The sequence below is a fragment of the Sphingomonas sp. PP-CC-1A-547 genome (assembly GCF_003610375.1).
In the GTDB taxonomy this organism is placed as follows: domain Bacteria; phylum Pseudomonadota; class Alphaproteobacteria; order Sphingomonadales; family Sphingomonadaceae; genus Sphingomonas.
Map to the genome: position 1 here is coordinate 1 of NZ_RAPZ01000017.1, position 57300 is coordinate 57300.

Annotated in this window: 50 protein-coding genes and 1 riboswitch; of the genes, 26 read left to right on the forward strand and 24 right to left on the reverse strand. The window is 61.0% G+C overall.

All coding sequences use genetic code 11. The features are described from left to right. Positions 1-964 precede the first annotated feature (964 nt). From C8J39_RS17915 to C8J39_RS17925, 4 genes are all read left to right on the forward strand, one after another. On the forward strand, positions 965-1402 hold the full coding sequence (locus C8J39_RS17915; protein WP_056019268.1) for a DUF202 domain-containing protein: 438 nt from the start codon (positions 965-967) through the stop codon (positions 1400-1402). A 37-nt stretch (positions 1403-1439) separates the two neighbouring features. Beyond that, positions 1440-3215: an SLC13 family permease gene (locus tag C8J39_RS17920; RefSeq protein ID WP_056019265.1), complete on the forward strand. Its 1776-nt coding sequence runs from the start codon at positions 1440-1442 to the stop codon at positions 3213-3215. A 25-nt stretch (positions 3216-3240) separates the two neighbouring features. Next, complete coding sequence (locus C8J39_RS18570) at positions 3241-3522, forward strand: hypothetical protein (RefSeq protein ID WP_132833781.1); 282 nt, start codon at positions 3241-3243, stop codon at positions 3520-3522. Positions 3523-3643: 121 nt separating this feature from the next. Next, positions 3644-5302 (forward strand): chloride channel protein, encoded by a 1659-nt coding sequence (locus C8J39_RS17925; RefSeq protein WP_243693493.1) that lies wholly within the window; start codon positions 3644-3646, stop codon positions 5300-5302. A gap of 28 nt (positions 5303-5330) precedes the next feature. On the opposite strand, the gene C8J39_RS17930 is transcribed toward C8J39_RS17925, so the two are convergent. The 3 genes from C8J39_RS17930 to C8J39_RS17940 form a co-directional block, all read right to left on the reverse strand. After that, positions 5331-5552: a hypothetical protein gene (locus C8J39_RS17930; protein ID WP_056019259.1), complete on the reverse strand. Its 222-nt coding sequence runs from the start codon at positions 5550-5552 to the stop codon at positions 5331-5333. 299 nt (positions 5553-5851) lie between these two features. Continuing rightward, a complete protein-coding gene (locus C8J39_RS17935; RefSeq protein WP_056056390.1) occupies positions 5852-7270 on the reverse strand; it encodes a YncE family protein in 1419 nt (472 codons plus the stop codon). After that, entirely contained in the window at positions 7267-7842 is a 576-nt protein-coding gene (locus C8J39_RS17940; protein WP_236698803.1) for a DUF305 domain-containing protein, read from the reverse strand. Before C8J39_RS17940 ends, C8J39_RS17935 begins: the two co-directional genes overlap by 4 nt. Before the next feature lie 65 nt (positions 7843-7907). Between C8J39_RS17940 and C8J39_RS17945 the strand changes: the two genes are divergently transcribed. From C8J39_RS17945 to C8J39_RS17970, 6 genes are all read left to right on the forward strand, one after another. Beyond that, positions 7908-9077, forward strand: coding sequence for a YncE family protein (locus tag C8J39_RS17945; RefSeq protein ID WP_056056388.1), 1170 nt, complete (start codon positions 7908-7910; stop codon positions 9075-9077). 46 nt (positions 9078-9123) lie between these two features. Beyond that, positions 9124-10107 carry a malate dehydrogenase gene (locus C8J39_RS17950; protein WP_120301697.1) on the forward strand — a complete coding sequence of 328 codons (984 nt, stop codon included), beginning with the start codon at positions 9124-9126 and terminating at the stop codon, positions 10105-10107. 88 nt (positions 10108-10195) lie between these two features. After that, positions 10196-11068, forward strand: a complete 873-nt coding sequence (locus C8J39_RS17955) for a LysR substrate-binding domain-containing protein (protein WP_031439132.1) — start codon at positions 10196-10198, stop codon at positions 11066-11068. Further along, a complete protein-coding gene (locus tag C8J39_RS17960; RefSeq protein ID WP_055843147.1) occupies positions 11065-12216 on the forward strand; it encodes a TDT family transporter in 1152 nt (383 codons plus the stop codon). The genes C8J39_RS17955 and C8J39_RS17960 overlap by 4 nt, the downstream gene beginning before the upstream one ends. A gap of 107 nt (positions 12217-12323) precedes the next feature. Then, complete coding sequence (locus tag C8J39_RS17965) at positions 12324-13568, forward strand: molybdopterin-dependent oxidoreductase (RefSeq protein ID WP_197977952.1); 1245 nt, start codon at positions 12324-12326, stop codon at positions 13566-13568. Positions 13569-13581: 13 nt separating this feature from the next. Next, positions 13582-14058, forward strand: a complete 477-nt coding sequence (locus C8J39_RS17970) for a hypothetical protein (protein ID WP_056019371.1) — start codon at positions 13582-13584, stop codon at positions 14056-14058. A 10-nt stretch (positions 14059-14068) separates the two neighbouring features. Here C8J39_RS17970 and C8J39_RS17975 read toward each other — a convergent pair whose 3' ends face one another. The 5 genes from C8J39_RS17975 to C8J39_RS17995 all read right to left on the reverse strand — a co-directional run bounded on the left by C8J39_RS17975 (position 14069) and on the right by C8J39_RS17995 (position 19479). Then, complete coding sequence (locus C8J39_RS17975; protein WP_056476202.1) at positions 14069-15433, reverse strand: voltage-gated chloride channel family protein; 1365 nt, start codon at positions 15431-15433, stop codon at positions 14069-14071. 23 nt (positions 15434-15456) lie between these two features. Continuing rightward, positions 15457-15533, reverse strand: a riboswitch (Fluoride riboswitch). 240 nt (positions 15534-15773) lie between these two features. Next, on the reverse strand, positions 15774-16214 hold the full coding sequence (locus C8J39_RS17980) for a YidH family protein (RefSeq protein WP_051916165.1): 441 nt from the start codon (positions 16212-16214) through the stop codon (positions 15774-15776). Further along, entirely contained in the window at positions 16214-17299 is a 1086-nt protein-coding gene (locus C8J39_RS17985) for a sulfite oxidase (RefSeq protein ID WP_055843150.1), read from the reverse strand. Before C8J39_RS17985 ends, C8J39_RS17980 begins: the two co-directional genes overlap by 1 nt. A 411-nt stretch (positions 17300-17710) precedes the next feature. Next, a complete protein-coding gene (locus C8J39_RS17990) occupies positions 17711-18844 on the reverse strand; it encodes a hypothetical protein (RefSeq protein ID WP_120301698.1) in 1134 nt (377 codons plus the stop codon). Beyond that, complete coding sequence (locus C8J39_RS17995) at positions 18844-19479, reverse strand: hypothetical protein (RefSeq protein WP_120301699.1); 636 nt, start codon at positions 19477-19479, stop codon at positions 18844-18846. The genes C8J39_RS17990 and C8J39_RS17995 overlap by 1 nt, the downstream gene beginning before the upstream one ends. A gap of 509 nt (positions 19480-19988) precedes the next feature. Here C8J39_RS17995 and C8J39_RS18000 point away from each other — a divergent pair. From C8J39_RS18000 to C8J39_RS18010, 3 genes are all read left to right on the forward strand, one after another. Further along, positions 19989-21185: an AAA family ATPase gene (locus C8J39_RS18000; RefSeq protein WP_120301700.1), complete on the forward strand. Its 1197-nt coding sequence runs from the start codon at positions 19989-19991 to the stop codon at positions 21183-21185. A 62-nt stretch (positions 21186-21247) separates the two neighbouring features. Further along, positions 21248-22288, forward strand: a complete 1041-nt coding sequence (locus C8J39_RS18005; protein ID WP_120301701.1) for a ParB/RepB/Spo0J family partition protein — start codon at positions 21248-21250, stop codon at positions 22286-22288. A 103-nt stretch (positions 22289-22391) separates the two neighbouring features. Further along, complete coding sequence (locus tag C8J39_RS18010; protein ID WP_120301702.1) at positions 22392-23591, forward strand: replication initiator protein A; 1200 nt, start codon at positions 22392-22394, stop codon at positions 23589-23591. Between the two features lie 666 nt (positions 23592-24257). On the opposite strand, the gene C8J39_RS18015 is transcribed toward C8J39_RS18010, so the two are convergent. Further along, entirely contained in the window at positions 24258-25340 is a 1083-nt protein-coding gene (locus C8J39_RS18015; protein WP_165895315.1) for an HAD family hydrolase, read from the reverse strand. Between the two features lie 291 nt (positions 25341-25631). Here C8J39_RS18015 and C8J39_RS18575 point away from each other — a divergent pair, with 291 nt between their 5' ends. Together C8J39_RS18575 and C8J39_RS18895 are read left to right on the forward strand one after the other, a co-directional pair. Beyond that, positions 25632-25958, forward strand: a complete 327-nt coding sequence (locus C8J39_RS18575) for a hypothetical protein (RefSeq protein ID WP_132833782.1) — start codon at positions 25632-25634, stop codon at positions 25956-25958. Then, positions 25958-26122, forward strand: coding sequence for a hypothetical protein (locus C8J39_RS18895; RefSeq protein ID WP_165895316.1), 165 nt, complete (start codon positions 25958-25960; stop codon positions 26120-26122). The genes C8J39_RS18575 and C8J39_RS18895 overlap by 1 nt, the downstream gene beginning before the upstream one ends. Positions 26123-26210: 88 nt before the next feature. Here the strand turns inward: C8J39_RS18895 and C8J39_RS18020 are convergent, their stop codons facing one another. After that, positions 26211-26390, reverse strand: a complete 180-nt coding sequence (locus tag C8J39_RS18020) for a hypothetical protein (protein ID WP_120301704.1) — start codon at positions 26388-26390, stop codon at positions 26211-26213. Between the two features lie 173 nt (positions 26391-26563). On the opposite strand from C8J39_RS18020, the gene C8J39_RS18025 reads away from it, so the two are divergent. The 4 genes from C8J39_RS18025 (at position 26564) to C8J39_RS18040 (ending at position 30111) form a co-directional block, all read left to right on the forward strand. Then, a complete protein-coding gene (locus tag C8J39_RS18025; protein ID WP_120301705.1) occupies positions 26564-26944 on the forward strand; it encodes a hypothetical protein in 381 nt (126 codons plus the stop codon). A 253-nt stretch (positions 26945-27197) separates the two neighbouring features. Further along, positions 27198-28679, forward strand: coding sequence for a MobQ family relaxase (gene mobQ, locus C8J39_RS18030; RefSeq protein ID WP_165895318.1), 1482 nt, complete (start codon positions 27198-27200; stop codon positions 28677-28679). A gap of 51 nt (positions 28680-28730) precedes the next feature. After that, the gene (locus C8J39_RS18035) at positions 28731-29108 is read left to right on the forward strand and encodes a hypothetical protein (protein ID WP_120301707.1); all 378 of its coding nucleotides are present in this window, start codon (positions 28731-28733) and stop codon (positions 29106-29108) included. Positions 29109-29136: 28 nt separating this feature from the next. After that, positions 29137-30111 (forward strand): hypothetical protein, encoded by a 975-nt coding sequence (locus C8J39_RS18040; RefSeq protein ID WP_120301708.1) that lies wholly within the window; start codon positions 29137-29139, stop codon positions 30109-30111. A 121-nt stretch (positions 30112-30232) separates the two neighbouring features. On the opposite strand, the gene C8J39_RS18580 is transcribed toward C8J39_RS18040, so the two are convergent. Together C8J39_RS18580 and C8J39_RS18045 are read right to left on the reverse strand one after the other, a co-directional pair. Then, the gene (locus tag C8J39_RS18580; RefSeq protein ID WP_132833783.1) at positions 30233-30976 is read right to left on the reverse strand and encodes a hypothetical protein; all 744 of its coding nucleotides are present in this window, start codon (positions 30974-30976) and stop codon (positions 30233-30235) included. A gap of 71 nt (positions 30977-31047) precedes the next feature. Then, entirely contained in the window at positions 31048-33909 is a 2862-nt protein-coding gene (locus C8J39_RS18045; RefSeq protein WP_165895320.1) for a DEAD/DEAH box helicase, read from the reverse strand. 342 nt (positions 33910-34251) lie between these two features. Between C8J39_RS18045 and C8J39_RS19195 the strand changes: the two genes are divergently transcribed. The 7 genes from C8J39_RS19195 (at position 34252) to C8J39_RS18070 (ending at position 42072) form a co-directional block, all read left to right on the forward strand. Further along, positions 34252-34374 carry a hypothetical protein gene (locus C8J39_RS19195; RefSeq protein WP_259457578.1) on the forward strand — a complete coding sequence of 41 codons (123 nt, stop codon included), beginning with the start codon at positions 34252-34254 and terminating at the stop codon, positions 34372-34374. A gap of 38 nt (positions 34375-34412) precedes the next feature. Continuing rightward, on the forward strand, positions 34413-34991 hold the full coding sequence (locus C8J39_RS18050) for a hypothetical protein (RefSeq protein WP_120301710.1): 579 nt from the start codon (positions 34413-34415) through the stop codon (positions 34989-34991). A 261-nt stretch (positions 34992-35252) separates the two neighbouring features. Then, complete coding sequence (locus C8J39_RS18055; RefSeq protein ID WP_132833784.1) at positions 35253-36644, forward strand: hypothetical protein; 1392 nt, start codon at positions 35253-35255, stop codon at positions 36642-36644. A gap of 25 nt (positions 36645-36669) precedes the next feature. Further along, a complete protein-coding gene (locus C8J39_RS18060; RefSeq protein ID WP_120301712.1) occupies positions 36670-37227 on the forward strand; it encodes a hypothetical protein in 558 nt (185 codons plus the stop codon). A 2-nt stretch (positions 37228-37229) separates the two neighbouring features. Continuing rightward, on the forward strand, positions 37230-39359 hold the full coding sequence (locus tag C8J39_RS18065; protein WP_165895322.1) for an AAA family ATPase: 2130 nt from the start codon (positions 37230-37232) through the stop codon (positions 39357-39359). 157 nt (positions 39360-39516) lie between these two features. Next, the gene (locus C8J39_RS18585; protein ID WP_132833785.1) at positions 39517-40689 is read left to right on the forward strand and encodes a hypothetical protein; all 1173 of its coding nucleotides are present in this window, start codon (positions 39517-39519) and stop codon (positions 40687-40689) included. Between the two features lie 273 nt (positions 40690-40962). Then, positions 40963-42072 carry a hypothetical protein gene (locus C8J39_RS18070; RefSeq protein ID WP_120301714.1) on the forward strand — a complete coding sequence of 370 codons (1110 nt, stop codon included), beginning with the start codon at positions 40963-40965 and terminating at the stop codon, positions 42070-42072. A gap of 87 nt (positions 42073-42159) precedes the next feature. On the opposite strand, the gene C8J39_RS18075 is transcribed toward C8J39_RS18070, so the two are convergent. The 12 genes from C8J39_RS18075 to C8J39_RS18975 form a co-directional block, all read right to left on the reverse strand. Beyond that, positions 42160-43377, reverse strand: a complete 1218-nt coding sequence (locus C8J39_RS18075) for a Shedu immune nuclease family protein (protein WP_220669835.1) — start codon at positions 43375-43377, stop codon at positions 42160-42162. Between the two features lie 134 nt (positions 43378-43511). After that, complete coding sequence (locus C8J39_RS18080; protein WP_120301716.1) at positions 43512-44408, reverse strand: plasmid partitioning protein RepB C-terminal domain-containing protein; 897 nt, start codon at positions 44406-44408, stop codon at positions 43512-43514. Further along, positions 44408-45295, reverse strand: a complete 888-nt coding sequence (locus tag C8J39_RS18085; RefSeq protein ID WP_120301717.1) for a plasmid partitioning protein RepB C-terminal domain-containing protein — start codon at positions 45293-45295, stop codon at positions 44408-44410. Before C8J39_RS18085 ends, C8J39_RS18080 begins: the two co-directional genes overlap by 1 nt. Further along, positions 45292-46863, reverse strand: a complete 1572-nt coding sequence (locus C8J39_RS18090; RefSeq protein WP_120301718.1) for a recombinase family protein — start codon at positions 46861-46863, stop codon at positions 45292-45294. Before C8J39_RS18090 ends, C8J39_RS18085 begins: the two co-directional genes overlap by 4 nt. Positions 46864-47378: 515 nt before the next feature. After that, positions 47379-50591, reverse strand: a complete 3213-nt coding sequence (locus C8J39_RS18095; RefSeq protein WP_120301719.1) for a type I restriction endonuclease subunit R — start codon at positions 50589-50591, stop codon at positions 47379-47381. Between the two features lie 28 nt (positions 50592-50619). After that, the gene (locus C8J39_RS18100; RefSeq protein ID WP_120301720.1) at positions 50620-51909 is read right to left on the reverse strand and encodes a restriction endonuclease subunit S; all 1290 of its coding nucleotides are present in this window, start codon (positions 51907-51909) and stop codon (positions 50620-50622) included. Continuing rightward, entirely contained in the window at positions 51909-53012 is a 1104-nt protein-coding gene (locus C8J39_RS18105; RefSeq protein ID WP_120301721.1) for a Fic family protein, read from the reverse strand. Before C8J39_RS18105 ends, C8J39_RS18100 begins: the two co-directional genes overlap by 1 nt. Positions 53013-53123: 111 nt before the next feature. After that, positions 53124-54680 (reverse strand): class I SAM-dependent DNA methyltransferase, encoded by a 1557-nt coding sequence (locus C8J39_RS18110; RefSeq protein ID WP_120301722.1) that lies wholly within the window; start codon positions 54678-54680, stop codon positions 53124-53126. A gap of 63 nt (positions 54681-54743) precedes the next feature. Next, positions 54744-55049 carry a hypothetical protein gene (locus C8J39_RS19200; RefSeq protein ID WP_243650251.1) on the reverse strand — a complete coding sequence of 102 codons (306 nt, stop codon included), beginning with the start codon at positions 55047-55049 and terminating at the stop codon, positions 54744-54746. 194 nt (positions 55050-55243) lie between these two features. Beyond that, the gene (locus C8J39_RS18120; RefSeq protein WP_120301723.1) at positions 55244-55810 is read right to left on the reverse strand and encodes a recombinase family protein; all 567 of its coding nucleotides are present in this window, start codon (positions 55808-55810) and stop codon (positions 55244-55246) included. A gap of 96 nt (positions 55811-55906) precedes the next feature. Continuing rightward, positions 55907-56491 (reverse strand): recombinase family protein, encoded by a 585-nt coding sequence (locus tag C8J39_RS18125; protein ID WP_120301724.1) that lies wholly within the window; start codon positions 56489-56491, stop codon positions 55907-55909. Positions 56492-57085: 594 nt separating this feature from the next. Further along, a partial coding sequence (locus C8J39_RS18975) for a hypothetical protein (protein WP_220669836.1) occupies positions 57086-57300 on the reverse strand: 215 nt, incomplete at its 5' end.

The window sequence follows — 57300 nt, forward strand, 5'->3', positions numbered from 1 at the left end:
AGAACGCCCACACCCGGACGCTCGGGTTAGTAATTCGGAGTCCCGGTAGTAGTCATTCGTTCAGTGGGATTATGGGGAACTTTCCAGACATGAGTTGCAATCGGGGCGCTCGGGATTGGTAAAGCTGTCTAGTTACGGCCAATGGGCAAGCGCGGTAAAATGGATCGCAAAAGCGATTACGCTGATATAATCTGGCATCGGAGGTAAATGCAGAAATGGAAAGTAGCCGTCAGCTGGAGAGCATCGCCCTCGCAATTGCTCCAATGCTAGCGGCTTCTGTATCCGAAGTATGGATCGTGGCAGAAGTTCATGACGACTGGATACAGAGGCGCTACGATGTCGTGTGCAACGGTAAGCTTGTTGAGGGGGTGGAAGGTGAGAGAACCATGAACCGATCCGTCAATGATGCTCTATCCGCCCTAAGGCGTGACATGCTTAAAGAGAGTCAGGAAGATTGGCATCATTGCACCTATGTTTTGAGGTCTGACGGAATCTTCAAAATGGAGTTCGATCGTAGCAGACCGCCGAGCGTGTGAATGTAACGATAGATACTCCTGTAAAAGGAGGCAGCGCCACAGAATGTCGGCCATCGCCAGCACCTTCCCGAAAGCCGCCGTTCCGCTTTCCTGCCCAACCCGGACATTCCCGAAATTCGATCCAGACCGTGCGAAAACTCACCGCCGCCCCCGATACAGACGTGATGCTCGAAACATAACGTCGCCAGATATGGCTGCGACGCAAGATAGCCAATCACCTGGCAACCGACACGCAGCTATATTAGTACGCTACATTCGGGGTTGGAGTTTTCGCACGGTCTGGATCGTTTTCGAGAAAGGTTTCGTGCCGCAACCAGCCGGTTTTGACACCTGTGAAGGCGGGGGATCTGCTAACCTCGATAACTTATTCGGCATGATCCTTTTTAACATTCGATGTGCTGAAAGCGTGTGGGTATCGTTGATCATCCATGGCCAACGAACGACTGTCATTGACCCGTGATTTCAACGGCCCATTCGTTCACGGTGCGGACCGGTTGGAGCATAGCGCCAAGCAGCAAGCAGATAGCGCCGATCGGCGCACGGAGCTTGCTGCCGATCGAACAGTCATGGCAGCGGAGCGCACCTACGCAGCCTGGGTCCGTACCGGGCTTGCCGCTCTAGCCGCAGGAATTGGCGCCCGCGCATTGCTTGAGAACATCGTGCCCGGCTGGCTTGCCGGTGCGACCGCAACCGTCCTGATCCTGTTCAGCGGCTTCTGCTTCGTTGCAGCGGTCTGGCGTGAAATGATTCCTATCGCCCCACCGCGGCCCGACACTCAGCGACTGCCGGCTTGGTTGCTGATCTCTGTGAACGGCTTCCTAGCGATTGCCGTCTTGGCGGCACTCGTTGGGATTTGGCTGCAATAACCGGCGTGACTATCGCCATTTTACGGATTCTGCTTGCATGACCACGCCGCAACTTATGTCGATTGGCCTGCTGATTGGCATGATGGGCCTCTTTCTTTGGGGCCGATTTCGCTATGATGTCACGGCCATCATCGCCCTGCTTGCCGGGCTGTCGCTGGGATTGGTGAAGCCCAAAGCGGCATTTACTGGCTTTTCCGATGACATCGTTATCATCGTTGGATCGGCGCTGGTGATCTCATCGGCAATGCAGCGTTCCGGCCTAATCGAGAGCGCGCTCGGGATACTGGCGCGGCGCGTGACACGCGTCCGGTCGCAACTCGTGGTGCTGACTACGGCAGTCGGGGTATCGTCCGGGCTCGTAAAGAACGTCGGTGCCTTGGCTATGCTGATGCCGGCAGCCGTGCAGACGGCGAAGAAATCGGACACTAGCCCCTCGGTGTTCCTGATGCCGATGTCGTTCGCTTCGCTCCTTGGCGGGTTGATGACCCTCGTTGGTACGTCGCCGAATATTATTGTCAGCAGAGTACGAGAGCAGATGACCGGTGAGCCGTTCGGCATGTTCGATTATCTGCCAACGGGGCTGGGCCTGCTTGTGGTCGGCCTCATTTTCCTGCGTTTCGGCTACCGCCTCCTGCCCAGGGAACGCCGCGCAGCGCCGACCATGGGCGAAGCTCTAAACATCACGGACTATGTCACTGAGGCGACCATCCAAGACGGATCGCCCGCTGTCGGCGAAACGGTTGAGTCCTTCATCGACCGTCATGATAATGAGGTGACGATCGCCAATGTTGTCCGTGACGATGTGCGCACGAGCATTACGGCCGAGTTCCTTCTGGCTGCCGGCGACACGCTGATCTTGGGCGGTGACCCGGATACGCTTGAGCGTGTCATTGCGGGTGACCACCTAGCACTTGCCGGACAGCATCGTGACCTACCGGAAGGCAGCGAAGATGATGAGGTTGGCGTCATTGAGGCGGTCATCACCACCGGCTCCGTGTTGGTCCGCCAGTCCGCTGGACGACTGCGGCTTCAGCAACGCTATGGCGTCAATCTCATCGCGGTATCGCGCGCCGGCAAACGGCTGACCAAGCAGCTCAGCGAGACCGTCTTGCGCGCCGGCGATGTCATTGTTCTTCAAGGACCCCTCACACTCTTGCCGGAACGCATGCGTGACCTCGGTACGCTGCCGCTGGCAGAGCGTGCCCTGCGTCTGGGAAGTTCGAAGCGTCGCTTCCTACCACTTATCATCCTCGCGGTGGCGATGACCGTAACCGCGACCGGCTATGTGCCTGTGGCCGTCGCCTTCTTCGCCGCTGCCGGTCTAATGATGGCGACCGGAGCGCTACCGCTGCGAGATGCCTATGATGGCGTCGAATGGCCAATTCTCATCATGCTGGGCGCGCTCATTCCGGTCAGTGAAACCCTGCGCACCACCGGCGCGTCGGATGTACTCGCGACCTCGCTTGCCCATCTGGCGGCCTCCTTGCCGCCATGGGGCGCGGTCGCCCTGATCCTCGTAGCGGCGATGGCTGTGACGCCGTTTCTCAACAATGCCGCGACGGTCTTGGTGATGGCGCCAATCGCGGCGGTGTTCGCGCATGACCTCGGATATCGCCCCGAAGCCTTCCTCATCGGGACCGCTATCGGGGCAGGATGCGATTTCCTGACGCCGATTGGGCATCAGTGTAACACCTTGGTTTTTGGTCCTGGGGGCTACCGCTTCAGCGATTACGCCCGGCTGGGCGCACCACTATCGGTTCTGGTGGTCTTGGTTGGTACGCCTCTAGTGATGTGGACTTGGCCACTGCACTGATCGCCGGGTACTGTTGATGGGCAGCATGGCCAAGCCGCAGGCGTTCGAAGATACTGAATGGCGTCCGTGGCGAGGAAGCGTACCGGGCGGCTCGGAAGGTTGTGGCACCGCAGATGTAGCAGGCGTAGGCGGCTTCATGCGTTTTTTCCACTCGCGGGCAGCCATGCCCGTTCTCATCGTCCTACTGCTTGCAACAATCACGGCAGCTGGACTGGCGACGTCTTGGACGCTGTCGATTGTGATGTGGCTTTCGAGCGCCGTTCTCGCCGCAGCCCTGTTTGCAACCTTGATGCAGGACGCCGACTGACATGGCTTCAGCGCCACTGATCGATAGCGCAGCTAGTCCACCTGGATCTGGTCGGGTGGCGCCATCGTGGCTCCGTAAAGCTTTTCGATCCAGCGAAGCTGCACTCATCGTGCTGGCCATCATGATCGGCAGTGCAGCCGGATTGCTCAGTGTCGTCCAGGGTACGCTCGCACAGGCGATGCAGCATCTGCTTTATGCCTTGTCGCCGGATGAAAGGCTGAGTGCGGCCACGACGATCCCTTACCTTGCTCTACTTGCCCTGCCGGCTGGTGGAGCCGTCCTCGCACTCTTCTCTTGGGTTACTCATGCTCGCCGGCGCCGGATGGTCGACGCTGTAGAGGCGAACGCCCTTCATGGTGGTCGCATGTCATGGTCCGACAGCCTCGTTATCTCCGGGCAAACGATCCTTTCCAACGGCTTCGGTGCGTCTGTGGGGCTTGAGGCGGCGTATGCGCAGTTGGGAGGGCTCGTCGCCTCGCTCAGCGGCAACTGGTTTGCGTTACGCAGGTCCGATCTGCGCATCTTGGTCGGCGCCGGAACGGGCGCCGCCATCGCAGGTGCATTCGGGGCTCCATTAGCTGGGGCCTTCTATGCCTTTGAGATCGTAATCGGGGCCTATACGATATCAGCGCTGGCACCTGTCGCTGCGGCGTGCCTGGCGAGTGTCCTTGTGGCGCAGGCGTTTGGTGCTCAACCGTATCTGGTTGCGGCTAATGCAGGCGAACAGATCGAGACGTTCCACTACCTTCTCTACGCCGGTCTTGGGGCCTGTGCCGCTGGCGCTGGTATACTGCTGATGCGGGCTGTTGCGGAGATGGAAGCAGCTACACGCAAACTGCCGATACCCTCGATTTGCCGGCCGATATTGGGCGGTCTTCTGCTCATCCCTCTGGCGATGCTCACGCCGCAAATTCTCTCTGCTGGTCACGGCGCCCTCCACCTCAATCTTGAAGCCGAGGTATCGCTGCGCTTCCTCGCCGCCATCTTCGTCGTCAAGTGCGCGGCCTCCATCATCTCACTTGGCTTTGGCTTCCGCGGTGGCCTGTTCTTCGCATCCTTGTTCTTGGGCAGCCTGCTGGGTCACCTGTTTGCTGGTTCACTCGAATGGATTGTCGGATCGCCTGTGATCGACCCGCACAATGCGGCCCTGGTGGGGATGGCCGCATTAGCGGTCGCCGTAGTTGGCGGGCCGATGACGATGGCGATGCTAGTCCTTGAGGCGACCCACGACTTCTCCCTTGCCGGCGCGGCCATTGCAGCATCGCTGGTCTCGTCCACCATCGTCCGCGAGCTGTTCGGCTATTCCTTTTCTACGTGGCGCCTGCATCTCCGGGGCGAAACCATCAAAAGCGCCCGCGATGTCGGCTGGGTCAGAACGCTTACAGCGGGCAAGATGATGCGACGTGTCGAAAGGGCTACGCCGTGCAACACGACGATCGCCGAGTTTCGTCGGGCGTTTCCGCTTGGTTCCACAAGTCGGGTCCTACTAGTCGATGACCACGAAAATTATGGCGGTATCGTACAGACTGCCAGTGCATTTGCCGAAGAGGTCGATCAGAAGGCACCGATCGGGTCGCTGGCGATCCACACGGGTCTCGCCCTTACGCCGGATTCAGACATCAGAAGCGTCATGACTACGTTCGATACCGAAGGTGCGGACGAACTGGCGGTAGTTGGAAGCGACGGGGCAGTTCTCGGCATCCTCTCCGAGAGCTATGCGCGACGCCGCTACGCAGAGGAATTGGACAAGGCGCAACGTGAGTTGTTTGGAGAAAGCTGACCAGCCGGCACGCAGCAAACGCTTCGTCCTACCGGTCTCGCTTAAGCCGGGCTTCGATTTTGACCCAGAACATGCCGCATCGCAGACCCATTCCGGCGAGTTGGGCGCCATGTACTGACATCAGCTCCGCACCGCGGCGAAACTGTTCAACCGGCACGGATATGGCGACGAACAGCCCGGCGTAGAGCAGCTGCGACATGATCGAGTGGATCACGACGGCGACCCCCAGCACTATCAGGCGGGCAGGCACGGAAGGCCGATGCGGCGCCGGATCGGGGCCTGTAATGAGCTAGGCGTAAAGGCATCCTGCTGCGACGAAATGGAAGTGCACCAGGTAGTGGAGCGCACCTGCCCTCTCTAAAGCAGCCAGTCCGCTTTCCTTCCCATTGTCGGCATTCAGCGGCCCGATATGTAGAAAACCCAGTCGTAATCACCATTGTGCGACAAACAAGTGCTTTCCGACACTCTCGAGACGTCGTGTCGACCTAGCCCAGCGTCATGCCGAATATACCGGACACGGACAGCGGGGCGCAGGTTTCACCGGAATCCTCATTTTTGCACCTGAACGACAGCGCCCGGCATCATCGGGTCGCCCGGAGCAATGACGAGGTAACGGCGCATGTCGCCTTTCGCGTCGCTGACGATCTGGCGGAGCGGTCCGAGCGTGTTTACTATCGCGCCGCCCGCCGGATTGGTCATGAACTTCGCCAGAGGCTGGATCACGCCGCTGCCGTCAGCGTGGGAGGATAATCCAAGGACATAGGGCATCTTTGGGCTGAGGCCCGCAACCGCCGCCTGCAAAATCTGGACCTGGCCTTGATCGAACAGCGTGACCTGGCTGCGCCCAGTCCCGGATAGAGTCAGCTGGATCTTCATGCCGGCCTGCGCGAGCGGCACCAGGTTTGCACGGCCATCGCCTACCGGCACCGCGCCGGGAACATATGCCACGCCTTGCGGCCCCTGACCGATTGGAATCGTCGCGATGACGGTGTTGCTTGCTGTGTCGATCGCCGCGACCGCATCGGCGTTCTCCAGCCCGACATACATCCGCGTGCCGTCGCCCGACGGCCATAGGCCGTGCGGGAGCGCGCCGACCGGGATGCTCGCCACCTGCACGAAGTCAGTGGTGCGGAACACCTTCACGACATTCTCGGTGCCGACCGTCACAAAGGCGAACTGGCCATTCTTATTGCGGGCGATATTGACGTGGTTGGTGATCGCGCCGGTATCGAACGTCTTGAGCACTGCGAAGGGTGGCTTGGCGTCGAACACCATGACCTTGCCGACGTCCTTGAGCGTCAACCAGACCTGCTTACCGTCGGGCGTCGCGGCGATGTCAGGGCAGAACGGGCTCGCCTGCTTGACGCGACCGACGATCTTCTTCGAGGCGGTGTCGATCACAACTGTCTCGGGCGAGAAGCTCGAACAGACGTAACCGTATTTCCCGTTTGGCGAAAAGATCGTCATGCCGGGGCCATTAGGAACGGGGATGCGCGTGGTCGGCGCGAAGGTCTTACCGTCGAGCACCTGGATATAATCCTCGCCGCGCACCGCGACCCAGACTTCGCGACCGTCGGGGCGGAAGAACGCTTCGTGCGGCGATCGGCCCACATAGGTCGTGTGCTTCACGGCATTGGTCGCAGTGTCGATGAACGTCACCGAGTTCGAGCCGATCGATATTACCGCCAGCGTCTTGCGATCGGGCGAGAAGCCCATGCCGTGCACGAGCAGCTGCCCCTTGTAGAGCGGGCTGAGATTGGCCGGGGTCTGGTCGCCGAGCTTGATGACGCCGAGCAGCGTGTTGGTCGACGGATCGATCACCGACACGGTGTTGGAGAACTGGTCCGAAGTGTAGAACCGGTCGTGCGCGCTAACAGGGATGTCGGGGGTCGCGTTCGGTACCTGCTGCGCAAATGCCGGGGCCGAAAAAGACAGGGCAGCACAGGCGGTTAAGGTAAAACGCTTCATGGACGGTCTCCGTGATGGGGGTGACCGGTCGCGGTCGGTTCGGTGTGAGGCAGCAACGCGCCGCCTTCGGATAGGATGCCCTGCATCACCGCGATTTCCTGACGCTGTTCGACGATGATTCCCTGGGCGAGCCGGCGCAGGCGTTCATCCTTGCCGAACCGCAGTTCGACTTCGGCCATGTCGATCGCGCCCTGATGATGCGGGATCATCATTTTGGCGAAGTCGCGATCGGGATCGCTCGAATAACCGGTCATCATCGCGCCGTGCATCCGCGCCATCGCCGCATCCATTGCGGACGCGAAACCGTCCGTTTGCGCTAAAGCACCCGTCGATACGGACACGGCTATCGCCGTTAGCAAAGCCGTGCGAAATTTCATCGTCATGCCTTTAGTGTTCCCATTTATGACACGCGAGCGATCAACGCCGAGCGTGACAGCGTAATGATCGCGGCGCAGCCGTCGATCCAACGCATAAGCATGGTTGTTCTGATCATCTAACAAGAACGGTAGGCGATCTATGATCGCGTTTTCGTATTGAAACCATCGCGACCATGCGTTGGACGCAGGGGACATATCGGTCGATCTAACGGCATCGGACTGGCACGATCACCCGCCGGATCCGCGATAAGGATCAAACGATGAAAGCTGCGATCGTTTTGGTTGCCGCGATGTTGGCCTCCGTAGCGCCAGTCCCGGTGATCGCTCAGGCCTATTGGGCTGCACCTGCGGCGGACGACTTTCCCTACGATATCAAGGCGGTTCAGGCACCGTGGTCGAAGGCTGATATCGACCTCAGCCATCATGACCGGATCTATGTGTCTGACCCTACATCGACGAAGATCGTTGTCATCGATCCTGCAGCGGGCAACGAACTGGGACGCATCGACCTCGCCAAAAGCGCGATAGCTGAGCCCAGCTTTTCCAGCCCCAGAGTCCAGCACCTGGCTGCAACGCGTGACGGGCGGACCCTGGCGGTATCGGCATCAGCGCAGCACAGTGTGACGCTCGTAGATCTGGCCACGAACACGGAACGAGGCCGGACCGTGTTCCAGACGTCGCCTACCGCCGTCGCGTTTACGCCCAATGGGCACGAACTCTGGGTTTCGCTCGGCGATGAACATGCCATCGCGGTCGTGGATCCTAAGACCGCGCGGGAGATCACCCGCGTACCAGCAAGTGGCGGAGCGGGCGCGACCATCCTGTCGCCAAACGGACGCTATGCCTTTGTATCGCTTACTGAAAGGCCGTCCATCCTGGTTGTCGACGTCGAGGATCGGCGCGTCGTCGGACACGTTGCCAGCAACGGTGCAGGTGCGGGAGCAATCGCGGTCTCGCCAGATGGCAAACAGATCTGGGCAACACGCCGCGAGAGCGGCACGACCACGGTCTTTGCTGCCAAACCGCCGTTTGCGGTACACGAAGTGATAAACACTGGTCCAGCGACGGGCGCGGTCAACTTCGCCCAGCGCGCAGACGATTCCTTTGCCTATGTCAGCGTTGGCGGCGATCAACCTGCAATCAAGGTCTATAGAACCGACAGCCTGGAGGCTGTGGCAACCGTCCCGCTACAAGCGGCTCCGAGTGCGGTTTGGCCGTCGGGCGATGGTACGAGGATCTATGCCAGCCTGGCCGGAACCAACAAGGTCGCTGGGATCGACACGCTGACGTACACCACCGTGTCGACGATCCCGATCAGTACGGATGCGCAAAGCCTGATCTACGTTCCTGGTGCCGTAAGATCAGGAAAAGGTCTCGCCAATCTGGTGCCATCCGGGCGCGATGCGGCGCTTGCCCTGGCGGCGCGTTAATCGGTCTCACACCGTCTGTAATCTTCCAACGAAAGCCCTTTCCAAAATGACCAAGCCCCCCGTCAGGATCGCGATCAGCGGTGCCGCAGGACAAATTTGCTATTCGCTGCTCTTCCGGGTCGCGCAGGGTGACGTGTTCGGACCGGACCAGCCCGTTATCCTTCAACTGCTCGACGTGCCGCAGGCGCTGGACGCAGTACGCGGCGTGGTCATGGAACTGGAGGATTGCGCGTTTCCGCTGCTGGCAGATGTGATCATTACTGATGATCCGATGGTGGCTTTCAAGGACATCGATGCGGCCATGCTGGTCGGGTCTCGTCCCCGCTCGAAGGGCATGGAGCGCCGTGATTTGCTCGCTGCCAACGCAGCGATCTTCAAGACGCAGGGCGCAGCGCTGGACGCAGTGGCCAAACGCGACGCCAAGATCCTGGTCGTCGGCAATCCCGCCAACACAAATGCCTGGATCCTTGCGCAAAGCGCGCCGGGTTTCCCTGCCGAAAACATCACGTCGATGATCCGCCTCGATCACAATCGCGCGCAGGGACAGCTTGCGGCCAAAGCGGGTGTCGGTGTCGATGCGATTACAAAGCTCGTCGTCTGGGGAAACCATTCGCCGACGATGTTTGCCGACTGGGGGAATGCCGAACTCGATGGCCAAAAGCTTGCCGACCGTATCGGAAACGAGGCCTGGTACCGCGAGACCCTGATCCCCACCGTTGCGCAGCGCGGCACCGCGATCATCGATGCACGGGGTGCGTCCTCGGCCGCATCGGCCGCAAATGCGGCGATCGACCATCTGCGCGATTGGGTGCACGGCGCAGGCGACAATTGGGTGTCGATGGGCGTGGTGTCAGACGGCTCCTACGGTATCCCGCAAGGGCTGGTGTGCGGCGTGCCGGTGCTCTGCAAAAGCGGTGGCTATGTGCGTATCGAAGGACTGATCCTCGATCCATTCCAGCGAACGATGCTTGATCGCACGATTGCCGAACTGGTCGATGAACGTGAGGCGGTTATCGACATTCTGAAATGACCGATCGGTATATCTGATTGGAATGACCGTAATCTTTGGTTGGTGCGATTGATCTCCGTTCCCTATCATTGGGGCAAGGAGATCGGGCATGACCCTGGAACAACTCAGGATTTTCGTCGGTGTCGCAGAGCGCGAGCACATGACGCGCGCTGCCGAAGCGCTCAATGTGACGCAGTCGGCCGCAAGCGCTGCCATCGCCGCGCTAGAAGCGCGGCACGGCGTGCCGCTGTTCCACCGGGTCGGCCGTGGGATCGAACTGTCCGAAGCGGGCCGTATGTTTCTGGTCGACGCACGCGCAGTGCTTGGCCGTGCTGCCAGTGCAGAACTTGCATTGGCCGAATATGCCGGACTGGAGCGCGGCACACTGCGGCTGGTCGCGAGCCAGACGATCGCGGGCTATTGGCTACCCCGCCAGCTGGCGGCGTTTCATGCGCGCTACCCGTCCATCACGATAGAACTGGCGATCGACAACACGGAAGGGGCCGCGGCGCGCGTGCTCGACGGTGCAGTCGAGCTTGGCTTCGTCGAGGGTGTGATCGACGAGCCCGCGCTCGCGCATTGGACGGTCGCGAACGACCGCATGGTGCTGGTAAGCGACCGCGCAGCCGACACGATCGACGAGGACTGGATCCGCGCCGCACGCTGGATCGTCCGCGAGCAGGGATCGGGCACGCGCTCGTCGTTCGAGGAGGTGCTGCGCCAGCGCGGCGTCGATCCGTCGGACCTCACCGTGGCGCTGATGCTACCATCGAACGAGGCGGTACGTAGCGCGGTCGAGGCCGGGGCGGGCGTCGCGGTGCTGTCGCAGCATGTCGTCGCACCTGCAATCGCGGCCGGCACGTTGCACGATCTACCGCTCGGTCTGCCGCGGCGTCCGTTCTACGCGCTGCGCCATAAAGAGCGGTATCGAACGCGGGCGGCCGATGCGCTGACCGATCTCATCAAGGAGACTGGCAAGTGACCGCCGATTTGAAACCCGTTCTCGATGGCCTGAAGCCGCTCAGCCGGCTCGACTCTCCACGCGAGATGATCCGGCAGTTCACCCCCAACTGGTTCGCCGCGACGATGGGCACCGGCATCCTCGCGCTGGCCTTGCCGCAGGTTCCGGGGGTCGGCGCATCGCTGCACCCGGTCGGCGAGGCACTGTGGTATTTCAACATCGCGCTCTTCACGCTGTTCGCCGGGCTCTACACCGCGCGCTGGACCATGTTCGGGCACGAGGCGCGGCGGATCTTCGGGCACAACACCGTATCGATGTTCATCGGTACGATCCCGATGGGCCTCGCGACGATCATCAACGGGTTCCTGGCGTTCGGCCTGCCGCGGTTCGGCGCCGGCGTGATCCCGATCGCCGAGACATTGTGGTGGATCGACGTCGCGATGTCGCTCGCCTGCGGTGTAGCGATCCCCTACCTCATGTTTACCCGGCACGAACATTCGCTCGACGGCATGACCGCGGTGTGGCTCCTGCCAGTGGTCGCGGCCGAGGTCGCAGGCGCGAGCGGAGGCCTGCTCGCACCGCATCTGGCGGACGCCCATCATCAGTTCGTTGTGCTGGCGACCTCCTATGTCCTGTGGGCCTATTCGGTGCCGGTCGCGTTCGGCATTCTTGCGATCCTGATCCTGCGGATGGCTCTCCACAAGCTGCCGCACGAGAGCATGGCCGCCTCGAGCTGGCTCGCGCTCGGTCCGATCGGCACCGGTGCGCTCGGGATGCTGGTGCTCGGTAGCGACGCGCCCGCGATCCTCGCCGCCAACGGCCTCGGCCAGATCGGCGCAGTGGCGCAAGGAATCGGCACGATCGCCGGGCTGTTGCTCTGGGGCTTCGGCCTGTGGTGGCTGGCGCTCGCGACGCTGATCACGATCCGCTACTGGCGCGCGGGCATTCCGTTCAACCTTGGGTGGTGGGGCTATACCTTCCCGCTCGGCGTCTACACGGTCGCGACCTTCAAGCTCAGCACGACGCTCCAGCTCGGCTTTTTCGGGATCGTCGGCACCGTCCTCACGATCGCACTCGCCGCGATGTGGCTGCTGGTCGGCGCCAAGACGGTCGCAGGCGGCTGGCGCGGAAACCTGTTCGTGTCGCCCTGCATCGCCCAAGCCAATTAAAGGGCCGAACTGATCGTCCTGCCGGATCGAACCGGCGCATCCGATCGACCCGTACCGGGCAGACCGGCGGACAGGTCGCGCATACAGATCATGACAGAAACGGGAGAATGTTGGTGGACAGCCTGGATATGAAACTGGCGCAGGAGACGAACCGCCGTCGCTTTCTCGCAGAGGCTGCGATCGGCAGCGGCGCGCTGATCGCCGCACCCGCGCTGGCGCAGAGCATGGTCGACCTGCATCTGCCGGGTGGCCCATCGGAACGGCCGATGACCAGTGCGTTCCCCGGCAAGGGCAGCATGATCCTCCAGCGGATCCACCCGCCGCTGCTGGAAACGCCGATGAGCGTGTTCAATGGCGACGTCTTTACGCCGAACGACCAGTTCTTCGTCCGCTGGCACTGGGCCGACATTCCGACCGCGATCGATGTCGAGGCATTCCGGATCAAGGTGCACGGCGCGGTCACGCGGCCGCTGTCGATCTCGCTCGCGCAACTGCTGAAGCTGCCGCGCGTCGAGCTGGCGGCGATCAACCAATGCTCGGGCAATTCGCGTGCGCTGTTCCAGCCGCCCGTCGCGGGCGCGCAGTGGCGCCACGGGGCGATGGGCAACGCCAAATGGCTAGGCGTGCGGCTGCGCGATGTGCTCGACATCGCCGGCGTGAAGCCGGGCGCGGTCGCGGTACGGTTCGGTGCGCTCGACCAGCCGGTGGTTGCGGGCGCACCGGATTTCGCCAAGTCGCTGTCGATCGACCACGCACGCGACGGCGAAGTGATGCTCGCCTTCGGGATGAACGGCGAACAGATGCCGCTCCTCAACGGCTTCCCGGTCCGGCTAATCGTACCCGGCTGGTATTCGACCTATTGGGTCAAGATGCTGAACGACATCGAGGTGCTTGCCGCGCCCGACGACGGTTACTGGATGGCTAAGGCGTACAAGATCCCTGACACTCCAGGCGCGAACGTGCGGCCTGGCCAGAAGGATTTCCCGGCCGTCCCGATCAACAAGATGATCCCGCGCAGTTGGGTCACGAGCCTCGACGAAGGGCAGGCGATCGCGTTCGACCGGTCGATCCCGCTGGGCGGCATTGCGATGGGCGGCGATTGCGGCGTCGCCAAGGTCGATGTGTCGACCGACAACGGCAAGACCTGGTACAAGACGACGCTCGGCCCCGATCACGGCAAATACAGTTTCCGCCGCTGGGACGCGCAGGTGCCGCTCACGCATGCGGGTCCGACCAGACTGATGTCGCGCTGCTGGAACACCGCCGGCATCGCGCAGCCGATGACGCCGATCTGGAACCCGGGCGGGTTCATGCGCGGCAACATCGAAACCACCAACATCGTCGTCGGCTGAGGAGCGCTCCCCCATGAAAACGCCTTCCATCGGCACGCTGTCGTTCGGGTTCGTCGGCGCGACCGTCGTTCTTCTGCTCGCGATCGGTGCCCCGAACAGCCGCGTCGCCCCGCCGCCTGCCGCCCCGACCGCACCACCGCCGCCAAGCGTCTCGGCGCGCGGCTTCTCGCTGGTGTCCACTACGGTCGATCTCCCGACCGACGAAGGCCAATATCCCGCCGGCCCGCATGCCGACGTCATCAACGCCAACTGCACCTCGTGTCATTCGGCGAGCATGGCGCTGAACCAGCCGCCACTCTCTTCCGATCAGTGGACCGCGGAGGTCACCAAGATGCGCGAGGTCTACAAGGCTCCCGTTGCACAGGCTGACGTGCCGGCGATCGTTGCTTATCTGACCGCCATGAGCGCAAAGCAGCCGGGCGCCGCGAAGGGCAAGGCGCAAGACCCCGATCCGAAGGCTGCGCCCGACGTATCGGGGGGATCAGGCTAGGCCCATCAACTCACGGCACGCGGTTCTGCGCGCGAAGTGCTGTGCAGCGTGTACGTGTCTCGCGCAGTGTTGCATTGGGGGCAAGGCCGTTCGCGGGCACCTTGGGTATCGCAACGCGCTGCGACAGGTAGATGCCGTTGTGGCCCGAGCAGAGATAGGCCACGAAACAGGCGACGGCGATCGGCACCGCATAGCCGGCGCCGAACAGTTCGATTCCCATGAAGGTGCAGGCGAGCGGGGTATTGGCGGCCCCGGCAAAGACCGCGACAAAGCCGATCGCGGCGAACAGGCCCGTCGGCACGCCCAAGAAAGGCGCCAGCGCGTTACCGAGCGCTGCGCCGATGAAGAACAACGGCGTGACTTCACCGCCTTTGAAACCCGCGCCGAGCGTAACGACGGTAAATAGGAGCTTGATCGCCCAACTCCACGGATGCGTGTCCGGTCCGAAGAAGCTGGCGATGGTAAGGCTGTCGGGCCTCGCTGCCAGGACACCCAGGCCCAGATAGTCGCGCGTGCCGAACAAGAAGACGAGCGCGATAACGAAGACCCCGCCGATCACTGGACGTAGCGGACCATAGGGAACAATCCGCTTGAGCCATCCCCCGACCAGGTGGTTGGCTTCGGCGAAGGCCAGACCAACCAGTCCGAATATGATCCCCGCAACACCTGCCTCCGTCACGAGCAGCGCATCGACCGGTATCGACGCGCCGATCGGGTAGACACCGTGATGGATACCCCAGGCGAGGCACGTCCAATCTCCGACCAGCGCCGCAACGAGGCAAGGCACTAGCGCGGAGTATTCGACGCGGCCGATCGCCAGCACTTCGAGCGCGAAGACCGCGCCTGCGATCGGCGTGCCGAAGACCGCGCCGAACCCGGCTGCGATACCCGTCATCAACAGGATGCGCGTGCCGCCCGCATCGAGGCGGAGCGCGCGGCCGAAACCGCTGGCAAGGCTTCCGCCCAATTGGACGGCGGTGCCCTCACGTCCGGCCGAGCCACCGAAAAGATGCGTCACCACTGTGCCGAAGAAGATGAGCGGCGCCATCCGCAGAGGCACCCCGCCACCAGGCTCGTGGATCTGCTCCACGATCAGGTTGTTGCCGCCCTCCACCGAGCGCCCGGTGAGATGGTACAGTAATCCGACAACGAACCCGCCCACCGGCAGCAGATAGAGCAGCCAAGGCGACGCAAACCGCAGTCGCGTAACGGTATCGAGACTCAGCAGGAACGCCGCACATAGCGTCCCGACGAGTGCCGCCATGGGCAGCAAGATCAGCGCCCAGCGCAGGACAGAGATCGCATGGTCGTGACGATCGCGCATGAATGCCGCGACGTTCAGCGTGCCGACGAGATTGCGAAAGGTAGCGCGCACAATTCCTCCTTGCTGCCTGAAGGCGCCAAGTAGGAATCATCAGCTCTTATCAGAGCGGTTCGGCCAAATTGCCCGGCAGAAATCCATTGCCAAAGTCGATCTATGAGACGTTTGCCCCAACCGTCAATGGGCATGTTGGTCGGGCAAATGCTCGGACCGGGCAGTCGGCAGCGTCTATCTAAGCCCGTTATTATGTACCGACCCCGGGTACGCTGCATGCGGGACCGATCGGCTTTGGCCCACGTCGTTTTTGGGCTTCGTCACAAGGGGGTGATACCGCACGAAAGCCGCGGATGCGCTGCGGGGTCTGATCGGCTCGCAGCAAACCTAGGGATGGCTGCTACGAGCGTGCCGTCCAGATGCCGACGAGCGCGGCCAGTGACACGAGCATGAGAAACCCGTTCATCACTAGGAGCAACGTCGCTGGCAGGCGCTTGATGTCCGGTCGTGGCGGCGGGGCGCCTGCGCCCATCTCTCGCCACACCGCAGCGGCGAAGCAAAAGGCGCTGAACAAGATCAGCATGGTCCCGGTCGCCGTCGCCAGCCACGGGAACACGACGTCCTTGAGCAGCGCGCGCGCGCCGATACCGGAAGCGAGCGCCGCCAGTCCGGTACGTACCCAGGCAGCATAGGTGCGTTCGCCGGCGAGGATTGTGCGGTCCGCGGCAAGCTCTGTGCGACGGTCGGCGCTGTCCACCTGCTGGACTGCGCTGTCCTTCAGCTTGCTCGCGCTCTCCGCCAGCTTCGCATGGGCCCGATCGGCGTCGTGCGGCGCGTCCATCAGCCAGCGGTAACGGCGATGCGATGCCAGGCAGTCGAGAGATAGCCGGCGAAGTTCCAGATCGCCTCGGGCCGTTCGGGCTGCATCTGCCCGGCACCGTCAACGGCGCGCACGATCAGGACGTGGAGTCCGGGAGACAGATCGACCGTGACGTGCCACTGCGTCCAGCTCCAAGGCGCATCGGGTTTTGCAGTCAGTTCCGCCTGCAGCCAGTCGGTGCCGCCATTGACGGAGACCTCGACGCGCGAGACCGCTCGGCCGAAGGCGACCGCATAACCCGCGATTTCGCACGCGCCGGCGCTGACATGCGCGCCGTCCACCGGCGCGCAGATCGCAGCATTGAGCGGCATCTCCTCGATAGTCAGACCCCGATCCCAGTCCGCGTCCTCCTTCGCTACCGATGCCGGAAAGAGCTTGTAGTCCTTGGCCTGGATCGGCGCATCGGACGGGCGATCGCGCACCTCGATGCGCGTCAGCCACTTGGCGCTACGAACGCCCGCATAACCCGGCACGACGAGCCGCAGCGGTGCGCCATGTTCGGGGGCCAGCGCCTCGCCATTCATGGCCCAGACGATCAGCACGTCGGGCTCTAGCGCCTTGGCGATCGAGATCGAGGCACCGAACGGTGCTGTCTCACCATCGACATCCACGTTGTCGGCCCCCGTAGTGCCGACGAACGACGCGCCGTCCTGGATGCCGGCTGCGGCGAGCACGTCGCACAGTGCGACGCCGGTCCACGCCGCATTGCCGATCGCGCCCACGTCCCAGGGATCGCCCGAAGTCTTTTCCACGTCTTGAAGATGTGCCCGACGATTGCCGGCGCACTGCATGGTCGCGGTCACTGTCCGGGTCGCAAATGCCGTTTGAAGTTCGGCAACCGTGTAGGAGCGCGGGCGGTCGACTAAGCCGTCCAGCGCTATACGATGATCGTCGGCCAGTTCCGGCGTAGGTCCGTGGCTGCGGATGTAGAAGTTCGCCTGCGGCGTCAGGAAGGACGTGATCAGTTTATCCGGGGGCGTTTCCGCATTGAGCGGCTCCGGACAGCGGAGGATCAGATTCTGTTCGGCGCGATCGGATGCGGTCATGCAAGCGGCCTACCATGATGAAATCAATAGCGAAATCGATCGTTTTGCTAGGCGATGTCACCCAGACTCTTTCGATAGCTTATCCCTTTCTAGACGGCGGTGGAGCGATCACTATGCCGTCGCGCGAAGGCGCCGAGCGCCAGACAGCCTTTCCCGTAGATCGTCGCGATGTGGCTGGACTTGCTACGACGGCTTTGTCCCAAAAGTCGTCGCTAGGTACTAGGGATGACGGAAAACCCTGTCGCCATCGCAGATGCGCGACAAACGGGTGTTTTCGGACGCTCGCGCAGGGCTGACGGCGCTTAGCGTATATCTGGGTCCGTTCTATGTACCGACCCCGACTAGCCGACTGCAATGATTTTCCGATCACTGACCTCAGGAACAGGCCTTCGATCACACCTTCCAGTCGAGTTAAGCTGCAGCCGGAACCCGTGCGTTCCCCAGCGTCGAGTAAATGTCGTTCCAAGTTGGCGACGAGCTATAGAGTCCTTGTTCACGGGCGACTTGCTGAGCCAAATCATCCAGCTCGGTAGAAATCGTAAGTAACCCCGTCCGCTTGCCCTCGCTGTTCAGAATGGCACGCGAACCGTCCGGCGTCATTAGCTTGCCCGCTTCATCCTTATTACGATAGCACCAATCGCAGAAGCGCTGCGCTTCCCTCAAAATATAAAGCTCATTGATGTAGCCCGCCTTCAAAGCCGTTTCATCAGCGTGATACATCAGCGCAGCAATGTCGAAACTTGGCAGCTTTGCAGCGGTAGCGTCGTTGGTAGCGTCGTTCTTGACGTTCTTCACCAATCGGATCGCCTTTTTTAGACCGCCGTAATAAGCCGTATCCCGATCGTGCACGCGCTTTATGTGTGTGAACGGAAGGTTGTCGATTGTCTCCGGGACTGTCTTGTTCAGGATCGTGACGCCGCGGTCATGCTCAGCTAACGACGACTGGTAGGCATACGTATCGTTCCAATGCGACGGGACCACGTCGACAGGCCGTTCAAATGAGCCACCCGAGAGCGCGATGCATTTGCCCCCGCTGCAGTCGACGGTCGCGCCCCAATATCGCCGCTTCAATAAATCCTCGCTTTCGCGCCGCAGTGAAGTCAGCGTCGATAACGACGTCTCGCTCGTCGGGTTAGTATAGTACCCGGCCAAGGCACGGGCACCGTAAGTGACATAAGTATGAAAGCCGGTTCGCAACACCAACAGGTCGACATCGCTAACCCCCCGAATATGAACATCAAGCGGCACCGACCCCTGCAGCCGGGTTTCGATCGATACTGACAGCCCCTCGCGAAGTTGCTTGGCGACACGCTCCGCTTCGTCTCTACTTTTCTGGGTGTAAGCGGGGTCCACCGCTTGCATCGCGCCGAGTGCATAGCGCGTGTAGGGTTGCGAGGTAGCCCGGCGTTGCCAAGACTCTTGGATAACACTTTTGCGGAGTACATCCTCGGCAAAGTTCGCCGTTACCCGACCGCTGTTGACCGCATCCACGCCTTTTCGGCGGGCCCGTAGGTTTTCCAAGCGAGCGTTAATGTCACGAGGCATCAGCGAGCTTCCTTAGTAAGTCTTATGGTTCCAAAGGTGAAACGGCCTTGACCGTTGAAATACTCGCCTTCCGCGGACTGGCGATCATGCGAGAACACCAGCTCAGCGAAGCCGCGATGACTCTGCAGTTCAGGTTGACCTGCCTTTGGATCGTTGCGGTAGTTGTAGAGAAGCCGAAACCCGTCAGCTTCATCGCATACCAGTGCAGCCGCTAAGCTGTTGGAGCCAGAGGTCAGGGTTTTGAGCCGAACTCTTATTTTGTCCCAGCTCTGAATGATTGTGATCGTGCCGGACCAACTAAATTGCGTTGATCCATCGGGGTTCAGCGTTAAGCCTTCGCACGCCCAGGTACCGCTCAAATCAGGCGCTTTCAGCCAACCACCCAAGGGTGCCCAACGCCAAGCGTGATTATCGAGGAACCAGTAGAGGACGGTGAAAATCGTCCCCGCGCCAATGAGTGACAATATGGCGGGAGGAATGTTGGACGGCAGGCCTAGTGCTTTAGCCGCGTCCCATAAGTTTAGTAGGCCCAACATAACGAGCGCCGAAATACCGGCAGCGGCGAGGCTCAGGTATCGACCGACCTTTGCTCGGTTCATACCCCCCAGAAGGGCATATTCGTGCTCTAGTTTCATATCCCCCTCCCCGCCTGTGCCCCCGCAGGTTAGTCTTGATGTAGGATATGGGGAAGCCCGAAACGTTGACAAGTGTTCCCGTAAAGTTCTTTCGTGTACTCTTGCTGAGCCGCTTTATTTCTGCACGCTGCTCCGATCGGCTGCCATGTCAGTCCACTCGCGAAATGATCGCGGCCCGTAGGGCGAGGCGCGCCGATGGTATGCACCTGATTTATGCGACACTCGGCCTACGCGGGTAAGCCTACTTCCTGCAGTCTGTCGCAAAAAGTAGCTTATTTGCGACAGACTGCAACGGTGCGCTTCGTATTACCAACGGCGAGCCACTGTAGCGCCTCAGCTCCTTGGTAAGGGGTAGCTTGTGCAGATGGGCACCTACGAGATCGCAGCATTAGCGCGCTAATGCTGAATATCGCTTCATATTAGACCTTTTTGCGATGCACTCTTACGTTTTGAATTTCATACGCGTATAAATCCTTCCGAAAGCTTCAAATGAGCGATCGGACCGGTTTATGAATGCCATCGTCAACCATATCGGCGAACTTGCGGATGCGGGCGAGCGGATGATCGAACGCTTACGGCGCAAGGCATTCCTGCCCGAAAGCCGCAAGGGCCTCAATGTCCGCTTCGGGATTGCCGAGGCGGCGCAATTGCTCGGCTGTTCGACCAACCGGATCCGAATGGCAGAGGATGACGGTCGCCTCCCCCCTGCTCCGGCGGGTGAAAATGGGCGGAGACTTGGCTATTCGGTCGAGGAACTGCTGCAGATGCGCGAGGTGCTTGGCGCCTCTCCTGCTCGCGCGCCGCTTGATATCCCCGCGATCATCGCCGTGCAGAATTTCAAGGGCGGGGTGGGCAAGTCGACGGTCACCTGCCACCTCGCGCATTATTTCGCGGTGCAGGGGTACCGTGTGCTGGTGGTCGATTGCGATAGCCAGGCGACGACGACGACGCTGTTCGGGTTTAACCCCCATTTCAACATCACACGAGAAGAGACGCTCTACCCCTATCTGTCGATCGATCCGACCCAAGCCGACCTGCTCTATGCGGTCAAATCTACGCCGTGGCCCAACGTCGACCTTATCCCATCGAACCTCGAATTGTTCGATGTCGAATATGAACTCGCCGCGGCGGGATCGGACGGGCAGTCGGTGCTTGCCGCGCGCTTCCGCAAGCTCAAACAGGGGCTGGCCGATCTCGCGCGCAATTACGACGTGGTACTGCTCGATCCCCCACCTGCTCTCGGGACGATCAGCCTCGCAGTGATGCAGGCGGCAAATGCGCTGCTTGTCCCGCTCGCCGCGACGACGCCCGATTTTTGCTCGACCGTCCAATTTCTGTCAATGATGAACCAGGTTCTGCAGCAGCTCGCGAATGCCGGAATCGAGGTCGAATACACCTTCCTGCGGCTTATATGTTCGAAGTTTGACAGCAACGATCCCAGCCACGCGATGGTCCGCACGATTATGGAACAGAGCTTCGGTCCAGCCTTACTCCCGGTGCCGATCCTTGAATCCGCCGAGATCAGCCATGCCGCGATGCGGATGATGACGATTTACGAACTTGAACGCCCGATCGGTACGCCGAAGACGCACAAGCGCTGCCGTGCCAATCTTGACGAGGCCATGGGGCAGATCGAACAGCTCGTCCGGCAAGGCTGGGGCCGGGTCGAGCCCGCACGCGAGGAGGATCTACTCCATGTCGCGTGAGCCAGAATTGGTGCTGTCCTACGCGGCAACGTTCCTAATAAGTCCAGTGCGGGAGGTGCCGCATGGCGCGTAAGCAATCCGACTATCTCGCGGCCTTGCTGGCCGATGAACCAGCCGGAACCGACACTGGCGCGTCCCCTGCCCCGCCCGCGCCCGAACGGACGCGTGGGACGACGTTGCTCAACCGCGAGACTGCGCTAGCGCGCGTGACCAGCGGAGAGGTGCGACAAGTGACGCAGCTACTGCTCGACCCCGCGCGCGTGCGGATCTGGCCGGGTAATGCGCGCAGCTACCAGCATTTGACCGAGGAAGGCTGCCGCGAGCTGATCGATTCCATCATCGCTGAGGGCGGGCAGAAGGTTCCTGCAGTGGTACGCCGTGTCAACGGCGATCCTGCGCATGACTTCGAAGTGATCGCGGGCACCCGACGCCACTGGTCGATCAGTTGGCTACGCGCGCATTCCTATCCTGAGATGCAGTTCGTGGCGCAGGTTGCCAACCTCGACGACGAAGCCGCTTTCCGGCTTGCCGATCTCGAGAACCGCGCGCGGAAAGATGTGTCAGATCTCGAGCGTGCCCGCAATTATGCCGAGGCGCTCAAGGCGCATTACGGCAACCACCTGACGCGAATGGCGGAGCGGCTCAAGGTGTCAAAGGGCTGGCTGTCGAAGATGGTCAAGGTCGCACAGATCCCCGACGCGGTGATCACCGCGTTCGCCTCCCCCGCCGACGTCCAACTCAAGCCTGCTTATGCATTGGCGCAAGCGCTCGACGACAAGGTTGCCGCTAAGGCTATTCAAAGTGCTGCACGAGAGCTCGCGCGGGAACAGGCCGCGCGGCGCGATCGCGGTGTGACCCCCTACCCTGCTGCCGACGTGCTGCGGCGGTTGCTCGAGGCGTCGAATGATCTCGCCGAAGCGGCGCCCCCGTTCACATGGACCACGCCGCATGGGCGCCCTGGGCTCAGCGTCCAGTCGAGTAACCGACAGGGCGTGACGATTCGGCTCCATGCCGGGTCGGGCGCCGAAAACGACGAGCTGGTCGATGCGTTGCGGCAGGCGCTAGTGCATCTGGAGGCCGAAGGCCGCGGACTGCAGCGGTGAGCATGTTTCCCTGGGGAAACATGCTGCGTTCCGTATCAACGTGGACGGTTGCTGCCACCGCCCCGACGATGTTTCCCCCGGGAAACACTCAGGGCGTGACGGCATGACACGCGCCGATCGTCAGAGGGTGTCTGAGCGGTTCGACCTGCTCCTCCCCTATCTCGCCGACCTTCCGCTACGCGACCAGCGCGAGATGATGGAGCGTCCCTTCTTCAGCCTCGCCAAGTCGAAGCGAGTCAAGCCGATCGATTATCACAGCCCCGACGGCAAGCTGTGGGTGCACGTCTCGGGCAACCCCGATTACGGGATGGCGACGATCTGGGATGCGGACATATTAATCTATTGCGCGAGCGTGCTTGCGGACATGGCCCGGCGCGGGGTCAACGACGTTCCGCGCAAGCTCCACCTTATGCCCTACGACCTGCTCCGCGCAATCGGGCGGCCCACGACCGGACGCGCGTATGAGCTGCTTGGCCAGGCGCTCGACCGGCTGGTGTCGACCACAATCAAGACCAACATCCGCGCTGACAACCGCCGAGAGGCAACGTTCAGTTGGCTCGACGGCTGGACACAGCTGGTCGACGAAAAAACCGAGCGGTCGCGTGGGATGACGATCGAGGTGTCGAACTGGTTCTGGGAAGGCGTGATGATGCAAGGCGGGGTGCTGTCGATCGACCGCGCCTATTTTGACCTGACCGGCGGGCGTGAGCGCTGGCTGTACCGCGTCGCGCGCAAGCATGCTGGAGGGGCAGGGGAGGTCGGCTTCGCGATCGCCATGCCGACGCTGTTTGAGAAGTCGGGCGCCGAAGGGCAATATCGCCGCTTCAAGTTCGAGATCGCTAAGATCGTCGAGCGCAACGAGCTGCCGGGCTATGCGCTCGCCTTGGAGACGCCGGCTGGCAAGCGCGAGCCATCACTGCGGATGCAACGCCGCAGCGATGGCTCGCGCCCGGTGAAGACCGTGGCGGCGCACGGGGCAGGAGGCGCTAAGGCTGCAGCAAGGCCAACGTCAACCAACCCCGCTGCCACGGCCGACGATGCGAATGAGACGATTGACGTAACAGCGCTGCTGCGACGGTCGCGAACCAGTCTGGCGACACGGGCGACCGCTGGCGAGATCACCGACGCGACGATAGCAACGCTGCGCGCGGAATGCCCGGGATGGGATTATCAGACGTTGCACGATGAGTTTCGCACGTGGGTTGAGGCGGACAGCGCACGCACGCCGGTGAGTTATCAGGCGGCGTTCATCGGTTTTGTCCGGCGCTACCATGAAAAGCACCGCCACGAACTTGGGCGTTAGCACTGCTCCGTCTTACGAACCGCCTCGGCCTTGGCAGGGCAGGGCAGGGCAGGGAGCCGCGCGTACGTCAAAATCGCTATAGACAGGCTTAACCGTTCCCGAAGTGTCGTGGTTGTGAATGTCCCTCCCGCTTGACGGTTGGGTATCTGTCGCAATTGAACGTCCCTTCGGGCAAACCTTCCCGAACTGATGCAATTGCTCTGAAAAAATTACGCAATCGAATGAGCCTTCGACACTCCAGGAACGTGGGTCGCTCCTTCAGGAACGCAAAGTCGATCCTTCGGGAACATAGCCGTCGACATTCCAGGAACAGGAGGACGACACATTGGGAACAGCGTTATCGAGCTAACTCACGGAAAATAGGGCATTTAAGCGCATTAAAAAGCCATTTAACTCATTAACAACAGGTATAAACCCTCTAACCAGCGAGTCTCTATATCTTTGAAAAATGGATTAACTCGTACCTATGTCCAAGCTTTCGCCACGACGTGCAGGTCAATTGCGGGCCTGCTTGTGGATCGCTAGAGAATGGCGTGGCACAGTAGTCGAAAGCGAAGATCATCTAATCGCAGCAAAACGCGATTGGTAGCGGGTCAAACCTACTGGAGGTTACCCAAAACCGGCTAGCCGTTAAACGAAATGCGCCTCCTGCGCCCTCCATGGCCGTCACGCATGCTTTCGTGCGGCGATAGTCACAATCGCGTTTCGCATCAGTGGAGCACGGCTGGTTTCAGGCTGGCCGCGCGTGTCGTAATGATCGTCCAGCACTCGTTTGGCGGCTGCCTTTTCCGCTTCCGGTGCATTCTTAAGGGTCTGCCGTAATCGTGCCGCCTGAAGCGCCCACCGCTGGGTATGAAGATAATTAAGATTTGCATCGATGGAGCTGCGGACAAGTTCCAGCTCCGTCATTTGCCCAGCTCTCCGGCGATCGGGATAGGCGTCACCCAGTTCGCGAGCGGCAATAAACCGGCGGGCATGAGAGGCGCAGCCCTCGCGATCGATCCACCGCGCACGTGATACGGCCTCCACGGCGCCGACGATATCGTCGCGCCAGGTATCGCCCACCATCAGCAGCTCACTGGCCTCGCATCCTAGGCGAGCCGTCAGACCGGCGTAGAACGCCCTGTCAGGCTTGATCACACCTGCATCGAAGGAGAAGTGCCAGATATCTACCAGATCGCCGAGGAGGGCCTTCAGCGGGAACGCATAGGGCAGAGCCAAGTTGGAGGCGACGGCGATCCTCACACCCTGCTCGCGGACCCGGCGCAACGCATCCAGCGTGTCGGGAAAGAGCGCGATCGTCGCCAGTTCCTGGTCCAGCATCGCCAGTTCGGCGTCCGGATGCGGCAACCCCAGCGCCGCGGCATAGTCGGCCAAGTCAATTAGCTGGGCCATCGGTGAGGGCAGGGTCTGTGCCTGATCCCGGGCCTGCCGGATCAACCGCTCGAACGGATGCCGTTTGCGGCCGATATGGACCAGCGTGCCGAACGCATCGAATGCGACCGCGCGAGTGACTGGTGGCGAAGCATAGAGCCGATCGGCAGCAGCGAGCAGCCGGGCGTACAACGTGTCACTGACCCTGCCGGCGCGGATCATGGCATCGGCGACCACCGCTGCGTCCGGATCGGTCGGCTCGCGAAACACCATGACAGCCTTGTCTCCCCGATCGCGACCGGCAAGATCATGCAGCACGGCCGCGTAGACGGCTTGCTCAGCGGGTGTGCGAAAACTCGGAAGGGCATCGCTCATGCAGGATCGTCCTGGCTCGATGGGGTGATGATCGTCGAAACGTTCGGCTCGATCACAGCCGCTTGTTCGAAACGTCGCCTTCTGCAACATGGACCCGCGGTTCGGTCAATCCCGGCCGTGGGGCGTAGGAACCCCTTCATCACGTCGATCTGGTCGAGTTTCTCGGCCGGGTGGCCGACGCACATGTCCAGGGTTCTGCCTAAAAGCGGCGGCGCCTTGTGCGACGTGCAGGGTTCCTAACACCCGGCTCATCGAGCCGGGTCCGCCCCATCATTGTATGAGGATGGCAGCATGGAGAATGACCCGCTCGAGCGTATCGCGGTCGCACTTGTTGAGGAGATCAGGGCGCGTCGAACGCCGACTTCCGATCCCGTTTCTCCACCCCAAAACTCACCGGAAGAGTCTCCAATTATCTCAACTGTCGCACCTCGGGTGGGTACTGCACGTAAGCGGGAACGCCGCGTGGCACTCTATCCGGCACACTACAGCCTGCGCGTCACTGACGAAGATCGTGACCGCTTTGACGCTTATGCTGAGCGTTATAAGCTGACGAGAGGCGAACTGTTTCGACGCATGCTGGACGCCCTCGACATCCTTGAAAGTGAGCGGGAAAAGTAATGCGAAACGTCGATAAGATCATGGACGAGGTCACTTCCGGTGAACGCATGCGCGCCGCTGGGGCGGACCTTCGTCGTGCGTACCGAATACGAAACATACTGCTCGCGATCGTTGGCGCCGAGGCGATCGTCTTCATCGCGCTGCGTACCTGGATTGCCGTCTAACACGTCACCCGATCGAGGCTGACAAGCCGTTTAAACCCCGTGGCGGATTAGCACGCGATGACGACCGGAGGGGGGCGCCGCGGCCACTCTATGACCGGCGACCGTCCTTTTCCTTTGCGACGCCTTTGAACGGTTTGCCGCCTTCTTTTTGATCCATGAACTGACCGGTGTCGGTGTCACGCTTCACGAAATCGCCGCCAGGTGCCTTCGTTTGAGTCCGATCATCAACCGAGCCTTTGCGGTAATCTTCGCCCGTATTTTTTGCCATGATACGCTCCTAATCCTGCGTCTTAGACCAAGGTGGGAAGCCGCTTTACGATCGCAAGAAGTGAGCGGATAGCGCGTTCCTGTAGCAACATTCGGCATTGATCCGCGTCAGAAGAACATGAACTGGACGGGCACGGACCATGCCCATAACATCGTCAGAGAGGGAGATTTTCGATGATCATCCAGACCCGCTTTGCCACTGCGATGTTGATGCCGATCATGGCTGTTGCGCTAGCGTCTTGCGGTACAAAATCAGTCGAGGGAACGTATAACGTAACCAACGCCCCGGTGCCCGGCATCGTCGCCACATTCGGTAAGAGCAGCTTCTCGTTTTCGTCAGGCGCATCGGGAAACTATGAGGTCAGCGGGGACAAGGTTATTCTCACCGGATCTCCCGTTACCGGCGCCTACACGATCAAGGGGGATACCCTCGTCGGCGATAAGTTTACCTTCGTACCGCGTGATCCAAACGACAAGTCGCCGGTGAATCTTGGACCCAGGGGTATGAGCAACGATCAGGAAAGCAGGCCCAAGCCCCGGCACTACCAGAACTGAAACCAGCGAGATCGACGCATGAAGGTCAAAGCAAGCCGCGAAACCAGGACGAGCTGATCCGATCCTGAGTCCGGTCGATATTGTCAGCTCCATGCAAATGGCGCACTTACACATTACTCCGTAACGTGGCGCGGCCGGGGCAATCCCCGACACCCCCGTCAAACCCGCGGAGCGGTTTGAGCCAAGGGGCGAGCCCCTTAGCGATCCCGGCGCCGATGGTGCCGAAGGTGAGACAAGGAAGGGCAGGGCCAGCGTGGCGCAGTACCGGTTCTCGGCACAGGTGATAAAGCGGTCCGACGGCCGTAGTGCTGTTGCCGCAGCCGCTTACCGTGCCGGCGAACGTCTGGTCGATGAGCGTCTGGAGATGCCGTTCGACTATCGTAACCGGGGCGGCGTCGAGCATACCGAAATCATGCTGCCGGAGGGCGCGTCAGCGCAGCTTGGCGACCGCTCGACCTTGTGGAACGCGGTGGAGCAGGCCGAGAAGAGGGTTGATGCGCGCGTATCGCGTGAGGTCCAGCTTTCGCTGCCGCACGAGCTGGATTTCGAGCAGCGTCAGGCGCTCGTCCGCGAGTTCGTTCAGACCGCCTTTGTCGACAAGGGCATGATCGCCGATGTGGCGATGCACACCCCCGATGCCGAAGGCGACCAGCGCAACTACCACGCCCATGTGATGCTCACCACGCGACGGGTCGACGGGCAGGGGTTCGGTCAGAAGGATCGGGACTGGGATAAGCGCGAGCAGCTCGCCGAATGGCGCGAGCAATGGGCCGAAACTCAGAACCGGCACCTGGTCAAAGCAGTGGGTCCAGACGCCCCAAAGGTGACGCACAAAAGCTTGCTGGACCAGGGCAAAGCGCGCGAAGCAACGATCCACCTTGGTCCTACGGCTAGTGCGATTGAGCGCAAGGGTGAGCGCAGCGATCGAGGCGACGTAAATCGCGATGTTGCCGCCAACAATGCCGAGCGTCAGGCCCTCGCCAAATCAGCCGTCGAGCTCGATGACAAACTCACCGCTTTGTCACCGCAAACGCAAACACTATCCATAAGTCTGACGAAAGAGCTGGCCGAATACGGCACCACAATGCGCCGTCAGGTCGCAGCATGGAAAGCCGAGAAAGTCGCGATCCGGCCACCGGCAATCGTCAAAGCGTGGGAAGTTCGCCGCGAGGTTATGAGTCCGGCGAAAGCGAAACTCGCCGACGCCCAGCGTGAGCTTGAACGTACTAAGGACCGCGTCAAACATGTCGCCGGCAAGCGCACCACGCTCGCCAGCTTCATCCGTAATCCGCAGCGCGCGATATGGGCCAAGATCCGGGAGGTTCATGCGATGGACCGGGCGCGGCTGGAAGTCGCGCGCGCGCGTGCCGGTGTGAAGGTTCGTGAGGAATGGTTTCGTAGCGAGCGGGGGCAAAGGTTCGTGACGTCACGCGTTGATGCAGCGCGACAAGCAGTTCAGCCTGCGAAGGCAAAAATGCGCACCCTCGAACGGAAAATCCGCCGCGTAGAAAAGCGTATCGGCAATGTTGAGAGGCTGCGTGAACGCGTACAGATTGCCGAGCAGCTTGGCGTCAAATCGTGGCAGCGCCCAATCAAGACATTGTCCCCGCAAGGGTTCGTCCGGCAACTCGACGCGGCTGTCGTGAAAGCCCTTCAGCGCGCCACACCGCAGCAGCTTCAGCAAGCGCGGCAGCAGGTTCGCTCGCTTGCTCGCGGGATCGGCATTTCTCGTTAAGCGGACCTGCCATTAGCGTCAGCGACAACGGCGGGCCGAAAGGGGAGGGCAATGGTCGATCAAGCTAACAGCGTCACAGCGCTAAGGGACGAATACCGACAGCGGCGAGACCTCGCGAACTTCTATCAAGGGCAGATTACCGCCCTAAATACAGCCCCTGTGCAGGCATGGTCGACGATGGCGCTCTTCGTTTCGATCGCAGCGCTGGGGATCAGCACGGCAGGGGCGCTCACATTTTCACAAAAAGCGTGGATTGTATTGGTGGCGTTGGTTGCTGGAGTCGGACTGACCGGATGGTCAAAATACAAACATGGTCAGGAGGCAGAGGTTCTCCGCGCACGGTATCTGGCGGAACATGCTCAGCTTTTTCCTGATGTTCCTCCCATCGAGCTGGTGGGCTTCCTTCTAACGGGAAACCACATATCCTGAGCAGCCTTGGCTCGTTGAAGGTGGATGCATGTCTGAACGCCTGACGATCGACCAGATCGACCAGTCGCGGCCGATCGCCGAGTGGAAGTCACTGGTCGCTGACCGCGGCAGGCGACGCCACATGAGCTACACCTCCGATTTTGACACCCGGGCCTACGTCTTCGAGGAGCCAGGGGAGGGCTGGGATGAGGAGCCGCGACGCCTGCATTTGGAGAACCGAGAGCGCGTGCGCGCAGGTCTAGCCCGTGAGTTCGGCGAGCACTGCTTGGACTCCAAGATCGCCGATTTCGTAGCGATTGGCTCCAAGCCCTTTTCAGTGGTGCGCTACCATAACTCCTTCTTCGACCAGGTCCGGCGCTCTTTCGTTGTGGGCGCCTACTACCCCGCCCTGCTTGGAGCCTCCGCGCTGGGCGAGCGCATCCTCAACCATCTGATCCTCGATCTTAGAGACGATTTCCGGCATACTCCAGAGTACAGGGCGGTGGCGGGAAAGGGCTCGTTCGCCGACTGGAGCCGTGCGATCGGTACGTTGGAAGCCTGGGGCGTGCTGCTACCACGCGCAGTTGACGAGTTCCGCGCGCTCATGTCGTTGCGGCACCGGTCCATCCACTTCAACGCGTCCACCTACGCCACCCTACGCGACGACGCGCTGGCGGCCGTGCTGCACGTTCGCGAAATCATCGACCAGCAATTCACTGCGTTTGGCCTGCGACCCTGGTTCATTGACGGCACGCGCGGTCTGATATTCATAAAGAAGGAATGGGAAGAGAACCCCTTCATTCGCGCCTTCTACCTACCGAGCTGCCCCTTCGTTGGTCCGAATGTCGCAATCTCGTTCAAGAACGGCCTCTCCTTCTACGACACGCCCGATTACGGCGATGGGGAGTGGAGCGACGTGGAGTTTGCCGAGACCTATGAGACGCGATCGCCGAAGGATGTCACTCGCACGCCCGAGGACGAGGAGGCCGACCGGTTAGAGGCGGGCGACCAACGGGCCCCGTAATGGACGCAGTTTGTCCTTCTAGCGCATCTGTTTTTCATCAGCGGCGCAACCGAAGGTTGTGACGTTGGGGGGCGTCAGGCCCTGATAAAAAATTTATCGGTGAACCTGGGTAAGAGGGAAATCAGTCAGCTCGGTTGAGTCTCCCCAGTTCAAGCAGCACGTCCTCAAGAGATAGATTTTCCATCAAAGCTTGTTTGTAAGTTTCTGCCGTTTCTCTTAGTGCTATAAGCCGTTGATGGGGTCGCTCTTCCTCAAGATATCTTGCTAGCTCACGAAAAAATGGCTCACCATCTTTCATGTTCACGTCAATGACTGAGCGTTCCATTCCGTCGTCAGCGTGCAAATATTTTATATCTTGTTGGCGATCATGATCTTTGGGAATTTCTGAGAGCCAAAGCGTTCTGTATGTCAGGCCCGCTGTACGAGAGTAAGGTACTGGATGATCTTCATGAGTTCCCAAGCGCCCTTGCCAAAGTAGTTGTTGAGCTTCAAAAAAGATACCGAATTTGCTAGGAACAAGATCCCGGTAGGTCTTTTCGAAGGCGGGATCGAGTACGCGCACTTCCGCGTAAAGGTCACGCACAAGTCGATCGAGCTTACCTAAATTATCGGCTTGCCGTCGCAGCAGACTTTCAGTCCAGGAGGGATTGATTGACATTATGTAGCGATTGCCGTCACGGCGGTACTCTTTTAGTGATTTTTCGAGGAGTTTTATCAACTCCTCAAAAACCTCAATAATGTCGTAGGCTGTCACAAGTATAAGGTGCAGCCGTGCAGACACCTTCCGCTTGTTCCTGCCACGCTGAAATTCACTCAGCTTGACGAAATCAAGACTTTTTAAGACCGACATAAAGAAGCTTAGCATTTTGTAATGCTAACCTATTTGGGCAAGGCTGCAATGTGAATGTCGCCTTCTCGACAATTACAGCTGCTCGCTTAACCGATCACCGCGTTCAGATCATTAAACACACCGGCTGAGCGCCACAGCGACCGGTTGCCGATTACGTAGACTGCCTCCTTCGAGCGCGTGACCGCCACGTTCAGGAGGTTGGGCTCCTTGCCGGCCCATCCCCGAGCGCCGGTCTGGTCGCCGTTCGGAGCCCCCAGGACAAAGATCACCGCTTCGGCTTCGCGGCCCTGTACGGTGTGGATCGTACCGATACGTTCACGGGTCCAGCGGTCGAGATTGGGGATGGCAGCAGCGAGAACCGCGCTGTCTCCCAGCAGCCTCCGCAAACCATTTGCCACGATCACGAACGGGGTTACAACGTAGAGGTCGGGGGCGATGCCGGAAGCGATAATTCGCTCGATCATTGCCAGGGCTTCCTGGCCTTCCTCCAGACACCATTTATCCTCGCCCGCGCCCGCCACATCGATCCACCGCGACGGCCCGAGCAGATCGCGGATCAGCGACGGCTGCGGTCTCTTGGCCTGCACCATCAGGTTTTCGTACGCGATGCGATTGGCGATATCGAACATGGGCGAAGAGCAGCGGCGATGCACGAGCAGCGGCACGCCCACCGTTCGACTGCCCAGCCGGGCTGGGAACTCGGCGAACCAGGCTGTGGCATCATCGGCAAGCGTCTGGACCGAAGCATGTGGCGCGCCGAACCGTTGGGCATCAACACCGAAGGTCTGACAGATCGCCGCGGTCAATCGATCCGGAAGCAAGACCACGGGCGGTACCTGGATGGGATCGCCAACGATGATGGCCCGGTTGGCGCGCATGATCGCGCCCACAGCCTGCTGAGGAGCCGCCTGTCCGGCTTCGTCGACGAGAAGCCAACCCAAGGCCTCCGGTGGCACCTTGCGGAGCATAGTGCTGACGGAGGCAAAAGTGGTCGACATGGCCGGCACCACCAGGAACAGGCTCGACCATAAGTCGGGGATCATCTCGTCCTTGGCGGCATTGGCGAAACCCTTGCCATCGAGCACCTGCAAGGCCGCATTGAGGTTATGACGCAGGGGCTTTGCAGCGGCGTCGATGAAGGCACGATGGAGGTCCAGTGCCGCCTGAAACAGGGCATCGCGCTGGCGGTGTTCTTCGGCGGTAAGCCAAGGTGCGGTGGGCTGACGCTGCTCGTTTCCTTGCTCGAAAAACGCATCGTCGATGAGGGGAGCGTGACGTGCTGCGCGGTCCTGCTGAAGGCGCTCCAGCAGCGGCCCTAGCGCTTCTCCGATGCTCGCGGCACGAGCCTTGGCGCCGAAACTCAGCCATGGCGAGCGCGTCAGCAATTCGCCTAGCGGCTTCGGGATTGCACCGGTCTTCGAGGCCGCCGCGGCATTGGCTGCCAACGTCGATGAGAGCGGCAGATGCTCTGCCTTCCAGGTGCGATAGCGCGCCAATCCGAAGAGCTGATGCAGCCATCCAGGGCGCTCCATGGCATGATCGCGGGTAGCGTTGAACGACCGTTCGACAGGCGGGAGGTGCTGCCAGCGCAGGCGGAAAGACTCCACCGCCGCCATAGTGGCTGCAACCTCTTTCTCTATGCTGCGGAAGCGGCTTCGTGCCGCCTGCCAACGACCCAGGGCTTCCCGCCGATCGGTTGGCGGGGCGAGTTCGCTAACGATGATAGGCGGCCGTTTTGTGCCGTCCGGTAGTTCGATCTCAGGTTTGCGGCCATCGACCGCCTTCAGGTAGGTGAATAATCCGGTCTCGGGATCCCACCAGAAGCTGTTTTTAAAGGCGCTCCGGTTTGTGGCATTGCCCAGCACCGCAGCAATGGCGCCCCAGCTTTCCGACCCTAGCAGGCCATCGGCGAGTGGCTTGAAGTAGCGTAGATCGGCTGCATCATGCGCCACGGCTCCCAGCGCCGGCAGCTCGGCGCTGACGTTCTCGACAGCCTTGTTGTTCGACGATGCGATCAGCATCTCAAACCCCTTCAGGCTCTTGTCGAGGCGGTAGAGGTGGAGCCAGCCATCGCCGGCTTTCAGCTTATGGCCGGATGAAGAGAAGGCCTGCTCTGGGTCATCCAGCGCCGCCATGGCGCTGGCGCGTTTTGTCACCAGCGCGGCGATCACGTCACGGAGCAGCGTGGTCTTGCCGGTGCCGGGCGGACCGTTAACCGCCAGTATCTCGCCGGGGCCCTGATCGATGGCGAGGTTGACGGCCGCCTGCTGCATCAGAACCAAGGGATGCCGACCGGGACCAGGCCAGCGTGCCGACGGGAAGCGGGCAGGGGCGACCGCCTGCTCTATCGCCGCCTCATCGTGGAGCAGGTCTCGGCGGGACGAGGGCTTCAGCGCTCCCATGAATCGCTGAAGCGCTTGCGGCGCGCGCTTCTCGCGGAACAGCCTGGTTGCGCTATGCAGGTCCTTCAGGAAGAAGCTGTTTAGCAGGAGCGGTTCCGGCGGGTTGCTTGATCGGAAGGCTACCAGGCTGCGTACGGCAAAGGCGGGCGGGCGCACCATCGCCTGATCCACACCCAGTCTCCCGACCAGCCATGTCCAGGCCCCCGTGATGGCGGCCATGTCGAGTGGCATCGTCTTGCCATCGGGACCTTCGCGGGACAGCCGCTCATGCAACGCGTCCTGGAGCTGGGTGCCAGCCTGCTCCCATTCGCTGAGCGCGGCTGGATCACCGGACAGTGCGAGAGGGAGGCCCCACGCGAAGCTGGAGACCACCGCGCAGTTATCAGGGATCGGGCGGCCTTCGCGATCGACGATCACGATGGCGAGCGGCGTTTCACCCCGCCCGTTTGGTCGCTCAGGCCGACTGTCCGCGAAGCGCTGGAGCAGCTGCTCCATGGCGGGCGGCATGGACAGCGAACCGAGTACGATCTGGAAATAGAGCCGCATGCCTTGGGGGGCTTTTCCAGGCCCGTTCTCCCACGGCAGTCCTCGATCGAAGCGGGCGACACGCCGGCCATCGCCACCTGCCAGGTCAGCCGGCGTCCGGAACGACGCAGGCGACAGCACCTCTAGCACTGTCCAGGCGCGCAATATGTTCTCTGGGTCGTTCGCAACCCTGCTTCTGGGTGCGAGGGGCGGGGTTGGCATAGGCGTGCTATCTGGCGATGGCTGGGTCGCTTGCTGAGGCTGGGGCTGGGGCTGAGCTTGCGGGGCAGGGGAAGCTTTGGGTGCCCTACCGCGCATCTTCTCCAGCCTGCCACGCAGCCGAAGTGCCCGCTGAGTATTACGATGATGCAGTTCGCCGAGGAGCGCATCGTTGATCGGGTTGGCGCCCGGCATATCGACGACGAGCCTTTCGAGCTGGTCGATACCAAGATCGATATAGGGGCGGTTGGTGCTCATTCGGGCTGAGCTTGCGTCATCTGGCCCGGATCCGCCATCCTGCCCCCATGATTCAGCTATTCGGTTTCCGCGCCTATATGTTCGAAAGCGGCCTCGACCGCATTCGTGACAGTTTCCGAGCGTCGATCACCACTATGCAAAACCACTCGCGTGACGCGAACGACCTGTTGCTCGATTACATCACCAGTGGGGTGGATGACTCAGAGTACGACGACGAAGGCGCGCTCATTAAAAGCACCCGGCACGAGCTTCAACATGCCGCTCTCGAGACCACGCTGGCGCTGAGTGTCGTGCAAGAGGCGTTCATCACCAGTGCTTTCCACTATTGGGAACGCTCGGCACGGGCATGGACCGGCCTTCACAAGCCGATCTTCGAGGCTCTGGTTAAGGAGGTGCGCAAAGCCGATATCTCGGTGAGCGATGAGCTATCAGCGGTGAACACACTCAACAATCTCATTAAGCACAACAACCCCGACCGTGCGCTCGACCTTGTAAAGACTTGGCCCGACCTGTTTATTACGCCCCCTTACAGCACCTTACGGCGAGAGCTGACATGGCGTCTTGGGATCAACAACGCGACTGTCGAGCGTGTATTCTCGATCGTGAAGGCTTCTGGCCCCGTCTAAATACGCGCTATCCATGTATTGACGTCAGAACTCCCGGTTGTGACGCCATTCACTTCCCAACTTTTGGGCAAATTACGGTATGTCGGCTTCGGATCACTAACTACGTGAGCAACGGCCGGGTAATGTTCGACAAGCGGCCTTTCGGTACGTTCGAGACGATGACGCGAACCAAGAAACCTGGCCATCAGCTATCGTTTCATGATGCACGGCGCGCCTGACGGCGCTACAAAGTAGCCCGTCTTCAACCCTACTGGGACAGCTTTGGCCACCATACCAGCAGAATTGCTTCAGAGCCTGGCTGTCCCCGGCGGGGGACAGGTCGCCCTCGTTATTGGCGCTGGCTGCTCAGTAGACCATCCGACGAGCATTCCGCTCGCTGGCGATCTCTCAGAATCAGTCGAGCGCCAACTGGTTCTTAACGGCCGCTTGCAAGCAAATCAGTGCCCGAACCCACGCGATCTTGCCGCACTCGCCAGCCTGATGTTTCAGCTCTGCAACAACCAAGTTGAACTGGTTCAGTGTTTTCCAATTCGGCGAATGCGACTTGCGAGAGCCAACCTCGGCTATAAGCTATTAGTGGCTTTGATGGCGGAGGGCGCCGTCAGCCATGTGCTATCGCTCAACTTTGATCTGGCGATCCAGAATGCCGCTGCCGAACTCGGTATTGAGATCGAAACGATAGCGGCCGTGAACGAGCCCGTGCCAATCCGCTCGGCGCTGGTTCAACTGCATGGGAATGCGAACAGCGAGCCCGACCAGCTTGTCCTTCGAACGGAAGTAATGGACGGAGAATGGATAGGCCAATGGCACCAGGTCGTGGCACAGCAAGTGCTGGCGGCTCCGGCCGTGCTCTTCGCTGGCCTCGGCTCGCCGGCACCCGTCCTTACCTCAACAATAGCAATGATCCAGGGCGCTCTGGGCGGTAACAAGGCGCTATATCAAGCCGACATCGTCCCCTTCGCGCAAAGCGGCTTTGCTGCGCAACTCGAAATCCCCGAGCAGCGCTACATCCAGGGATCGTGGGACGCAGTGCTCATACGCCTCGCCGAGCGCATCGCCGCGCAACAGGTCGACTCGCTTTCGCGCAGTGGCCGCGCGCTTTTGGTGGAGAACAACCACGGCGAAGCGGACCTTGAGCGGTTTACACACCTCGCCTCTAAGCTCGCCGGCCACTCACTGCTCACGCTAGGCAAGATCCGCGCGTTCGCCGATCTGGACCGCGACAAGCTCTATCGGGCGCACACCGTTCGCGACGACGAGTTGATGTCGGAACCGATGCTCCGGCTTGTCCAAGTTGCGGAGCGGTTCGGTCTCGACACGGTACCAACAGCCGCCGGCACTTGGACGTTGCGACGGAACGGTCAGCCCGTCGCTCAGATAGTGCTCGCGACCGGGGGCGGCGTGCGCCGAATGGCCGCCGTTGAAACCCGTGCCAACGCCATCTGCGCCACGATCGCGGACAACTCTCAGATGCCAGTCGACATCGTGCTGATTGGCGGCCTAATAGACGCTGCGCCGGTGTTCGATCACGTCGACCTCATTGCCGACGAGGATGCAGATGACATCATTGGCGGCCTCGTCGCTCCCCTTCTGGTCTCTGCCAACGATCCGAATCACCTCGACCAGATTGGAGGGCTGTTGAATGTCGCCTGACGGCTCCTCGCTTTCAGCATCGTCCATGATCGCTCTCGCCAGCGAGACTCTTTCGATCAACGGCTACCGCGTTGTGCGCGACATGACCGACATGAAGAAGCTCCGAGACCAAGCCCTTCTGGCCGAGGACTCTTATAGCGTGATTTCGGTAGTCGCCTTCGAAACTTGGCAGCAGCTCGAGAAGGACTGGGCGGAAGCTCAAGCCGACCTCGTCGACCTTCTTGCCCGCCGTCTCACCCGCTCCGCACCGAAGGCTTGGGACGGCTATCTCGTCCTCCTGTGCGCAGGCGAGCCTTTGGACCGTCTCGCCGTCGACCGGATTGAGCGCGATACCTCCAGGGTTCGGAAGATTGTTGCGACAGGAGCCAAGCTGCGTACAAGCGCCGACGTGGCCCGCGTGTTGGACCTCCTGCTCCCGCTCGACCTTCCAGGCGACATTTCCGCCCTTGAAGATGTTCTCGACGCACTACCCGAACTTATGAAGACGACCCTTGACCGTGCGAAGCTAAAGATCGTCGTCGACGCCTTCCGCAACGGTGAACCCCCACTCGAGCGCCTGCACGAAAGCGGTGGTGGGCGATGAGGTTGAGGTCGATCACAATTGAAGGGTTTAGGGCGTTTGGCCGTCAGGCGACAATCGATCTCGACGCGGACGTCATCCTTCTGCAGGGGCCTAATGGCGTCGGCAAAACTTCCCTTCTCGACGCGATCCTATGGGTGCTGGCCGGCACGATCGCGCGCTTCGGGGATCGAGGTACGCCCATATCAACTTATGCACGCGAGGGCCGCGCGCGCGTCGAGCTGATTATGTCGGGCGACGACGGAGACGTGGTTCTCACGCGAGCGACCGATGGCAAGTCGGACGACTTCGTGCGTCTCCGGATTGGCGAGAAGGAATACGAGCAGGCGGCCGCCACACAGCAGCTCTGCAACCTGCTTTTACCTCACCTCAAAGACCGCGTCGGCGCCCGTGATGCCCTGAACCGGGTCCTCACGCGCGGCGTTTACCTCCAGCAGGATCTTGTCCGCCAATTTATTGATGACGACAGCGCCGCCGATCGCTTTGCGCTCGTCAGCGAGGTAATAGGCGCTGGCGCTGTTCTCGAACTCCAGGCCGCGCTTGAGAAGAGCCGTCGGTCATGGGCCGCCAGCACCACTGCTTTTCGCAAGGACGAACTGGACCCACTAACGGTCCGGGTCGCGCAGATTGACGAACATCTTGCTCGTCTCTCCGATGGCGGCACAGTCGCGAGCGACGACGCGCGGCAGGCGTCCACCACACTTTTTCAGCATGCGGTCGCGCTGCTGGGCGAAACCCAGTTCGGCCCCGACGCGGCGCCGACGACCCCGGCGCGGCTCGACCGCTTTCTTAAGACGTTGGATGCTGAGCGGAGCAGGCTCGAGCGCGATCTCGCCACGACCCGCAACCTGCTCGAACAAACCCCGGAGCTGTCCTCCACGGTGGCCTTGGACAACCCTGTCGACAAGCTCCGGAAAGATGAAAGTGAGCTGGTCGCACAACTATCAGCAGCGGACGACGCCATACGACTTGAAAATGCCCGGCTGGCCGCCGAGCGACAGGCTCAGGTTGACGCTGCAGACCGTGCGCAGCGCGCTGCAACCATGGCCAAGCTGGCCCTTCAGGACCTCGGTAACCACTGTCCCGTATGCCAGCAGACCCACGACGTGAGCCACACGATCGCACATCTCCAGACACTGATCGAGGCAGCCTCAGACGTCGGCCAGAGCACCACGACGAACCGGCTAGGTCCGCTCACAGAGGAGCGCGCCAAGATTCAAGCATTGCTAAGCCTCATCCGGGAGGATCTCCGCCGAACGGAGAACGATCTACGTGAGCGAACGGCACGGCGCTCGATCCTCACGGCGCGGCTCTTAGACCTCGGAATTGACGGCAGCAGCGATGCGGGCACTGCCCTTCGCGAGCGCGACGACGCAATCGAGGCGATGCTTGGAACGCTCGCTAAACTGCTCGCGGACGGCGAGCGCTTGTCACTGCAGGTCCTGCGACTGGGCGAGCAGCGCCAGCGCGACGAGCTCGCGGCTGAACGCGCCCAGGTCGCGGAACGCCTGGAACTGGCTAAGAGGCGGATTGCCGGCGAGGAGGCCACGCACGTGCTTTCCGGGCGCATCATTGACGGCCTGCGCGACGCGTCGCTCGCGGTAACGGCCCAGCAGATCACTCAGATCGCGCCGCTGTTCCAGAGGATTTATAGTCGCATTGATCCGCACCCGACGTTCCGCGTCACCGAGATTGTGGCAGGCATGGAGCGTGGCCGTGGAAAGCTCGAGGTGGGCATCTCCGATCCAGACGCGTTCGCAAGCGCTCGGGACGCCGGTCCGCTGCTGTCGAGCTCTCAGATGAACTCTTTCGCGCTTTCGCTCTTTCTAGCCATGAATCTTGCTCTACCCAGCCTGCGGCTAGGCGTGACCGTTCTCGATGATCCCCTGCAAAGTCTCGATAATATAAATCTGCTGGGTCTTGTCGACATCTTGCGGCGCTTTCGCGCTCACCGCCAGATCATCGTTTCAACACACGAAGAACGCCTAGTGGGATTATTGCAACGCAAACTCCGGCCTGTGCTTCCAGGCGAGCGTATGGTGACAATGGTCTTTGAGAGCTGGAGCAGGGAAGGCCCGGCAATGCGAACGGTCGAGTTCGCGCCGACGAAGGAAGAGAAAGTGATCGCCGCGTAATTTAATAGAAGCAAACCCATTAAAACTGGAATGTGAATGGGCGGCGTGTTTCATTGACTGCCGGGCTACTCCGGACGTCGTATTATGGATATAAGTGTAATAACCGGACGGCTCTTACGCAGCAGCCTGACTGGGTAAGAATAAAAGGGGGGAATATTTGAGTATTTCTGAAAAGACGCTTGAGCTAAATGTCACGCATGAATTACTCGCGCTAGCCAATGGGGTGTCGTCTATTTTTTGGAACCGGATGCCCCGGCGTACTATTGCGCCGCCACCCGGGCCGCCAATCTACGCTCTTGGGCTTACCTTGAGGGAAGAGGCTAGGGCAGGTTGGGATGTCTCGATCGAATTGCCGGTCCATGGTTCAACACCTTCTAAGATATTTTTTCTTCAATTTAAATTGGGCGAAAGTAGGACCTACTCAAAATATCCCGGTTCCGTTTTCTTACGCGGTAGTGCCAAGCCGCAGCACATCGTATTCGAGTTCAACAATAATAAAATCCGGAATCAGCACAGCAGGCTGAAACATACCGCTCAGCAACTGGGGAGCCCCCAAGCGGCTATTTATGCCCTTCCTCTCGTGACGGAATTAGGAGAGCTTAAGATACGGGCGGGGCGTCTATTGATGCACACAGCGTTCGTCACTGCTATAGCGATTGATCGGACAGCCACGCCTCCAGTTCGGGATGGTACACCGCGTAAAATAGCTATTTCGTCGACCAATCCACTGCTGCGGGAGGTTAGGTCAAAAGCGCGGATGATAGAGGATGATGATGTTGGAGCCGAGCTGATCGCCGAGGTACTTGCAGTCCGACTTCATCGAGAGATGGTTGCCTGGAGTGAGCCACACAAGTGGCTTATACCAGAAGCGAGGAGGCATGTCGCTCGGCAAAGTCGTTTAATCGCTAAAGGATTGGCGGAGTGGCTAGGCTACTTCTTTGATGTTAATCCGCGAATTATTATTAGAATGTTTTCAAATCCTGATTCGTGGAAAACTGTAGCAGGCGATTTGGACGGCGGACATTACCAGGAGTTTGTAAAGTCTGAAATGGAGGATTTACTTGGGCAGATAAGTGATTCGGACAATGAAGACGAAGGGGACTCCGAAATCTATATTGAAGATATGACGATAGATCGCCTATCTAGAATAGTAAATATGAATCGTTCGCTTATTAACGCGTTAATATCAGGTAGTTGGATTGGTGAAGTTCCTGAACTACCAGAGTTAAATATACTCATATCTGCTGAAGATGTAATGCAGGTTCGTGTCGAAGTAGCGGAAGAAGGAATTATTCCAGGGTCTGCCCGGTTAAACTACCTTGTTGTATGATAGTGACTGTGGGAGGCTGAAGGGGCCTTTCTCAGTTTTAGTGACCGGGTTTCAATGATGTCTTGCCGAGGCCAGCGAGGCGTTCGCGCCGTTTAGCCGACCCTCCGCGAATGATGAACTCGTTCAATGTTGAGCTGAGCAAGCTCGGCTGCAATGGTGCAGGATGGGAAACCAATCAGCGAACAAGATGCCAACGCCGGCACGTCACGAAAATCGACAGCGCTCTGCGCGCGCGCTTAGCTACGAAGTGCCGTACGGGTCTTGTAGTCCGGCATGACTGTCCCCCATTTCGAGCGAGAGTTCGATCGGTTTAGCGAGACCGTCTACCGGCGGTTTAACGACGGTTCATTCACCAGCTTCCATAGCGGCGCGGCCAAGGGCTGGGAGGGCTACAAGCCGCTCCTCAGGGAGCGCGCCCTCGCCTCACTTGGGCCGGAGTCGTGGACCGAGGCGGATGTGGGGACCGGAACGATCCTCGCGCGCGCGATCGACGCCATCGAGATCCCGGGCAGCGACCAGACTCGGAACAACCTCGTCTCGTGGGAGGGTCGCTACGGGCCCGGAAGCGCAGGACACGCCACACTCCTGGCGGCCCGGAAAGATCCTGCGCGGAGACGAGCCCTCGAGCGCTGGATGATGGACGCGTTCCGCGAGGAGTCAGACGCTGGCCAGCTCTTTGAGAGGCTGCGAGGCCATGCAGGGGACGGCTATCCGTTGGCGGCCTACCTCTTCTTTCTCATGGACATCGAGCGTTTCGCGCCGATCGCGCCGCGCACGTTCGACGAGGCGTTCCGGCGTCTCGGCATCGGCTTGGCGACCAGCGGCCGTTGCTCGTGGGACAACTACGCCGCGTTCAACAACGCACTCGAGGACGTGCGGGGGCGACTGATCTCCAAGCCCGGGCTGGCCGACGCGCGCCACATCGATGCACACTCTTTCTGTTGGATGCTGGTGCGGATGGAGGACGAGCGGTCCGGCGGCGAGAAGGCGCCCGGCGCCGTGCGATACGCAAGCGCGAAGCGGCGCTCGATCGTGGACATGGCCGTCAACGCCGCTTCGGCCTCCGCGCAGTCGGGCCGGGTGTCCACGACGACGCGCAAGGATAAGGAGATGCACCATCACCAGCGCGAGCTGGAGGTAATCATCGAGCGGCTTATCGCGGAGCAGGAGGGCATCTGCGCGCTCACCTCGCTGGCGCTCCAATGGCACGGCGAGGCCGAGGACCCAGCGATGCTGGCGTCGCTCGACAGGATCGACAGCGGTGGCCACTATTCGGATGGCAACCTCCAGATTGTGTGCCGCTTTGCTAACATGTGGAAGGGCGCCACGCCCGACGGGGAGTTCAGACGACTCCTCGATACCGTGCGATCGACGGCCAGGTAGTACGGTGGGTCACGGAGTTCGGTAGCCTCAGGCCGAACGATGGTCGCACACACGCCTCACCCCGCTGAGCCGCGACCTACACGCTGCTCAGATGTCGGTCTCGTCGTCGATCCGCCTGCGAAGCGAAGCGATGACGTTATCGAGGCGGCGCAACAGGTCGTCATAGGACATGATGTCCATTACGTTCGCGTACTTTCGCCTGACGACCTCAAGATCGACCGCCTGTTCGCCCCAGACCCCGCCCGTCGGATCCCGTCCGAGGATCACGATGGCCTTCGGGTTCGTCACCCGTATCGACATCCCAGGAGGTAGACTCGCCGCATACCGCTCTGTCAGCGTACGCTCGCCGTCCAGCCCCCACTTGGACAGGTGAAACAGGTACTTTTCCGCCTGCATGATCGTCCCGGAGAGCTCCCGGCTCGGAAAACCGTTCTCACGGTAGTCGCCACCCGCCAGCAGACCCCCGCGAGGCCGCTTGATCTCGATCACATCCAGGTTCCCGGCGGCGTCCACCAGCGCAATGTCGATGAAGCGCCTGCGTGAGCGGCCCGGTGTCGAGTACACGTCGGCGATCTGCATATTCTCGAGGATCGCCACGTACTTAGGGAAGATCAGCAGCAGAAACTTCATTAGGAGCTGCTGCCAGTCGCGTTCTACTCTGACCTCGGCAGCGCTGAGCCAGCTGCGCAGCGTGTCGCGGATCAGCTGATACTTCGCGAGCTCCGCCTCGAGCAGCTCCTCGGTATCGAGCGAGCCGGTCGCGCCGATTGCCTTGTGGCGGTTCATGTACTCCTCGTAGTGCCGCCGGGCATCAGCCATGCCGTCGACATACTGGCCGACTACGTCTGCGACGCGCGCTCTGGCGTAGCGGTCCAGCTCGGTCGTCGTCGGAAACCTAGTGAGCAGCCGCTCGAACTCGGGGATGGGTATAGAGCCTTCCTCGTTGCCGCCGATCACGATCTCGCCACCGGTGGGCATGACCGCAGAGAGGCCGCGGAAGATGGACATGTCGCGGTGAGCGACGAACAGCCGCCGCTCCAGTGGTAAAGCGTCGGCGATTCGCACGTCGTGAGCGATGCCGAGGCGCCTACCCTCGATGACGCGGAACCCGGCACGCCGCGAGCCGAAGCGGAACCGGTACACGAAGCCCTCAATGTTCTCGAAGTCCTCGTCGCTGGGCAATTCGCCCAAGAGATCGGCGCGTTCGAAGTGGAAGACCTTGGCAATCCTGACCCGCCCCTCAGTCCGCAGCTTCGTCCAAACCCACCGGGCGTCCCAGCTCTCGGGCTCGTATTCGAGGACCACGCCCCGCCCCAAACGGTCCTCGAACCTTAGTGCCATTTCGTCAAAATCTCGTCAGCATTGCATCGCTCATTTGCATTTTGGATCATCTATCCGTCCGTTCGGCATAAGGATGGCATACCGCCTGATCGACGGCACTACGCTGCCTTCTGCAAGTCGCTTAGCTTCTGAAACTCCGACAGGATGTCGGCATAGTGCTGGGCGAGATGGCGAACCACACGGACGTTTCCAAGCAGCCGGTTCACGTAGCCGGTAGCCAATAAGAGATCGAGGTTATCTGAGCTGTAGCTCTGCTCAATACGCCGGAACTCTCGATCCACGTTCTCGGACTCACGCTGCATGGTGGCAATTTGGTCCTCAGTGAGACCAGGTATCCGGCGCGGCCTGCCAGCTACCAGCTCATCATCGGGTGTCGAGGCGACCAGTGATTTGGCGTAACTGACTGAGAAGCGGTTCATCGATATCATCGCCATGACGGCCGCGACTTGGCGCACGGCCTTCATGAACCTTAGTTCGGTAAACACGTGGATCGGCACGTGTCGATCCTTCAGCAGGTCGGCCGCTTCCGGACAAATCCCAACCAGCAGGTTCCTCTTCATGCGGATGTGGGCGATGTTGACGTTGAGAGCGCGGGCTAGCCTCTCCTCCGAGACACCCTTCTTGACCGCGTTCAAGATCATCCGGTGCTCTTGGATCGTCGCGATCCGACTGATGCGCTTGTTGTAGGTGAAGGCTTCGTCTTCCGTTGCGACCAAGCAGACGATATGAGTTTCGCCACGCTCTCGCATGATTTCGAGACGAAGATGCCCGTCGAGAAGGTGGTAGCGGTCCACGTCCGCCGCATCCCTTGCGACCACAGGCGGCTCGATGATGCCCACCTCTGCGATCGATGCTGCAATCTGACCGTACTTCACCGACTTCTTAATGGTGGCAGGCACAGAGCGGAGAGGTAGAATGGCATCGATCGGAATGCGCAAGCTCGCTTCCTCGAATGCCAGCTTGATTGATCCCGTCGCTCCATGCTTCCCTTTCATCAGCCTGTTTCCTCCAATCGTAGTGCTATGTTCTCGGGCATAGAGGCAAGGTCCTCGTCCTCGATCAACGCCATGAACTGTTCGCTGCGGGATAGCCGGCGAAGTGCCTCGGCAATCAGCCTCAACCGGTCCAGCGTCGCATTGGCGCGGCGGATCATGGCCTGTTTGCGGTCCACATCTTCCCGAAAGGCGCGGACGAGCGCCGCGGGCGACATCTTCTGGCTGCCGCCATGGCCAGGTGGGGCTTTAGGGCTCTTGCCGCGGCGTCGCCTCGTCTCGACGAGCCGCTTGGCGGCAACCAGCTTGCGACCCCGTAGATCGCCTCGCTCATAGGCGGTTTGGAGAGCACGCTGTACCTCATGGTCCTCCGCCTCAGCGATCTCGACCGCAACGCTAAGTGGAATGATGCGAGCCTCGACCGAGCGCAGCAGGCGTTGCTCTCCTTTCTCGATCAGCCGCGTAACGCCGCTCACATATTCGATCGTGAGACCCGTCTTTCTGGCTATAGCGGACGGGCTATGACCGCGTTCGCGCATGCCGCCAATATCCTGCAGGAGGTCGATCGCGCTGTGTTGGCGGCGCGCGCAGTTCTCGACTAGGCTGGCGATGAGGCAGTCTTCCGCGTCTGCTGTGACGACGAGGGCGGGCACCTCTTGTTGACCGAGCGCCTCATAGGCTTCCAATCGACCCTGTCCGCACACCAGGTCGTAGAAGGGGCCATCGGCTTCGATCCGGCGTGTGACTGTGATTGGCCGCTTGAGGCCGATTTGAGCAATGCTGTCGACGATCTCCGTGAACCCGCGTTTGTTGCGCGTCCGGGGGTTCACGACCGTGATCCGGTCGAGCGCAATCCATTCGACACGCTGCGAAGGGCGTGCGCTACTCATGCCGCGTGCGCCCAGCTGCGTCGTGCTGCCATGCGGTGGAAGGCGGAGAGGTCATCGAACCGATAGGCGTCGAGCGACAGCCCGTTATGCTCGCAAAGCTGCAGCACTGCCTCTCCCATGTCGAGGCGAGGTAGTAGGTAATAGTCGCGAGGGAGCTCGTTGCCCGAATCCATGCGAACTACGACGGTTAGATCGGGCCGAAGTGCCGTATCCAGCCGTATCTTCCAGCGCAACGATCCACTGGCAGTTGTAACGCAGCGAACGACCACCAATGAGGCGGTAAACTCGCCGTTGACGGTGAGCAGATCGGTATCAGGATTGCCCTCGACCTGGCCGCCTGCGTGGCGGAGCGCCGCAATCGTGTCGGCGACGATTACGGGATGAAGCCGCCGCAGCTTCCGGTTGATTTCGAGGTAGCGATAGTCGCGGTCGGGAGCGAAGCCGACCAGCTCATAGGCACGCAGCAGACCGCCGAAGCGGGTACGATAGGCGCTGCTAGAAGGAGCGTCTTCGGCTTCGTCGATGATGAGACCGGTCAACATGCCCTGTCCTTCCAAGATAGAGGCTAGCAGCTCGAGCATCTTTGTGTCGCTCAGGCGATCGGAGCGTGCGTCGATGATCTCTCTGGCGCGGGTGAACGATGCTCGATCGACAAGCGGTGCGAACACACCCTCGGCTCGGATCCACTCACCCTCGGCGTTCGCCACATGGCGGTTCTTCAGCTTGAAGGAAGTGCGCGCCCATACGTTGTCGCCGACATATTTCTCGTTGATGAGCACTTGGTGAACGGTGCCCCTCGACCATGGCCGTCTCAGATCAGTGACGATACCGCGGGCGTTCAGCAGCCCGACGATGTCACGCTCGCTTTTTCCTTCCGCAGTGAACAGTCGATAGATCTCCTGAACCACCGCCACCTCTTCAGCCGGTCCCGGTACGAGAATGACGCGATCGGTCGCGATGCTTTTCTGTTCGCCGCGACCAAGTTCACCCTTGGGCTCGCCGTTCACATCAACCAAGAGCCGGCGCAGTCCGAATCCAGCGGCACCACCCTGACGGTAGCCGCGTCGGATCAAGTTGGCCTGCCCGGCGAACACCTTTACCGACAGCTCGCGGCTGTACTCGGCTGCCATGGAGCGCTTGACGGTCTTGATGATCGATGAGCTGATGCTGCCGTCGTTGCGAAACTGCTCAGCACAATATTCCACCTGAATGCCAGCGGTGCGGATGTGCAGTTCGTGCATTGCCGCCTCGTCCGGATCTTGAAAGCGGCCGAGCCGACTTACGTCATAAACGAGCAACGTCTGAAAATCGGTACGACCTGCGTCGATGTCGGCAAGCAGCAGCTTTAGGCCTGAACGACCGGAAAGGTTCAGTCCGCTTTTGCCGTCGTCTGTGTAGGTGTGGACGACGTCGTAACCGTGATCTTCCGCAAAGCGCCGGATCGCAACCGCTTGGTTGTCGGTCGAATATTGCTGATGATCGGTCGACATGCGGACATATTCCGCTGCACGAACCCGGGGCGGGTCGGGCGGCTCTTCATCCTGCGGCGTGTTCCAGTTGATGACCATAAGCGCCTCTGAGCGGAAGGTGCGCGTGCTCCCTCGTCATCACTAGCTTGGAAGGAGCGGCAACATGTTTCCGAAAACTGGCAACAAGTTGCCAAAACGGTCGGAGCGACTAACCGAGGCGGACTATGCACTCGCGATTAGCGAGGCGTTGAAGGCAGAGCTAGGGACGGGCGCTAATGCCGCTAAGCAAATCCAACGCTGGACGGGCACAGCGGATCGGACAGCCCGTAACTGGTTAACTGGGGTTGTCGGACCTCGCGGGCATCATCTCATAGAGCTGGCACGGGAGTCCGATGCCGTACTAGCGGTTGTAATCACGATGATGGCGAGGCCGGAACTAGCACTCGCACCCGATTTGCATGCGGTCGAGGTCGCCCTTGCCAAGGCGAGTGGTGCGTTCGAGGTGCTACGGCGTCAACGAACGGGACCCCGGTAGTAACCTACTTGAGCGGGTCACAACCGGAGGGTTTTGACACAGCCGGGTACTTGGGATCGTGACGTCAAAAAATTCGCGGTTACCAAGCCCCAACCAGCAATTCGGCCTGCTGCAGCACCGTCTGTACGGCTTCGTCCTGGAGGTCCGGCGGGAAGCCATATTTCCGGAGAATACGCTTCACCAGCACGCGCATTCGCGCCCTGGCATTTTCTCGGTGTGACCAGTCGACCGTCGCACTAGCCCTGAGGCTGTTGACGAGCTCTGCTGCGATCAGCTTGAGGCTGTCATTGCCCATGATGTCGACCGCACTCTCATTGTTGGCGAGCGCGTCGTAAAAGGCGATCTCCTCTGGCGTAAGGCCTTCTGCCTCGCCGCGCGCCTGACTGGCCCGGATTTCCTTGGCCAGGTCGATCAATGTCTGCAGCACCTCGACCGTGCTGACGGCATTCGTGTGATAGCGCGCGATCGCGTCGGTCAGGCGCTCGGAATAGCGACGACTCTCGACGGCGTTGGATTTGCTTCGCGAGCGGATCTGGTCGCCGAGCAGCTTGCGGAGCGCCTCCAGCGCCAGGTTTGGGCGGTCCATCGCCTTGACCTCGGCGAGGAAGTCGTCGGACAGGATCGAGATGTCGGGCGTGGTCATCCCCGCGGCGCGCAGGATGTCGACGATCTCGGTCGACACGACCGAGCGGTCGATCAGCTGCTGCACCGCGAAATCGCGCTCTCCCGCTGACCCGCTGGCGCCCGTCTTAGTAAGCGCGGCGCGGATCGTCTGGTAGAAGGCGACATCGTCGCGAATCGATCGAGCCTCGTCGCTGGCCGCGGCGAGCGCATAGGCCTTGGTCAGCGCCAGCACCGCATCCTGGAAGCGACGGTGCGCGGCCTTGCGCGCTTCGTCCGACGTTTCCTTTGCGGCCGCGGCATGTTGGCGCGCCAAGATAAACTCGATCGCCTGCGACAGGCACTTCAGCCGCGCGACGGGGGTACCCGACACGCCGGACGTGACGTCAAAGCCGTGGAACATCGTCGCCACGATGTCGAATTGCCGGAGCAGCACCGCGACCGCCTGCGCCTCGTCGATCCCGGTCTGCCCCGCATCCGACGCGGAATATTGGCCGAGCGCCTTTTTCAGATTCTGCGCGATGCCGATATAATCGACAACCAGCCCGGCGGGCTTGTCGCGGAACACGCGGTTCACGCGCGCGATCGCCTGCATCAGCCCGTGGCCGCGCATTGGCTTGTCGATGTACATGGTGTGCATCGACGGCGCGTCGAAGCCGGTCAGCCACATGTCGCGGACGATGACGAGGCGGAGCGGGTCGGCCGGATCCTTGGCGCGCTTCGCCAGTAGGTCGCGGCGGGCCTTGTTGCCGATATGCGGTTGCCAGGCGGGGATGTCCGCGGCGGAGCCGGTCATCACCACCTTGATCGCCCCTTTCGTGTCGTCGTCGCTCTCCCAGTCGGGGCGCAGCGTGACGATCGCGTCGTACAGCGCCACGCAGATCCGCCGGCTCATGCAGACGACCATCGCCTTGCCGTCCATCGCCGCGACCCGGTCCTCGAAATGCGCGACCAGATCGGCCGCGACCATGTCGAGCCGGTTCTTGGAGCCGACCAGCTTCTCCACCGCCGACCAGCGCTGTTTGAGCCGCTCCTGCTCGCTGGCCGCCTCGTCCTCGGTCAGGCCGTCGATCTCGGCGTCGATCACCGGCAGCGCTTCGGCGGGGAGTTCGATGCGCGCGAGGCGGCTTTCGTAATAGATCGGCACCGTCGCGCCATCCTCGACCGCGCGGCTGATGTCGTAGACGTCGACATAGTCGCCGAACACCGCAGGCGTGTTGACGTCGTCCTTTTCGATCGGCGTGCCGGTGAAGCCGATGAACGAGGCATTGGGCAGTGCATCGCGCAGATATTTCGCGAAGCCGTAAGCCAGCTCGCCGGTCTTGCGGTCGATCCGCGCGCGAAAGCCATATTGCGAGCGATGCGCCTCGTCGGCGATGACGATGACGTTGTGCCGGTCGCTTATCTGAGGATAGTCGTTGGTCCCGGACACAGGCGCGAACTTCTGCATGGTGGTGAAGATCACCCCGCCCGAGGCGCGGTCGAGCCGCGCCGTCAGATCCTCGCGGCTGTCGATCTGTATCGGGGTTTGGCGGATCAGGTCGGCGCACATCGAGAAGGTCGCGAACAGCTGATCGTCGAGGTCGTTGCGATCAGTGATGACGACGATGGTGGGGTTTTCGAGCGCGGGCGTGCGCACCAGCAGCCCTGCGTAAAACGCCATCAGGAAACTCTTGCCGCTGCCTTGCGTGTGCCAGATCACGCCAATCCGCCGGTCCCCCGCAGGGTAAGCCGCGGCATCGGGCAAGCCATAGTGCAATGGGCTTTCGCGTAGGGCAGTGCCCGCGCCCGAAGCCAAACCCGGCACGGCGCGCAGCGTGGCGGCGACCGCGCGCTGGGCGGCGTGGAACTGGTGATAGCCCGCGATGATCTTGACGATCCCGCGCCCAGCATCGCCGAATACGGTGAAGTCGCGGATCAGCTTCAGCAGGCGGTGCTTGTCGAGCACGCCCGCGATCATCGTTTCCAGCTCGGGCACGCCCTTCGGCGCGATCGCGTCACCGTCGACGGTGCGCCACGGCATGAACCGCTCCGCGTCGGCGGTGAGCGATCCGATCCGCGCGGTCACGCCATCAGAGGCGATCAGCAGCGCGTTGGTGCGGAACAGCGATCCAATCTCGCGCTTGTAGGTCTGGAGCTGGTTGTAAGCGCCGGAGACGGTCGCATTCTCGTCGCCGGGGTTCTTCAGCTCGATCACCGCCAGCGGCAGGCCGTTGACGAACAGGACAATGTCGGGGCGCCGCACATGCCCGCGTTCGATTACCGTGAACTGGTTGACCGCCAGCCAGTCGTTCATATCGAGCCCGGTGGCTATGGCGAAATCGATCAGCCGCACGCGGTCGCCGCGGATGCTGCCGTCGCTGTCGCGATATTCGACTGGAACGCCTTCGACGATTAGCTTGTGGAGACGGCGGTTCTCCTCGACCAGCGAGGGCAGCTCGACCGCCATGACCTTGCGGATCGCATCCGCGCGCGCGTCTGCGGGTATTGCTGGGTTGAGCCGGTCGATGGCGGCGGCCAGCCGGGCGGGGAGGATGACGTCGCCGTTCGAGGCACGCTCGGGCGCGCTGCCATCAGGAGACGCATCGGCGCCATACGCGACGTGCCAGCCATGCTCCGCCAGCCAAGTGAGCGTCGCCTCCTCCACCACTGATTCGGTCAGCTTCGCCATGGGCGCGTCCTTCGGTGGAGGGGGCGGGTCAGCACAGCGCCGCGACGGCGCTTTCGGCATCGCGGACGCGGATGGCGCCGGACATCAGCTTGGGGAGGAGCGTGTCGCGGGTTTCGGCGAGGGCGCGGGATTCGCGCTCGCTCGACGCGATCTGGTCAAATATGGGGTCGAGGATCGTTCCGAGCGCTTGCCAAAGCTTGTCGCTATCAGGAATGACAGCCGGGTAGCGGGCGACGGCGTCCGCATTGGCACGTTGCCTGCCGGACGTACCTGTCATGCTCTGAATGGCATGGCGTCGGAACTCGTCATCGCGTGCGACAAGGTACGAAACTGCAGAAGGGATCGCAGGCTTCGTCCTCAACACTATGAACTCGGTCGAGCCCCATCCCACGCTGTTTTCCGGCAGATTCTGGACGTATCCAGTTTTCCCGTTCTCCAGACATGGCGTGATGCGTGCCAGCAATGTGTCACCGTTGCGAAACCGTGTCCCGGATGAATACACGCGATCGATCGGCAAGTCGGTGGTTGAACCGCGCGTGGGTAGCGCCGCCATGTCCAGATACGGGGCAACGACGCCACTCTTGAGCGGCTCTTTCGGAGAAATACTCATCAGATCGGCCAGCGATCCGAGGCGCCAGCTTGCTGGAACATCGTCGTCACCAAGCCGGTCGGGAAAGAGCGACCAGAGATCGGGGGCGAGATAGGCGGCGCTGCCTTCGGCTTTGGCGCGGGTGGGGCCGAAATCGACGAACCAGTCCCGGAACAACGCCCGCGCGCTCGCCTCCAGCGTCTCGTTCATCCGCCGATTGAGTTCGATCTTGTCGTCTATCGTCTGTAGCACGCCCAAAATGTTATCTTGGATAGCGAGTGACGGAAGCATGAACTTCAGAGTCCGGGCGGAACCGACGTTGAAATGTTGCTGGACGGCGCCAACGGTATGAGAATCAATATGATGCCCAGCGAGAGAATTTATAACGTAGCTAAGAAAGTGGGGCCGAACCCGATCACCGCAACGAATAATTACTAAATCGGAGCAATTGGCTTCGGGAAGACTGACCGGTATCACAGAGCAGGCGCCCGGCCTTCCCGTTCTCACAATGACAACATCACCTGGAGATAGTGCGGATTTGCGAAGTGTATTGTGAAAGGTACGATTGATATATTTAAGACCATCCGATTTGATTTTGAATGGCGCAACGTTCAATGATCTTAAGAATGGGACGCCGCTCGTTTCGTAATCGTCTGCCATCGATCCAACGTGACCTACGGTGACATCTTTGGCGATCTCGTCTATAGTTACGCTATACCAATCGGTCATCACGCGGCCCCATCCACGAACAGCGCAACCAGCCGTTGGTTGATATAATAATTGTTCCGCCCGATCCGGTGTTTGGTCAGCAAGCCCCCCTCCGCCAGTTCGTCGAGATATTTGGTCGCAGTCGGGCGCGACACGGTCAGTTCGGTCTGCACATAGTCGATCCGAGTATAAGGGTGGCGGAACAGGTTGTTGAGCAGGTCCTGCGAATAGATCCTGGCGTGGTCGGCGCGCAGGCGCTGCTTAAAATCGGCCATGAGGCCGTGGATCGCCTCGATCAGGCGGAGCGTCTCCTGCGCAGTCTCGGCGACGCCGCGCAGCATGTAGAGCAGCCACGGTTCCCAATCGCCGGTATCGCGCACCGATTGCAGCAGCCGGTAATAGTCCGCCTTGCGGCTCGTGATGAACCGACTGAGATACAGGATCGGGATGTCGAGCAGTCCGGTCCGCGTCAGGTACAGCACGTTGATGATCCGACCTAGCCGACCGTTGCCGTCGGGGAAGGGGTGGATGCTTTCGAACTGGTGATGAATGATCGCCATCTTGACCAGCGGGTCGAGATCGCTGTGCCCGCGCCCGCCGATGTCGTCATCGTTGATGAAGATCTCCAGCGCGTTCATGTGCGCGACTATCGCGTTGGCGTCCTGCGGCGGGATATACACCATCGCGCCGGTCTGGTCGTTCTTGAGCGCAGTGCCCGGCGTCGCGCGAAACCCGCTGTCGGTGCGTTTGAGCATCTGGAACATGGTGATGATCATGGTGTTAGTCAGCAGCCCGCTCAGCCGGTGCTGTTCGCTGAAGCCATGGCGCAGCGCGTCGGCATAGAGCGCGACTTCCTTCGCTGCCGGGGACGACGGATTCTCGGGAAAGGCGCGCGCCTGGAACAGCTCGTCCTGCGTGGTGACGATGTTCTCGATCTCGGAGCTCGCCTTGGCTTCCTGCATTGCGAGCGTGTCGATCAGAATGCCCTGGTTGGGGATCGACGCGGCGCGGCCCTTCAGCTCGGCGAGGTGCCGGTGCGCCTGCGCGAGCGCGCGCAGCACGGCGGGCGTTTCCTCCAGCCCCGGCGGGGGCAGGTCGGGGATGCGGTAGCTGGGCGTCAGCATGGAGCAGGGGCGTCGTTCAACATTCTGCCGAAGAGTTTGCACATGGTGTGCGACGTGTAAAGAAAACCACGTTTTCTTGGCACGTCGCGCGGACGTGTAAAAAAGCGGGCATCAGTCCGCGGGGACGATGACGTCGGCGAGCCGCTGGCGGATCACCTTGGTCAGCCGCGCGCTTTGGGCGAACTGCTCCTCCAGCGTCGCCTGCAACGCGGCGAAGCGTTCGGGGAAGGGCGTGCCGTCCTCCTCGACATCCTCGGCGCCCACATAGCGGCCCGGGGTCAGGATATAGCCATGCCCTGCGATCACGTCATGCGATGCGGCGCAGGCGAAGCCTAGGATGTCTGCATAGCCTTCGCCTTCGCGCCATGCATGATAGGTGTCCGCGATCCGGGCGATGTCGCCGTCGCTGAACTCGCGCCGGGTACGATCGACCATATGGCCGAGCTTGCGCGCGTCGATGAACAGGATCTCGCCGCGGCGGTCGCGCAGTTTCTTGTCGCGGCCGACGCCGTTCGACTTGTCCTTGGCGAGGAACCAGATGCACACTGGGATCTGCGTCGAATAGAAGAGCTGCCCCGGCATCGCGATCATGCAGTCGATCACATCGCCGTCGACCATCGCGCGGCGGATATCGCCTTCGCCATTCTGGCTCGACGACATCGACCCGTTGGCGAGGATCACGCCTGCGGTGCCGGTCGGCGCGAGGTGGTGGAGGATGTGCTGGAGCCAGCCGAAATTGGCGTTGCCCGCAGGCGGTGCGCCGAATTTCCAGCGCGCGTCTTCTTTCAGCCGGTCGCCGCCCCAGTCGGAAATGTTGAACGGCGGGTTGGCGAGCACATAATCGGCGCGCAGGTCGGGCAGCTCGTCCTTGTGGAAGCTGCCCTCGCTGTTCCATTTGATCTCGGCATCGATACCGCGCACCGCGAGGTTCATCATCGCGAGGCGCCAGGTCGTATGGTTCGATTCCTGGCCATAGATGGCGATGTCGCCGATCCTCCCGCCGTGGCTTTCGACGAACTTCTCGGACTGGACGAACATCCCGCCGCTGCCGCAGCACGGATCGTACACGCGGCCTTTATAGGGCTCGAGCATCTCGACCATCGTGCGCACGACCGAGCGGGGCGTGTAGAATTCCCCGCCGCGCTTGCCCTCGCTGCCGGCGAACTGGCCGAGAAAATATTCGTACACGCGGCCGAGCACGTCGCGCGACCGGTCGGCATCGTCGCGGAACCCGATGCCTGAGACGAGATCGATCAGCTCGCCGAGCATCACCGCGTTGAGCCCGGGGCGCGCATAGTCCTTGGGCAGCACGCCCTTGAGCCCGGCGTTAACCTTCTCGATTTCGAGCATGGCGTCGTCGATGATCTTGCCGATGCCGGGCTGCTTGGCGTTCGCCTGCAGGTGCGACCAGCGGGCGTCCTTGGGGACCCAGAAGACGTTGTCGGCGCGATACTCGTCCTCGTCCTCGGCGCCCTCGGGATATTCCGCGAGGAGCTGCGCGCGCTTCGCTTCGAACCCTTCCGAAATGTGCTTGAGGAAAATCAGACCGAGCGCGACATGCTTGTAGTCGGACGGCTCCATGTTGCCGCGGAGCTTGTCGGCCGCCTTGAACAGCTCGGTTTCAAAGCCGAGGTCTCCGCCGGTCGCGGCCTTTGGTGCTTTTGCCATGGTTGTTCGACGCTATCCCTTTAATGTGTTCCGGTAGCGGTCCGGATCGAAGAACGAAAAGCTTTATCGGCTAGAACCGTACATCGATCGGTGATCGTCGAGCATGCTGATCGGCGTAGGGGTAATCCAGTCGGCGCCGCGCAGCGGATACGGACCGTAGAACAGGTCGCCGAGCGCGCGACGATAATGCGCGTTCATCCAGCGCCGGCGACGATGTTCGGGGCCGTCATGGATCATGTGGCAGCGTTGGCAGAGCGCTGCCAGCCTGTGCAGCGCGCTGTCGCTGGGATCATGGTCGAGATGCGCGCAGGCGAGGACGACCGGCGTCCAGCGGCCTTTCAAGAGAATGTTCTCCAAGGGGCGCCGCACGCGCCGCCCCTTGCCGTTGCGCCAGCATAGCCGGCTCCTGTCCCACCACCGTCCGTCGCCTAGGTGGAAGACCCGTTGCCCGTGCGGCCGCGCACAATGTTCGCACCGCCCCTTTGCCCTGCCGAAGCGAACGTGCTGCGACAGCTGTGGCCAGTCGATCGGGTAGAGAAAGACGTGTTCTGGACGGATCGGCATCAGGTTAGCCCGGGTGCAGCGGCCGTCAGCGCGCGGTAGAGCGTGGCGTGGTGGCATTTGAGCAGCTTGGCTGCTTCGCGCACCGAAGTTCCCTCGGCGACCAGTCGCTGGCCCAGGGCGATCTGTTCGGTCGTCAGCTTGGGCGGCCGTCCGAAGCGAACCCCTCGCGCCTTTGCCGCGATCCGCCCGCTGCTGGTGCGTTGGTGGATCAGCTCGCGCTCAAACTCGGCAATGCCAGCGAATACGGTCAGCACCATGCGGCCCGCTGGCGAGGTCGTATCTGCCCAAGGTTCAGCCAACGAGCGCAGGCCAGCGCCAGCCTCCTTCAGCTTCTCGGCAATGTCGAGCAGGTCGCGGGTGGAGCGTGCCAGTCGATCGAGCCGCGTCACCACGACTGTATCTTCGTCGCGCAGCTGCTCGATCATCTTGGTCAGCTCGGGGCGGTCACGCTTCGCGCCCGAGATCTTTTCCTCGAAAGTCCGCTTGCATCCGGCCTCTTTCAACGCGGCACGTTGCAGGCGGAGTTCCTGGTCATCGGTGGACACACGGGCGTAGCCAATCAGCATGTCGCATAACTGTATCTAAAAACATATATTACGCAACAGATTTTTGCGACATCAGTGCTTGAGTGAAGGCGAGCGTTTGGCGCCCTGTCGCGAAACTTAGGCCTTCGCTGGTGTGATCCAACCGATCCGCGCTAGCGTGCCAAGCAGTGTAGAGCGCGGTACCTTGAAGGTCCGGCAGACAGACGCCTTACTGGCTCCGCCATCCAGTGCGACGGTAATCCGTTCGAGCGTTTCCGCGTCGATCATCGGCGGGCGGCCACCCTGGCGTCCCCGGCGTTTGGCCGCGGCCAGTCCCGCCATCACCCGTTCACGCGTCAGCGCACGCTCATATTGTGCCAACGCGCCGAACAGCGAAAACAGCAACTCGCCGTGCGGCGTCGTCGTATCCATCTGCTCGGTCAGCGACCGGAACGCGATGCCCCGCGCCTTCAGGTCTGTGACGATCGCCAGCAGGTGCTGCAGCGAGCGTCCGAGCCGGTCGAGCTTCCACACGACCAGCGTGTCGCCCGCGTTCAGATAGTCGAGACAGGCTTTTAGTCCTGGCCGATCGTCGCGCGCGCCGGATGCCTTGTCGGTATACAGATGACGATGATCGACGCCGGCCGTGACCAGCGCGTCGCGCTGGAGATCGACCGTCTGGCGATCGTCGGCCGACGAAACCCGCATATATCCGACCAGCATGTACGACAAACCCTCGAAAGCATGTTCTCGCACCCCCTACCAAAGCGACAGGGTTTGTCGATCATTAAGGGCTGAGGCGGGTGTGGTTCGGCGAAAGCGCAGACCCGGGGGTGTCGCCTATCATGTGTTTTCCGACACTGGCGGGGCTAGTCGGCGCTTAAAAACGGCAGGGCCGTTCACGCCCACACCCGGACGCTCGGGTTAGTAATTCGGAGTCCCGGTAGTAGTCATTCGTTCAGTGGGATTATGGGGAACTTTCCAGACATGAGTTGCAATCGGGGCGCTCGGGATTGGTAAAGCTGTCTAGTTACGGCCAATGGGCAAGCGCGGTAAAATGGATCGCAAAAGCGATTACGCTGATATAATCTGGCATCGGAGGTAAATGCAGAAATGGAAAGTAGCCGTCAGCTGGAGAGCATCGCCCTCGCAATTGCTCCAATGCTAGCGGCTTCTGTATCCGAAGTATGGATCGTGGCAGAAGTTCATGACGACTGGATACAGAGGCGCTACGATGTCGTGTGCAACGGTAAGCTTGTTGAGGGGGTGGAAGGTGAGAGAACCATGAACCGATCCGTCAATGATGCTCTATCCGCCCTAAGGCGTGACATGCTTAAAGAGAGTCAGGAAGATTGGCATCATTGCACCTATGTTTTGAGGTCTGACGGAATCTTCAAAATGGAGTTCGATCGTAGCAGACCGCCGAGCGTGTGAATGTAACGATAGATACTCCTGTAAAAGGAGGCAGCGCCACAGAATGTCGGCCATCGCCAGCACCTTCCCGAAAGCCGCCGTTCCGCTTTCCTGCCCAT

Coding starts and splice junctions, on each gene's coding strand:
- C8J39_RS17915 (WP_056019268.1), top strand. CDS start 965: ATGGCCAACGAACGACTGTCATTGACCCGTGATTTCAACGGCCCATTC.
- C8J39_RS17920 (WP_056019265.1), top strand. CDS start 1,440: ATGACCACGCCGCAACTTATGTCGATTGGCCTGCTGATTGGCATGATG.
- C8J39_RS18570 (WP_132833781.1), top strand. CDS start 3,241: ATGGCCAAGCCGCAGGCGTTCGAAGATACTGAATGGCGTCCGTGGCGA.
- C8J39_RS17925 (WP_243693493.1), top strand. CDS start 3,644: ATGATCGGCAGTGCAGCCGGATTGCTCAGTGTCGTCCAGGGTACGCTC.
- C8J39_RS17935 (WP_056056390.1), bottom strand. CDS start 7,270: ATGAAGCGTTTTACCTTAACCGCCTGTGCTGCCCTGTCTTTTTCGGCC.
- C8J39_RS17940 (WP_236698803.1), bottom strand. CDS start 7,842: ATGTCCCCTGCGTCCAACGCATGGTCGCGATGGTTTCAATACGAAAAC.
- C8J39_RS17945 (WP_056056388.1), top strand. CDS start 7,908: ATGAAAGCTGCGATCGTTTTGGTTGCCGCGATGTTGGCCTCCGTAGCG.
- C8J39_RS17950 (WP_120301697.1), top strand. CDS start 9,124: ATGACCAAGCCCCCCGTCAGGATCGCGATCAGCGGTGCCGCAGGACAA.
- C8J39_RS17955 (WP_031439132.1), top strand. CDS start 10,196: ATGACCCTGGAACAACTCAGGATTTTCGTCGGTGTCGCAGAGCGCGAG.
- C8J39_RS17965 (WP_197977952.1), top strand. CDS start 12,324: ATGTTGGTGGACAGCCTGGATATGAAACTGGCGCAGGAGACGAACCGC.
- C8J39_RS17970 (WP_056019371.1), top strand. CDS start 13,582: ATGAAAACGCCTTCCATCGGCACGCTGTCGTTCGGGTTCGTCGGCGCG.
- C8J39_RS17980 (WP_051916165.1), bottom strand. CDS start 16,214: ATGGACGCGCCGCACGACGCCGATCGGGCCCATGCGAAGCTGGCGGAG.
- C8J39_RS17985 (WP_055843150.1), bottom strand. CDS start 17,299: ATGACCGCATCCGATCGCGCCGAACAGAATCTGATCCTCCGCTGTCCG.
- C8J39_RS17990 (WP_120301698.1), bottom strand. CDS start 18,844: ATGCCTCGTGACATTAACGCTCGCTTGGAAAACCTACGGGCCCGCCGA.
- C8J39_RS17995 (WP_120301699.1), bottom strand. CDS start 19,479: ATGAAACTAGAGCACGAATATGCCCTTCTGGGGGGTATGAACCGAGCA.
- C8J39_RS18000 (WP_120301700.1), top strand. CDS start 19,989: ATGAATGCCATCGTCAACCATATCGGCGAACTTGCGGATGCGGGCGAG.
- C8J39_RS18005 (WP_120301701.1), top strand. CDS start 21,248: ATGGCGCGTAAGCAATCCGACTATCTCGCGGCCTTGCTGGCCGATGAA.
- C8J39_RS18010 (WP_120301702.1), top strand. CDS start 22,392: ATGACACGCGCCGATCGTCAGAGGGTGTCTGAGCGGTTCGACCTGCTC.
- C8J39_RS18015 (WP_165895315.1), bottom strand. CDS start 25,340: ATGAGCGATGCCCTTCCGAGTTTTCGCACACCCGCTGAGCAAGCCGTC.
- C8J39_RS18575 (WP_132833782.1), top strand. CDS start 25,632: ATGGAGAATGACCCGCTCGAGCGTATCGCGGTCGCACTTGTTGAGGAG.
- C8J39_RS18895 (WP_165895316.1), top strand. CDS start 25,958: ATGCGAAACGTCGATAAGATCATGGACGAGGTCACTTCCGGTGAACGC.
- C8J39_RS18020 (WP_120301704.1), bottom strand. CDS start 26,390: ATGGCAAAAAATACGGGCGAAGATTACCGCAAAGGCTCGGTTGATGAT.
- C8J39_RS18025 (WP_120301705.1), top strand. CDS start 26,564: ATGATCATCCAGACCCGCTTTGCCACTGCGATGTTGATGCCGATCATG.
- C8J39_RS18035 (WP_120301707.1), top strand. CDS start 28,731: ATGGTCGATCAAGCTAACAGCGTCACAGCGCTAAGGGACGAATACCGA.
- C8J39_RS18040 (WP_120301708.1), top strand. CDS start 29,137: ATGTCTGAACGCCTGACGATCGACCAGATCGACCAGTCGCGGCCGATC.
- C8J39_RS18580 (WP_132833783.1), bottom strand. CDS start 30,976: ATGCTAAGCTTCTTTATGTCGGTCTTAAAAAGTCTTGATTTCGTCAAG.
- C8J39_RS18045 (WP_165895320.1), bottom strand. CDS start 33,909: ATGCGGCTCTATTTCCAGATCGTACTCGGTTCGCTGTCCATGCCGCCC.
- C8J39_RS19195 (WP_259457578.1), top strand. CDS start 34,252: ATGATGCAGTTCGCCGAGGAGCGCATCGTTGATCGGGTTGGCGCCCGG.
- C8J39_RS18050 (WP_120301710.1), top strand. CDS start 34,413: ATGATTCAGCTATTCGGTTTCCGCGCCTATATGTTCGAAAGCGGCCTC.
- C8J39_RS18060 (WP_120301712.1), top strand. CDS start 36,670: ATGATCGCTCTCGCCAGCGAGACTCTTTCGATCAACGGCTACCGCGTT.
- C8J39_RS18070 (WP_120301714.1), top strand. CDS start 40,963: ATGACTGTCCCCCATTTCGAGCGAGAGTTCGATCGGTTTAGCGAGACC.
- C8J39_RS18080 (WP_120301716.1), bottom strand. CDS start 44,408: ATGAAAGGGAAGCATGGAGCGACGGGATCAATCAAGCTGGCATTCGAG.
- C8J39_RS18085 (WP_120301717.1), bottom strand. CDS start 45,295: ATGAGTAGCGCACGCCCTTCGCAGCGTGTCGAATGGATTGCGCTCGAC.
- C8J39_RS18090 (WP_120301718.1), bottom strand. CDS start 46,863: ATGGTCATCAACTGGAACACGCCGCAGGATGAAGAGCCGCCCGACCCG.
- C8J39_RS18095 (WP_120301719.1), bottom strand. CDS start 50,591: ATGGCGAAGCTGACCGAATCAGTGGTGGAGGAGGCGACGCTCACTTGG.
- C8J39_RS18100 (WP_120301720.1), bottom strand. CDS start 51,909: ATGACCGATTGGTATAGCGTAACTATAGACGAGATCGCCAAAGATGTC.
- C8J39_RS18105 (WP_120301721.1), bottom strand. CDS start 53,012: ATGCTGACGCCCAGCTACCGCATCCCCGACCTGCCCCCGCCGGGGCTG.
- C8J39_RS18110 (WP_120301722.1), bottom strand. CDS start 54,680: ATGGCAAAAGCACCAAAGGCCGCGACCGGCGGAGACCTCGGCTTTGAA.
- C8J39_RS18120 (WP_120301723.1), bottom strand. CDS start 55,810: ATGCTGATTGGCTACGCCCGTGTGTCCACCGATGACCAGGAACTCCGC.
- C8J39_RS18125 (WP_120301724.1), bottom strand. CDS start 56,491: ATGCTGGTCGGATATATGCGGGTTTCGTCGGCCGACGATCGCCAGACG.